The 56,224-nt window shown below is 40.2% G+C and carries 69 protein-coding genes (2 of these 69 cut by a window edge); 43 read left to right on the top strand and 26 right to left on the bottom strand.

Translation table 11 applies throughout. The features are described 5' to 3' along the window. The 10 genes from AB6D58_RS01030 to AB6D58_RS00985 all read right to left on the bottom strand — a co-directional run. Window positions 1-223, bottom strand: the 5' portion of a protein-coding gene (locus AB6D58_RS01030; RefSeq protein ID WP_372156181.1) for a hypothetical protein. 161 nt of this gene lie to the left of the window's left edge; only the first 223 of its 384 coding nucleotides appear in the window; the start codon lies at window positions 221-223; the stop codon falls past the left edge of the window. A gap of 14 nt (window positions 224-237) precedes the next feature. Further along, window positions 238-477, bottom strand: a complete 240-nt coding sequence (locus AB6D58_RS01025; RefSeq protein WP_372156180.1) for a hypothetical protein — start codon at window positions 475-477, stop codon at window positions 238-240. Between the two features lie 16 nt (window positions 478-493). Then, window positions 494-865: a hypothetical protein gene (locus AB6D58_RS01020; protein ID WP_372156179.1), complete on the bottom strand. Its 372-nt coding sequence runs from the start codon at window positions 863-865 to the stop codon at window positions 494-496. A gap of 13 nt (window positions 866-878) precedes the next feature. Next, window positions 879-1,037 (bottom strand): hypothetical protein, encoded by a 159-nt coding sequence (locus tag AB6D58_RS01015; RefSeq protein ID WP_165974231.1) that lies wholly within the window; start codon window positions 1,035-1,037, stop codon window positions 879-881. Between the two features lie 15 nt (window positions 1,038-1,052). Continuing rightward, window positions 1,053-1,235 (bottom strand): hypothetical protein, encoded by a 183-nt coding sequence (locus tag AB6D58_RS01010; protein WP_372156178.1) that lies wholly within the window; start codon window positions 1,233-1,235, stop codon window positions 1,053-1,055. Between the two features lie 9 nt (window positions 1,236-1,244). After that, entirely contained in the window at window positions 1,245-1,505 is a 261-nt protein-coding gene (locus tag AB6D58_RS01005) for a hypothetical protein (RefSeq protein ID WP_372156177.1), read from the bottom strand. Between the two features lie 232 nt (window positions 1,506-1,737). After that, window positions 1,738-1,938 carry a hypothetical protein gene (locus tag AB6D58_RS01000; protein ID WP_372156175.1) on the bottom strand — a complete coding sequence of 67 codons (201 nt, stop codon included), beginning with the start codon at window positions 1,936-1,938 and terminating at the stop codon, window positions 1,738-1,740. A 17-nt stretch (window positions 1,939-1,955) separates the two neighbouring features. Continuing rightward, entirely contained in the window at window positions 1,956-2,324 is a 369-nt protein-coding gene (locus AB6D58_RS00995) for a type II toxin-antitoxin system HigA family antitoxin (protein WP_372156174.1), read from the bottom strand. 11 nt (window positions 2,325-2,335) lie between these two features. Further along, window positions 2,336-2,635, bottom strand: coding sequence for a type II toxin-antitoxin system HigB family toxin (locus AB6D58_RS00990; protein WP_372156173.1), 300 nt, complete (start codon window positions 2,633-2,635; stop codon window positions 2,336-2,338). Between the two features lie 102 nt (window positions 2,636-2,737). Continuing rightward, window positions 2,738-3,409, bottom strand: a complete 672-nt coding sequence (locus tag AB6D58_RS00985) for a tyrosine-type recombinase/integrase (protein ID WP_372156172.1) — start codon at window positions 3,407-3,409, stop codon at window positions 2,738-2,740. 309 nt (window positions 3,410-3,718) lie between these two features. On the opposite strand from AB6D58_RS00985, the gene AB6D58_RS00980 reads away from it, so the two are divergent. The 27 genes from AB6D58_RS00980 (at window position 3,719) to AB6D58_RS00850 (ending at window position 23,316) form a co-directional block, all read left to right on the top strand. Further along, entirely contained in the window at window positions 3,719-4,972 is a 1,254-nt protein-coding gene (locus tag AB6D58_RS00980) for a site-specific DNA-methyltransferase (protein ID WP_372156170.1), read from the top strand. 77 nt (window positions 4,973-5,049) lie between these two features. Further along, window positions 5,050-6,159: a hypothetical protein gene (locus tag AB6D58_RS00975; RefSeq protein WP_372156169.1), complete on the top strand. Its 1,110-nt coding sequence runs from the start codon at window positions 5,050-5,052 to the stop codon at window positions 6,157-6,159. Between the two features lie 1,360 nt (window positions 6,160-7,519). Continuing rightward, window positions 7,520-7,840 (top strand): hypothetical protein, encoded by a 321-nt coding sequence (locus AB6D58_RS00970; protein ID WP_372156168.1) that lies wholly within the window; start codon window positions 7,520-7,522, stop codon window positions 7,838-7,840. Then, window positions 7,827-8,111, top strand: a complete 285-nt coding sequence (locus AB6D58_RS00965; RefSeq protein ID WP_372156167.1) for a hypothetical protein — start codon at window positions 7,827-7,829, stop codon at window positions 8,109-8,111. The genes AB6D58_RS00970 and AB6D58_RS00965 overlap by 14 nt, the downstream gene beginning before the upstream one ends. A gap of 147 nt (window positions 8,112-8,258) precedes the next feature. Further along, entirely contained in the window at window positions 8,259-8,495 is a 237-nt protein-coding gene (locus tag AB6D58_RS00960) for a hypothetical protein (RefSeq protein ID WP_372156165.1), read from the top strand. A gap of 144 nt (window positions 8,496-8,639) precedes the next feature. Then, a complete protein-coding gene (locus AB6D58_RS00955; RefSeq protein ID WP_372156163.1) occupies window positions 8,640-8,999 on the top strand; it encodes a hypothetical protein in 360 nt (119 codons plus the stop codon). A gap of 471 nt (window positions 9,000-9,470) precedes the next feature. Beyond that, a complete protein-coding gene (locus AB6D58_RS00950) occupies window positions 9,471-9,812 on the top strand; it encodes a hypothetical protein (protein WP_372156162.1) in 342 nt (113 codons plus the stop codon). A gap of 187 nt (window positions 9,813-9,999) precedes the next feature. Continuing rightward, window positions 10,000-10,830, top strand: coding sequence for a hypothetical protein (locus tag AB6D58_RS00945; RefSeq protein ID WP_372156161.1), 831 nt, complete (start codon window positions 10,000-10,002; stop codon window positions 10,828-10,830). A gap of 4 nt (window positions 10,831-10,834) precedes the next feature. Beyond that, window positions 10,835-11,017, top strand: a complete 183-nt coding sequence (locus tag AB6D58_RS00940; RefSeq protein WP_372156160.1) for a hypothetical protein — start codon at window positions 10,835-10,837, stop codon at window positions 11,015-11,017. Then, window positions 11,010-11,483, top strand: coding sequence for a hypothetical protein (locus tag AB6D58_RS00935; protein ID WP_372156159.1), 474 nt, complete (start codon window positions 11,010-11,012; stop codon window positions 11,481-11,483). The genes AB6D58_RS00940 and AB6D58_RS00935 overlap by 8 nt, the downstream gene beginning before the upstream one ends. Before the next feature lie 141 nt (window positions 11,484-11,624). After that, entirely contained in the window at window positions 11,625-12,032 is a 408-nt protein-coding gene (locus AB6D58_RS00930; RefSeq protein ID WP_372156158.1) for a type II toxin-antitoxin system HigA family antitoxin, read from the top strand. 192 nt (window positions 12,033-12,224) lie between these two features. After that, window positions 12,225-12,632: a hypothetical protein gene (locus tag AB6D58_RS00925; RefSeq protein WP_372156156.1), complete on the top strand. Its 408-nt coding sequence runs from the start codon at window positions 12,225-12,227 to the stop codon at window positions 12,630-12,632. Window positions 12,633-12,745: 113 nt separating this feature from the next. Further along, entirely contained in the window at window positions 12,746-13,351 is a 606-nt protein-coding gene (locus AB6D58_RS00920) for an HAD domain-containing protein (protein ID WP_372156155.1), read from the top strand. A 638-nt stretch (window positions 13,352-13,989) separates the two neighbouring features. Next, the gene (locus tag AB6D58_RS00915) at window positions 13,990-14,217 is read left to right on the top strand and encodes a hypothetical protein (RefSeq protein ID WP_372156154.1); all 228 of its coding nucleotides are present in this window, start codon (window positions 13,990-13,992) and stop codon (window positions 14,215-14,217) included. A 116-nt stretch (window positions 14,218-14,333) separates the two neighbouring features. Further along, a complete protein-coding gene (locus AB6D58_RS00910; RefSeq protein WP_372156153.1) occupies window positions 14,334-14,921 on the top strand; it encodes a hypothetical protein in 588 nt (195 codons plus the stop codon). A 560-nt stretch (window positions 14,922-15,481) separates the two neighbouring features. Next, window positions 15,482-16,972, top strand: a complete 1,491-nt coding sequence (locus AB6D58_RS00905) for a hypothetical protein (protein ID WP_372156152.1) — start codon at window positions 15,482-15,484, stop codon at window positions 16,970-16,972. Between the two features lie 75 nt (window positions 16,973-17,047). Then, window positions 17,048-17,908, top strand: coding sequence for a hypothetical protein (locus tag AB6D58_RS00900; protein ID WP_372156151.1), 861 nt, complete (start codon window positions 17,048-17,050; stop codon window positions 17,906-17,908). 440 nt (window positions 17,909-18,348) lie between these two features. Further along, window positions 18,349-18,519 (top strand): hypothetical protein, encoded by a 171-nt coding sequence (locus tag AB6D58_RS00895; RefSeq protein WP_372156150.1) that lies wholly within the window; start codon window positions 18,349-18,351, stop codon window positions 18,517-18,519. 152 nt (window positions 18,520-18,671) lie between these two features. Beyond that, entirely contained in the window at window positions 18,672-18,878 is a 207-nt protein-coding gene (locus tag AB6D58_RS00890; protein WP_372156149.1) for a hypothetical protein, read from the top strand. A gap of 60 nt (window positions 18,879-18,938) precedes the next feature. Further along, on the top strand, window positions 18,939-19,550 hold the full coding sequence (locus AB6D58_RS00885) for a hypothetical protein (protein WP_372156148.1): 612 nt from the start codon (window positions 18,939-18,941) through the stop codon (window positions 19,548-19,550). Next, on the top strand, window positions 19,540-19,872 hold the full coding sequence (locus AB6D58_RS00880; RefSeq protein ID WP_372156147.1) for a hypothetical protein: 333 nt from the start codon (window positions 19,540-19,542) through the stop codon (window positions 19,870-19,872). The genes AB6D58_RS00885 and AB6D58_RS00880 overlap by 11 nt, the downstream gene beginning before the upstream one ends. Before the next feature lie 63 nt (window positions 19,873-19,935). Continuing rightward, window positions 19,936-20,235, top strand: coding sequence for a hypothetical protein (locus AB6D58_RS00875; protein WP_372156146.1), 300 nt, complete (start codon window positions 19,936-19,938; stop codon window positions 20,233-20,235). 67 nt (window positions 20,236-20,302) lie between these two features. Then, window positions 20,303-20,821 (top strand): hypothetical protein, encoded by a 519-nt coding sequence (locus AB6D58_RS00870; protein ID WP_372156145.1) that lies wholly within the window; start codon window positions 20,303-20,305, stop codon window positions 20,819-20,821. Window positions 20,822-20,830: 9 nt separating this feature from the next. Next, window positions 20,831-21,181 carry a hypothetical protein gene (locus tag AB6D58_RS00865; RefSeq protein ID WP_372156144.1) on the top strand — a complete coding sequence of 117 codons (351 nt, stop codon included), beginning with the start codon at window positions 20,831-20,833 and terminating at the stop codon, window positions 21,179-21,181. Window positions 21,182-21,250: 69 nt separating this feature from the next. Then, a complete protein-coding gene (locus AB6D58_RS00860; RefSeq protein ID WP_372156143.1) occupies window positions 21,251-21,811 on the top strand; it encodes a hypothetical protein in 561 nt (186 codons plus the stop codon). 373 nt (window positions 21,812-22,184) lie between these two features. Continuing rightward, window positions 22,185-22,832, top strand: a complete 648-nt coding sequence (locus AB6D58_RS00855) for a hypothetical protein (protein WP_372156142.1) — start codon at window positions 22,185-22,187, stop codon at window positions 22,830-22,832. A 142-nt stretch (window positions 22,833-22,974) separates the two neighbouring features. Further along, window positions 22,975-23,316, top strand: coding sequence for a hypothetical protein (locus AB6D58_RS00850; protein WP_372156141.1), 342 nt, complete (start codon window positions 22,975-22,977; stop codon window positions 23,314-23,316). A gap of 260 nt (window positions 23,317-23,576) precedes the next feature. On the opposite strand, the gene AB6D58_RS00845 is transcribed toward AB6D58_RS00850, so the two are convergent. Continuing rightward, window positions 23,577-25,520 (bottom strand): Ig-like domain-containing protein, encoded by a 1,944-nt coding sequence (locus tag AB6D58_RS00845; RefSeq protein WP_372156139.1) that lies wholly within the window; start codon window positions 25,518-25,520, stop codon window positions 23,577-23,579. A gap of 205 nt (window positions 25,521-25,725) precedes the next feature. Between AB6D58_RS00845 and AB6D58_RS00840 the strand changes: the two genes are divergently transcribed. The 7 genes from AB6D58_RS00840 to AB6D58_RS00810 all read left to right on the top strand — a co-directional run bounded on the left by AB6D58_RS00840 (window position 25,726) and on the right by AB6D58_RS00810 (window position 32,907). Further along, on the top strand, window positions 25,726-26,055 hold the full coding sequence (locus AB6D58_RS00840; protein WP_372156137.1) for a hypothetical protein: 330 nt from the start codon (window positions 25,726-25,728) through the stop codon (window positions 26,053-26,055). Between the two features lie 11 nt (window positions 26,056-26,066). Continuing rightward, on the top strand, window positions 26,067-26,510 hold the full coding sequence (locus AB6D58_RS00835; RefSeq protein WP_372156135.1) for a hypothetical protein: 444 nt from the start codon (window positions 26,067-26,069) through the stop codon (window positions 26,508-26,510). Window positions 26,511-26,822: 312 nt separating this feature from the next. Next, entirely contained in the window at window positions 26,823-27,548 is a 726-nt protein-coding gene (locus AB6D58_RS00830) for a hypothetical protein (protein ID WP_372156134.1), read from the top strand. A gap of 28 nt (window positions 27,549-27,576) precedes the next feature. Next, window positions 27,577-30,066 (top strand): Ig-like domain-containing protein, encoded by a 2,490-nt coding sequence (locus AB6D58_RS00825; RefSeq protein ID WP_372156132.1) that lies wholly within the window; start codon window positions 27,577-27,579, stop codon window positions 30,064-30,066. 1,255 nt (window positions 30,067-31,321) lie between these two features. Continuing rightward, a complete protein-coding gene (locus AB6D58_RS00820) occupies window positions 31,322-31,663 on the top strand; it encodes a ProQ/FINO family protein (protein WP_372156130.1) in 342 nt (113 codons plus the stop codon). Window positions 31,664-31,826: 163 nt separating this feature from the next. After that, window positions 31,827-32,249 (top strand): hypothetical protein, encoded by a 423-nt coding sequence (locus AB6D58_RS00815; protein WP_372156128.1) that lies wholly within the window; start codon window positions 31,827-31,829, stop codon window positions 32,247-32,249. 271 nt (window positions 32,250-32,520) lie between these two features. Beyond that, window positions 32,521-32,907 (top strand): hypothetical protein, encoded by a 387-nt coding sequence (locus AB6D58_RS00810; RefSeq protein ID WP_372156126.1) that lies wholly within the window; start codon window positions 32,521-32,523, stop codon window positions 32,905-32,907. 33 nt (window positions 32,908-32,940) lie between these two features. On the opposite strand, the gene AB6D58_RS00805 is transcribed toward AB6D58_RS00810, so the two are convergent. The 5 genes from AB6D58_RS00805 to AB6D58_RS00785 all read right to left on the bottom strand — a co-directional run bounded on the left by AB6D58_RS00805 (window position 32,941) and on the right by AB6D58_RS00785 (window position 38,865). Beyond that, window positions 32,941-35,373, bottom strand: coding sequence for an Ig-like domain-containing protein (locus tag AB6D58_RS00805; protein WP_372156125.1), 2,433 nt, complete (start codon window positions 35,371-35,373; stop codon window positions 32,941-32,943). 48 nt (window positions 35,374-35,421) lie between these two features. Then, the gene (locus tag AB6D58_RS00800; protein WP_372156123.1) at window positions 35,422-36,009 is read right to left on the bottom strand and encodes an outer membrane beta-barrel protein; all 588 of its coding nucleotides are present in this window, start codon (window positions 36,007-36,009) and stop codon (window positions 35,422-35,424) included. Between the two features lie 176 nt (window positions 36,010-36,185). Then, a complete protein-coding gene (locus tag AB6D58_RS00795; RefSeq protein WP_372156122.1) occupies window positions 36,186-36,467 on the bottom strand; it encodes a hypothetical protein in 282 nt (93 codons plus the stop codon). Between the two features lie 452 nt (window positions 36,468-36,919). Further along, window positions 36,920-37,525: a hypothetical protein gene (locus tag AB6D58_RS00790; protein ID WP_372156121.1), complete on the bottom strand. Its 606-nt coding sequence runs from the start codon at window positions 37,523-37,525 to the stop codon at window positions 36,920-36,922. Further along, window positions 37,525-38,865, bottom strand: a complete 1,341-nt coding sequence (locus AB6D58_RS00785; protein ID WP_372156119.1) for a hypothetical protein — start codon at window positions 38,863-38,865, stop codon at window positions 37,525-37,527. The genes AB6D58_RS00790 and AB6D58_RS00785 overlap by 1 nt, the downstream gene beginning before the upstream one ends. Window positions 38,866-39,604: 739 nt before the next feature. Here AB6D58_RS00785 and AB6D58_RS00780 point away from each other — a divergent pair. From AB6D58_RS00780 to AB6D58_RS00770, 3 genes are read left to right on the top strand one after another with little or no spacing between them, the layout of a single operon-like run. After that, on the top strand, window positions 39,605-40,144 hold the full coding sequence (locus AB6D58_RS00780; protein ID WP_372156117.1) for a hypothetical protein: 540 nt from the start codon (window positions 39,605-39,607) through the stop codon (window positions 40,142-40,144). Beyond that, complete coding sequence (locus tag AB6D58_RS00775; RefSeq protein WP_372156116.1) at window positions 40,144-40,773, top strand: TfoX/Sxy family DNA transformation protein; 630 nt, start codon at window positions 40,144-40,146, stop codon at window positions 40,771-40,773. The genes AB6D58_RS00780 and AB6D58_RS00775 overlap by 1 nt, the downstream gene beginning before the upstream one ends. 11 nt (window positions 40,774-40,784) lie before the next feature. Next, window positions 40,785-40,979 (top strand): hypothetical protein, encoded by a 195-nt coding sequence (locus AB6D58_RS00770; RefSeq protein ID WP_372156115.1) that lies wholly within the window; start codon window positions 40,785-40,787, stop codon window positions 40,977-40,979. Window positions 40,980-42,082: 1,103 nt separating this feature from the next. On the opposite strand, the gene AB6D58_RS00765 is transcribed toward AB6D58_RS00770, so the two are convergent. Together AB6D58_RS00765 and AB6D58_RS00760 are read right to left on the bottom strand one after the other, a co-directional pair. Beyond that, window positions 42,083-43,180, bottom strand: a complete 1,098-nt coding sequence (locus AB6D58_RS00765) for a tyrosine-type recombinase/integrase (protein ID WP_372156114.1) — start codon at window positions 43,178-43,180, stop codon at window positions 42,083-42,085. A gap of 33 nt (window positions 43,181-43,213) precedes the next feature. Continuing rightward, complete coding sequence (locus tag AB6D58_RS00760; RefSeq protein WP_372156113.1) at window positions 43,214-43,519, bottom strand: helix-turn-helix domain-containing protein; 306 nt, start codon at window positions 43,517-43,519, stop codon at window positions 43,214-43,216. 319 nt (window positions 43,520-43,838) lie between these two features. Here AB6D58_RS00760 and AB6D58_RS00755 point away from each other — a divergent pair, with 319 nt between their 5' ends. The 3 genes from AB6D58_RS00755 (at window position 43,839) to AB6D58_RS00745 (ending at window position 45,707) form a co-directional block, all read left to right on the top strand. After that, window positions 43,839-44,240 carry a DUF1294 domain-containing protein gene (locus AB6D58_RS00755; RefSeq protein WP_372156112.1) on the top strand — a complete coding sequence of 134 codons (402 nt, stop codon included), beginning with the start codon at window positions 43,839-43,841 and terminating at the stop codon, window positions 44,238-44,240. A 175-nt stretch (window positions 44,241-44,415) separates the two neighbouring features. After that, the gene (locus AB6D58_RS00750; RefSeq protein ID WP_372156111.1) at window positions 44,416-44,748 is read left to right on the top strand and encodes a hypothetical protein; all 333 of its coding nucleotides are present in this window, start codon (window positions 44,416-44,418) and stop codon (window positions 44,746-44,748) included. Window positions 44,749-44,846: 98 nt separating this feature from the next. Next, window positions 44,847-45,707 (top strand): DNA adenine methylase, encoded by an 861-nt coding sequence (locus AB6D58_RS00745; protein WP_372156110.1) that lies wholly within the window; start codon window positions 44,847-44,849, stop codon window positions 45,705-45,707. 259 nt (window positions 45,708-45,966) lie between these two features. On the opposite strand, the gene AB6D58_RS00740 is transcribed toward AB6D58_RS00745, so the two are convergent. Next, on the bottom strand, window positions 45,967-46,665 hold the full coding sequence (locus AB6D58_RS00740) for a hypothetical protein (protein WP_372156109.1): 699 nt from the start codon (window positions 46,663-46,665) through the stop codon (window positions 45,967-45,969). 341 nt (window positions 46,666-47,006) lie between these two features. Between AB6D58_RS00740 and AB6D58_RS00735 the strand changes: the two genes are divergently transcribed. Together AB6D58_RS00735 and AB6D58_RS00730 are read left to right on the top strand one after the other, a co-directional pair. Continuing rightward, window positions 47,007-47,408, top strand: coding sequence for a hypothetical protein (locus AB6D58_RS00735; protein WP_372156108.1), 402 nt, complete (start codon window positions 47,007-47,009; stop codon window positions 47,406-47,408). Between the two features lie 3 nt (window positions 47,409-47,411). Next, entirely contained in the window at window positions 47,412-48,611 is a 1,200-nt protein-coding gene (locus AB6D58_RS00730; RefSeq protein ID WP_372156107.1) for a hypothetical protein, read from the top strand. A gap of 60 nt (window positions 48,612-48,671) precedes the next feature. On the opposite strand, the gene AB6D58_RS00725 is transcribed toward AB6D58_RS00730, so the two are convergent. From AB6D58_RS00725 to AB6D58_RS00700, 6 genes are read right to left on the bottom strand one after another with little or no spacing between them, the layout of a single operon-like run. Next, window positions 48,672-49,151, bottom strand: coding sequence for a hypothetical protein (locus AB6D58_RS00725; protein WP_372156106.1), 480 nt, complete (start codon window positions 49,149-49,151; stop codon window positions 48,672-48,674). Further along, entirely contained in the window at window positions 49,136-49,918 is a 783-nt protein-coding gene (locus tag AB6D58_RS00720; RefSeq protein WP_372156105.1) for a hypothetical protein, read from the bottom strand. Before AB6D58_RS00720 ends, AB6D58_RS00725 begins: the two co-directional genes overlap by 16 nt. 1 nt (window position 49,919) lies before the next feature. Further along, on the bottom strand, window positions 49,920-50,288 hold the full coding sequence (locus AB6D58_RS00715; RefSeq protein ID WP_372156103.1) for a hypothetical protein: 369 nt from the start codon (window positions 50,286-50,288) through the stop codon (window positions 49,920-49,922). A 2-nt stretch (window positions 50,289-50,290) separates the two neighbouring features. After that, window positions 50,291-51,481: an EAL domain-containing protein gene (locus AB6D58_RS00710; protein ID WP_372156102.1), complete on the bottom strand. Its 1,191-nt coding sequence runs from the start codon at window positions 51,479-51,481 to the stop codon at window positions 50,291-50,293. After that, the gene (locus AB6D58_RS00705; protein WP_372156100.1) at window positions 51,450-51,866 is read right to left on the bottom strand and encodes a hypothetical protein; all 417 of its coding nucleotides are present in this window, start codon (window positions 51,864-51,866) and stop codon (window positions 51,450-51,452) included. The genes AB6D58_RS00710 and AB6D58_RS00705 overlap by 32 nt, the downstream gene beginning before the upstream one ends. Continuing rightward, a complete protein-coding gene (locus tag AB6D58_RS00700; protein ID WP_372156099.1) occupies window positions 51,859-52,629 on the bottom strand; it encodes an OmpA family protein in 771 nt (256 codons plus the stop codon). Before AB6D58_RS00700 ends, AB6D58_RS00705 begins: the two co-directional genes overlap by 8 nt. A gap of 234 nt (window positions 52,630-52,863) precedes the next feature. Between AB6D58_RS00700 and AB6D58_RS00695 the strand changes: the two genes are divergently transcribed. Further along, window positions 52,864-54,453 carry a hypothetical protein gene (locus AB6D58_RS00695; RefSeq protein ID WP_372156098.1) on the top strand — a complete coding sequence of 530 codons (1,590 nt, stop codon included), beginning with the start codon at window positions 52,864-52,866 and terminating at the stop codon, window positions 54,451-54,453. 60 nt (window positions 54,454-54,513) lie between these two features. Here AB6D58_RS00695 and AB6D58_RS00690 read toward each other — a convergent pair whose 3' ends face one another. Continuing rightward, window positions 54,514-56,224 carry the 3' portion of a conjugal transfer protein TraG N-terminal domain-containing protein gene (locus AB6D58_RS00690; protein ID WP_372156097.1) on the bottom strand. Its footprint extends 2,672 nt past the window's final position, so 1,711 of the gene's 4,383 nt are visible here — the last part of the coding sequence; its start codon lies beyond the right edge, outside the window; the stop codon is at window positions 54,514-54,516.

Below are 56,224 nucleotides of genomic sequence, written 5' to 3'. Positions count from 1 at the left end.
CCATACCTTTCATTGAATGCTGGACTTCTGAGACACTAATTTCTGGGACGCTAACTGTGAGTAGTTCAGAGATAAAGTCTAAATGTCGCTTGAACATATACAGACAATGACTAATAAATTCTTTGTCTTGCAGGCTGATGAAATTCGTTCGGTATTCACCGAATTGCAATACAACGCTCCCTTCTGGATAATAACCAATATCTTTGATTTTAACGCCATTCATAATCGTATATTCCCCTATTGATCTTCTTTCTTGGCCTTATCATCAGGAAGAAGCTTGCGCGACTCTTCGATGACTAACGAGTAAAACTGGTTATCATTGATTTCGTGACTAAGAGAATGGGACTTGATCGTTTCTCTAAAATCTCGTATTTGCTTCAATAAATTTTGATACTTTGAGGCTAGGTAAAACCCTGTTCCGCACCAAAGGCATAGAATCAGGATGAATAGCCCCAAAAACATATCCAACTTGTCCATAGGCTGAAATTCCCTCTTACTTTTCACCGAGTCTGATAAGTTCGATGAATTCTTCAAATTCCAAACTATCTACCCAATCACCATATTGCTCTTCTGTCATATCGTCGATAGTGTCTCGAATAGCTTCCATTTTAACCTTCAAATTAGCTGCGGCTTCTTCATTAGGTTCGTTGTGTTCAGGTGCGGATTTTATCTTTTCTTTAGTAGGAACTTTCGTATCAAGGTAACGTTTTATAACTGATTTAGCCTCAGTAATTGCCTCATCTTTCGTGTCAAACTGCTGCGCACCTTGAATCGCAGTTTTTACACCATCAACTATTAAATCAGGGGCGAATACTAAGCCTCGTTTAGAGTGAAATTGTTGAATATAGGTCGCCTCAAACTGCATAATAATTTTCCCTCTAGTTGGCGCCGATAGTGAATTGACTAACAAGCTCGATGATCGGCTCAAGAACAAGTTTGATAAAAACCTGTTCGTTATACATTACAGCTAACACAGATAGAGCAATAATGCCGAACACGGATAGCCAGTTGATTGTTCGTTCAGAAACTCCCTTCATTTACGATTTTCCCTATCAAGATAGATCGCCAACGTAGACAGCGATAAGTACAACAAAAATATTAAGGCCGAATATGGCTGGATTATCCGAAGTAACAGCAAACTTAGAAGTCGCAACACTTAACTCAGGCGCAAGACCAAGCCAAAGAGGGACGGAGAACAAGCAGCCAAAAAAATAACACAATTGTTTAGCAGTCATATTTTCCCTCTATGCTTCTATTAACCCTTGACTCACAAGTTGCTCGCTAAATTTGAACTGCATTGGAGCATAATATTGACGACCCTCCGAAAAGCTTTCGAGCTGACCATTAGACATCATATGAACTTGTCTTTCGATGTTAGCCCTCCTATCAAAGATCATTCCGTAGTCACCCGCCATTTTAATAGCACTAGCGAGCGTTCTATGACTTTTAATAGTCTCAGGGCGATTAAACTTACAGCTATAAAATGCTGCGTTTTTACTAGCCATCTTCTTCCCCTCGTTACTCGTCTGTTAGACGATTTACTGTATCAATATACTCTTGGCCAAGTGACTGAATGATTTCGGCATCTTGCTGATTGGCCATCGATTAACCCGCGTCACTCAGCATTTTTCTAGCGAAGTCTTCACCGTGTTGCTCACCGCAAAAGCCATGTGCAGTACAGACGATATAAATCGTTACAGATTTATCACAGCATTTCGCCATACCTTGATTTTTCCTCTAGTTAAGTCTTTTTTTTTGTTTTTGTTGGTATGCAATCGTTGCGACAACAACAGGAACAAACAAGCTACCAATCGTAGTACCGATAGACAGAAAACTAGCTCCCAACAAAACTGCTACCAAATGACCGCCCACAAACAAGAACATTAATCTTGCTATGGCTTTAGGCCAAGAGTCCATATACTCTGTAAAATCAAACATTACTCCCTTTTCCCTCTTTACTTAATCAGTTGATATTCTTTCACAAGGCTATCCAATGGGATTCTAAGCCCATCGTGTAGCTTGCGAATCATTGAGATAGATAAACGTCTTTGACGGCTCAGAATCTCCGTAACACGGCTGCGCTGACCAAGGAAAGGTACAAGGTCTTTATCTTCTAAGCCTTGCTGCTCCATACGGAACTTGATTGCTTCGATTGGATCAGGTGGTGCAATTGGATAATTAGCTTCTTCAAACGCCTCAATTAGAGTGGCAAGCACTTCTAACTCATCACCCTCTGGTGTGTTTGGTTCAGCATCCCAAAGCTGCTCGATACGCGCTAAAGCAACGCGGTTATCATCTGCTGTTTTGATTGGTTTAATTTGCATATCTGCCTCTTCTAAACGGTTTTCGCATCAACTTTGTCATAGTCTGCATGTGTGCCAATAAAGCGAATATATACCATCGAAAATTTGTAATTAATCGCGGAGATCAGTCGATACTTATTGCCGTAAACGTTGAACACAACGCGATTATTGCCAACGAAAGACGCATTTCGGTACAGTGCCTTTATGTCTTGGGGCGTTTGCCAATTTGCGTGCTTGGCTTCGTCATACCATGCCATTAGTGGCTGTTCAGAATCAGCGTAATTAGGCTGTTCCCAAAACTCTCTTAAAGTTGCTCTTGATAAAATTCGCATATATCCCCTTTGCTATATTTCCCATTATGGGAAAGAACAATAAACAGTCAAGCGTTACTTTCCCAAAAAGGGAAAATAAATTAAATCATAAACCTAACAGAGCTATAAAGCCAGTTGCGCAGCTTGGCATAATTGAGTTTCTGAAATGTCGATGTACTCCAAACTCATTGACGGTTCAGAATGGCCTAATGCTCTTTGTATTGCGTTTAACTCAACCCCTTGAGTATTCATGTTCGAACCGTAACTTCTACGCCCTGTGTGGCTACTACAGCCTTTTAATCCGCACCGCTGATAGATATTCCTAATCATCAACTCCAGTACATCACAAGCCTGATAATCAACCTGTTCACCTGCCTGATTTATTCTAGTTTTACGCTTCATCGAGTAGCTACGTGCACGATTGTTCAACACAAGTTTACTTAGCGGGTTTAGCCCCTGATAAGTGTTGTTAAAAGTGGTCGCCCAATTGTGTGACTTTCGGTAATCAACCCACTCTTGGATCATCTGTTTGGCTAATTTACTTAACCAGATAGAACGGGGCTTTCTTCGTTTACACAGTGAAGCTCTAAGGTAGATCTCTTCTTTAATTTTGCCAGTAGGCATCAGTACATCATCAACTGTGAGTTGGGCGAGTTCAGATACTCGCAAAGTCGAAAAGGACAAGGCCAAAACCACACGCTTTAGCTCAGGGTTTTGCAGTAGTTGGCATCGAACAAGTAACTTGCGGATTTGTGACGGAGTAAGGCTTTTTGCTTTGGCTCTAGCTTTAGTCATTGTGTATTTTCCTCTTAGAGTCAGAAATACACACACAAGCAGATTAGAGCGTGTTGTTCATGGTATCACACGGAATTACTGGCTTTGGGGGAAAACGTGGTATCAAACTTTATTGTCACGCTTTTGTTTTGTAGCTATGTTGATAGAATCTAAGTTTCAATCTTTGTCTTTCGACAACAGGTACGATTGGCATACAGCGATTAAATTCTCGTTTAACTTACCTGATCACCAAGCCACGCAAGATAACTATTTAAACTCCATTGGTATACTTGGTCTAATCTGCCATAGACACGAACCAATGGAGTTAACTTGTACATTTTCGGTTCTACACCACTTATCGACATGACAAAGCTACGATATGCTGTTGAAAATGCGTACCTCGACAACGGCGGCTCTTTAGAGCAATCGAAGCTATACAAGATCGTCTCTGAAAAATTAAACCTGAACCCTGAGCACTTCAAATCGAAGGTCGGGAACCAAAATAACGTCAACTTACTATTCAGAAAAATCCGTTGGATACAGCAGTCATTAAAGGAAGAACGCTTACTAACTCGTATTGAGAGAGGGGTATGGGAAGTCTCAGGTAAGGCGAAAGAGAAATTACATACTATCGAGCAAGGAAAGAGTGTAATCGCAATGAGTACGACACTCGGAGTGATGATTTGCTCGAAAACGGAATCTGTATTCGGAAACGACATCATCGATGAAGAAGTCCATCTTGTACTAACTTCGCCTCCATATATCCTACAGAACCCAAGAGCTTACGGTGGCCCCACTGAGAGCCGCGAATGGGTCAATTTCATCATGGGTATCATCAATAAAATCAAACCAAGAATGGCTGATGGATGTTCTATAGCGCTAAATATCGGTCAGGACAGCTTTCATACTCGTCAACCTGCGCGTGTTACGCATCTAGAAAGGTTAGTAATAACAATGGAGGATGCCGGCTTTTGGCTTGTAGATCGTCTTATATGGGAGTCTAACAAGGCACCGGGGCCAATCGCATGGACAAGTAAAGAGCGGTACATGCTTAAAAATGCTTATGAATTCGTTCTCCATTTTACAAACAATCCATTGAAACTTATGTCTTCTAACCAGAGAGTATTACTACCGCACACAGACAAGCACAAGTCGTTTGTTCGTGGCGGTGGAACGCGAGTAGCAGCATCGAACAGTGATGGGGCACATAGAAAAAGGGTGGGAGACTACGCGAATACCGATCTTGAAAAAGGTAAGTTAGCGTCAAACGTCTTGTACTTCCCAAATAAGTGCACAAGAAATGAAGAAGTAAATCGATATGCTGACGCGATACAAGTGGCAAGACACGGCGCAAAATTCCCATACTCACTGGCAGAGTTTCTAGTCAGGTATCTATGCCCTGAAGGTGGTCTTGTTCTAGATCCATTTGGGGGAAGCGGTACCGTGGCTGCAGCTTGCGAGAATACGAATAGAAGATGGTACAGCATTGAACCTATATTAGAATATATCAAACAAAGCTTTATTCGTTTTAAGTCATTGGCTGACGATGTTTGGTTTAACCCTGAATTCTTGAAGGATGCATAATCTAACCAAATTTGATAAAATTTTGAATCAACAAAAGTATCTACCAGAAACCAATTAACCCATAATCAAAGGTAACTATGATAGATCTCCCAAAGGCTACTCTTAAAGACATTCGGAAGTCGCTATCTGCAAATGGTGATTTGTTTACTAAACAGCTCGCAACAGAAATGGAACTACTACAGATTGCAGCACCTGTGTTGTTAGCAAACCAAATTAGCGCACATTACCCAGAACTACTAGAGAAGCAAGAAATCACCGTTCTTATTGCCGGCGCTGCTTTCAATGAAACACTGAATGGAGGTCAGAGCTACAAGATTCTCAACACGTTGCTTGGAATAGACGGCATAAAGTGGAAGTTAATTTTCGTAGGTAATGAGTCAAAATCTCTCAGTCAGTCACTCGGTTACACGCTAAATCCGACGCTCGCAGAAAAGACAGAATTGATTACTGTGTTGGATGAATGCTTTCTCAAAGAAGCCATCGAAAAATTCGGTAACCCAGACCTCTTGTGCCTAAATCATCCAGGCATGGAATCTCATTACGAAACTTGGCTAGATGAGGATGACACCATCCTAGAACTATTAAAACAGGGGCAACGAATAGTTGGAGCTTCATATTCAACTGATGAGGTAGACACAGACCGCTACCACCTTTCCGCATACGGAATTGACTTGGTTGATGACGGCATTAACCAAGGTTACTTCAACGCACATTCAACCAAAATGGAAGATAGGCCGGAATTTGAGGGATCTTTTAATGATGCAGCGAACAGGGCGGTAGACCAAGGACTTGCAGACTGGGGGCAGACACAATGGAAACTTGAACTTGGTACCGGTGTAAAAGACCTGGAGAAGATAGAAGTAATTGATGTTCTTGGTATCCTTCATAAAACGATCAGTGATTACCTCATAGACAAAGGCACTATCCAGTATCCGTTCGAGGTGTTTGACCACATAAATAGACTTGAAAGTGGCAACAGAATAGTACGGATAGTAAGTAACTTCTCTGTAAATCTAGGAACTTGGGAGATCTTTGATGAAGAGAGTGGGAGTGTTATTATTGAGGACATTGAAATCGACGTTGATGACTTCAATATCAAAGCCTCTGACCTATTCAGTACATCTATGATAATGGCGAATGTGTTCAATAATTACATTCGAGACGAAATCCCTAACTTAAAAGGCTAATAATGTTCCATGCACTTACTTATAGCTACGCGAAACTAGCTAAGAAAAACCCCAACGTACACAGAATCATTGTCGTTTTACTGATGGTTGTGGGGGTGATTTCAGTATACCAACTGATTAATGAACAACTCCTTTTTGCTATTCCTCTACTGATGATAATGCCAGCTATTCTCTTTATGGGAACGGCTTCCAACTATAAGCACCGACACATACCAGATTAAAAGGGAGGCCATCGCGATACACAACAACTAACCAAGAACACTGTTTTCCCTATTACACAACGCAACGCTATTTATATTGTTTTTCAACTTGGTATTTTCAATTACCACTGTTTATGTTTTAGAGCCATTGCAACATGCATTGCTCGAAATTGGTTAGTTTACGTGGTCTGCATTGCGAGCCCAGTAAATGCAAATCTAAAAGGGTTAATGAAGTATGTCGCTTTACTGCCTCTTACCTTTTGGGTTGGGATACAATTTTTAATACTATTGAATGCAGACGGTATCGAGATAAAGAATACTGAAATCGATATTAAACAAAACTTCATGGCGATAGGCTTAATGCTAGCATGCGCTTTCTTCGCGCATTTGCTTACATCACTTGTAGATAAAAATTTCCGCTTTTTTTCGGTAAGAATGACCTAATAGCCAATTCGAAAAACTAAGTATCGAAACAATCTTAGCTGATCACCTCGCGACCAAACGAGACACATAGGGTTTCTGAGTATAGTTGATTTATCAGTCAGCAATTCTCTAACCCTATGAAAAATGGTCAATTAAGTTTCGATGATATACTTCGAGTCATCACCAAGCGCGCAACCAAACACCAACTCAAGAGACTTCACGAGCTACAGAGTTCTGAGAACAGACTCATGGAGTCTTTAGAGTTCTTTGAAACAAAACTCAAGCGCACTCGAGGCATAAGTAAACAAGAAATAGCTCAATCAGCCGGTTTTACGAACCCATCTTCTGCAGTTCCCGCGATACGAAGACTTCAAGAAAAGAACATGATTAATGTGATTCCGCGAGCTCATAATTCAATACGTCGGTCCCGTCTCTACTCAATTCCGATGTTCAGCGAAAGCAACTTTATATCCCCTGCTGAGTTCGTAAAAGTCAGTGGGCATGACTACAAGAAGCCACCACACTTTGCCATCAAGCTCGAGCATGATAGGGGGAGCTTAGGGAAGCCGGGGACGGTACTACTAATACACAAGAGCACATATGCACCTAAGAACTCAGCTGTGGTTGAGGTAGGGAGGTCTCTCAATGTTATTCATACGACTGAAGATAAGAGATTACTAGGCTTATACGATGGCTGCATCGTGACAACTATTACACCATTCAACATTGGATAGAAAATGAAGAAAGAACGCCAAATTCGCGCATCGATTTACGAACAAACTTGTAAGATCCTCAACACTAAAGTGTCGCAAATGCATGGCGCTAGTGATATTCCTTTCGGATTGGGGTACACACTTCCTATGGCAGCAGTCATGCAACTATCTAATGCTATCGAAAGAGCGAAAATCGCCTTTGTAGCGCTTGATGAAGAATCGACCGTTGAATTGATGGATAAGACCGAAAACCTAATCAATGAGGTGCCAGAATTGATTTTGAACGTCATTGGAGATCTGATTGACCACTTAGAAGAAAAAAGGGCCGAGTATGAAGCAGCATAGCAGTTTCAATATTATGTTAGGCGTTGGACTTACCGTATTAATGATCGCTGGTGGGTATAAGTTGGTTACCTACAAGAATCCACCCACAACCATTGATGAATACGCAGAAAGAGACAATGACGGCAGGCCGTTCAGTTGCGACAAACTTGTTCATCACACAGAGATGCATTTCGATGATAAACACTTCTTCAATTTCATGGCGATACAAGACCTAATGAATGCTTTGGTATATCAACAAGAAACCGGCTATGTATTTCAGTCTTGTCAGTAAGAATTGAAATCAGCATATGCGGAAGCCTGCCGTATAACAGAGAACAATGACTTTTATTGGTATATGAGAAATGCGAACGTTCACGATGATTCTATTAAGTATCAGGAACGACCAAAGCATTTGAGTTCACGGATCGAGTGTCCCAAAGTGGACTTTCAAGATCGCCTAGCAGAGTACACAACACCATACGAGTTCAACCCAAACAAGTCTTTACCTCTTTACTTAACAAACCTGAGCGTGCACATCAAACCGATTGCGATAAGAAAGAAGAGCAAAGCCAACGTTACGTATATTGAAGTGTTGGGCAGTGATGATGTGCGATACTATCTATTCACTGGTTCAAATTCGAAAACAGATGAACTTGTAAAAACGCTCACCAATTAATGGTACGCGTTGATTAGCTATCCGTTTAAGACAAAAAAACAGGTTTATATCTGAAATAAGTGAATTATTTGTCAATACAGGGTTGGAAGGCTGTGACTGAGTGAGTAATATATGCAATTCAATTACTCATACCATTAAGCATACATGATCACATTTGCAGCCGAATTCGCTGTCGTTTGCTGTGCATCACTTTATGTTGAAAACAGGAAAGCTCGATTAGAGCAGAACAAGGAAAAAGAGAGCGTTCGTTCTTTTTTGCAATCCAAATCGTTTTCGCAAAAGTGCACTGTAGAGGACTTTTTGAAGGTAAACTCTTACATAGCTAAATACTATGACCCACTTTTATTGCTCGAGTTTATTTCACGTTTTGAAGATACGATGAACAAAAATATCGATATAAATGCTCTTAATGCGTTTTTAGATGACCCCAAAAAAATGAATGACCAAATGGCAATTATGCTCCCTGTGCACAATTCGTATGAACTTCAGGCTATTGATGTCTGACGAAACTTTTTATTATTGAGATACCAACTGAACAAAAGTTGAGTTATATTTAATTTTCACCTTTTGACTCGGCCAAGTGAGTCAACACGTTGTAAACGTGCGCTTTCCAATCTTGAGTGGGCTTTACAGTTGTACTCAAATTCCTTTAATGATGGTTTAACAAAGTCATACCAAGATTTTGTTAAACCCTCCTTAATCTTTACCGATTTACTCATACCAGCCTCATCAGCTTTACCTCTGCATGATAAACGTATTTGCACGCTCTCAACGTGAGGAAAAACCGAGATCAACTCTTAAATAAGAGCACAAAAACACCAACCATTTCCAAAAATCTATACTTGCCTAAAGGATTCATCATGCCCAAGCGTAAGTTGGACTTTTATAGCACTAGACGTTCAAAACGAACATTTAACTGAAACCCACAGGGCAAACTAACCCTATGGGGTGTTTGCTTTTTTTAAGGAAACACCTATGCAAATAAATTTACGAATTATCAATACCAATGATAAAGCCAACTTGCGTAAAGTTGTGATTGTTTTAGAAGAAAATATGTGGGACGAAGACGCAGAAACCATATCTCTTGAAACAGCATTAATTCACTTCAAAAACGGCGTTAAGGTCTTTGAAATTAATCGTTTAGAGGCTGGCTTTATTCCTCCTCTTTGTTATGAAACTGCCATCAATCGTATATCTTGCGGTAAAGCTGATAGTTGCCGACCGAGAACAAGCGAGAGCAACAACTGGTTATTCTGGCTCAGTCAATATTGCGAAGCTTATTCTGTAGCATGGAATAAAAGTGGCATTGAGTTATGACCGGACATGAAATACTGGCATTACCAATGCTCAACGCGGCTTCACGTAATGGAGTTCACGACTACCTAGACTACACGATTATATAAAAGACAACGTAAACTCACTTTCAACCAACTATCAAACAACCTACTTGGGTACTACGCAACCCGACAGGGGAGTAGTACCTCAAACCAAAAGGAACTACTTCATGAAACCTATTAACCAAAAAACTCAATACAACCTAGACGCTTACATCGAGCTAAGAAAAGAAAGATACGTATTACAGAACGGCCGAGATACTGTCATTTTCGCACCAAGTGAAGACTACGGTTGTTCTTTCGATACTCTGTTAAATATGTTCGTTCAGTTTGTCCCAAAATCACTGTTCTACAAGCTTCTTCCTGAAGCGAATCCTGTTTTCAACTTAGAGTTAACAGAAGATATGTGGAACGACTTAGTATGGGAATTTAAAACTGGCTGTCGTACTTCTAAAGCTCTTCAAGAATTCCCGGTATTGCCTGCATTTGGTATGTGCGAAAAGCACAAAGGTATTCAGTTACTCTCTCTTGAGTATGTTGATTCAACCTTAACCCAAGTGATCGCAACCGAGATATTTGATAACGGTGAGACGGTAAAAACACTGTACCCAAACTATGAAGTTGCTTGTGTTGAGCAGTTCCGTATGGGGTATAGAGAATGTGAGAACATGCAGCGTTACGACCAGTTACAGGAAGCCTATTATGAAGTGCCAGAACAATCGACACTCGAATACACTTTCCGAGGCCTAACGTCATCAACAACTGACTGTAACCTCCAGACTTTCTGGAAACACCTACTCCGAGACTTGGCGCTTACTCAAGAAACGCACTTGATGCCTAACAAAAAGGATCAAGAAGCTTTCATTCGTAAGATTCAACATCGACTAGGACTCATGGGAATCGCCTCTCATTTCACTGCTAATATGTCATACCGCCAGTGGAAGATGATCTACGACGAATACAGTTTTGCTCAATTTATGAATAACCAACCAGAGGATTAAAGCTATGTCATGCTGCCGCTATTGCGAAGATGGCTGGCTATGCACAAGCGGTTGTATTTTGAATGGTCTAAAAGCCAATCCTAATGCTGATCGCTATGCTGCAAAACGCCGCAAAGCCGAAACTCAGGTTCATTTCAAAGAAGAGAACAAAGCCATATCACCAGTACGAGATCATAAACATGATTAAGATTAACCCTAAAACCCCAACCCGCGAACAACAGCTAAAAGATGACCCAAAGACATCCTTGTGGTTGGCTCGTCTGGTAAGCAGTCTGGATTCACAAGATCTTAATTCGCTAAACCAACTCATTGCAGACACCGCAACTCTAACAAGCGTTTTAAATGAGCGCAGAGAGCAAATGAAAGGCGATAACCCTTACATTGGTACCGCAATCGACAAACAGGACTACTTTGGAGCTTACCGCTACTTAGTCGCAGACATCTACAAGACTGAAAAGGCTTGCGATGCAGTTACGACTATTGTGGAACAACTAGAGTTTAATTCTCCTGAAGAACTGGCTAATGAGTATCAGGCATTATCATTGAGATATGCGAATCTCTTATTTGCCATAGGGTTCTCAGAATCGATTCAAGAAAGTTTGACTGACTTTTCTCGATATCTAGATCCAAAACTCCGCCCTGGCGTGGAATAAACAAGAATCCGACTTGTGCTCTTTTGAGCACAGTCGGATTTTTTTTGCCCTTAAACTCTGATCGCCAATAGTCTCAAGGAAGTCAGACGCATTCCTTTGATACAATGCCCACATAGAGCAAGAATGAACACTAGGTATCAAATGAACGCCGCCAAAAAAATGAACACCTTATGTCTAGCATTGAAAAATGGTTCTAGAGAGCTTATTGGTTTTAATCTGCCAATTGCCTCTCCAGAAGACCATGATAAGGCTCAAACGTTTATTGAAGAACTGATGGAGCAGGGCGCTGATCAAAGCCAAATTGAACTCATCAAATTTTTTGTTCGCCAGTATCAAGAGCAAAACTACATAGAATTACCCCAGCTTAAAGGTGTTAAGTTGCTCAAACATTTGATGGGACGATACAATATTAGAGGTTCCGACTTGCCTGAAATTGGCTCTCAGCCCTACGTTTCGCGTATAATCAAAGGCAAATCCAAACTGCAAACGCATCACATAGAACGGCTAAGCAAGCGGTTCAAAATCCCAAAAGAGGCTTTTCTCGAATAATGGCTCATAAATATATTCTACTCATTTTCATAACGCTGCTGGTGGCCAAAACATCCTATTTCATTGGGTCCATCCTGTTCAACGATTCAGATGCTGTTACACGTTTAGCGGGCACTATCGTAGTTGCTATCATAGTGTATGCGTTTTCGATCCTCATTTTACGTAGAGCCAACGTGCTAAGGGTGGAAGGACTTGATCGACCACAGCAATTGGATGATGACAGGGATGATTAGTTCTATTAGTAAGCCACACGACGCCGTGGCCTTGCTACCACTCGCCTTGCTATTAACCATCGTTGTAGTTGCCAATCTGCTGATTCTTATTCCCTATATCAAAAAGCATTTAAGCAGCGGAAAGGCGGGGTTGGTGACAATGTTTCACGATGGAGCGTACTTCCTATCATTCATTAGCTTAGTGATGCTACCTATCACCCTTTGGGAATCATTCGCTATACCGGCCTGGACAATTTTCTTCCCATTAATGTACGTATGCTTTGGTATGGCGATACAATTCATCTGCACCAATTATCATCAGTGCATACGCGACCCCAACACCACAGGTGCGATGAAGGGCTTTTACGTGTTTTTTTCAAGCAATTAAGTGGCCTTTTTGGATAAGATCAGCAAAGCAGAATTGCAAGTAAAAACCCGGCAGCGACAGTATGGTTGTTTCAACTTCTCTTTAAAATTCATATCCTACAGGGCAGAGCAACAGTGGTAACAAAAATCATTTTTTGGGGAATTGTCACCATCGGCCTTGGTATCTACCTCTTTAAGCCTGATAAAAGAGAAGATGAAATTACAGATTTCAATGAACTGATGCCCAAACCAGATCCGCTATTTCCCGTAAGCAAATTAGATCGTCCAAGCAATCTAATCACAGTGGCATTCAACCCAAACAAACCAACGATATTCATAGACATTGATGGCGTTTTTCACCGGTACCAAAACGAATCTTTTGAGTGCCGGCATTTCTTCGAGGCATTAGTAGAAGAGTTTTCTGAACTTCAATTTGTGCTTTCTTCAACTTGGCGCCATGACGCAGACCAAGAATATCTAGAAAACAAATTCGGTAGCGCATTAAGCTCACGCCTGGTGGGGGCGACTCCATTTCTTTCAGGCCGACCTTACAGAAGGCAGTGCGAGATAGAGCAGTTTGTTAACGATTTACGACTATCCAACTACATAGTAATTGACGACACCGCTGAAATATTCACTGGACAGTGGGATAAACTGGTCCTATGCGATAAGAGCGAGGGCTTTAGTTCATTTGAATCTAATTTGGTGAGAGATTGGTTGTGTCGAACGCTAAATCTGTAATAGCAATGCTGAAAAGGAACAACTCACATTGCTTAGCAAACCCTCTTACCGTATTATCAATCTTGTTCGTTAGCGGTATGCCGCTTCCTAGAGACCTACCTCTATTTGCTTGGCCAGATAAGCAATCGCCTCATTGGTGACAGTACACAGTCTGCGTGGGCAATATATTTATACCCAAAAATCTTCTTAAGATGGTTTATCAAAGCCATACCAAGTCTTTTATAAACCCTATCTTTTTCTATTCTCTATAGATCATCGCCACCAGCTGCATTAGCTCCGCGTTACATGCTTAAAGTGCCGACATGCTCTCAACATGAGATAACAACCGAGACATAACTCTATTAATCAAATAGAGCCCAAAAACCAAGCCTAGAGGCACTATTCATTGCCTCAAGCAATAGTAGTGTCTTAACCACAATTAGGAACTACTTATGCTACTAAAAGAAGCAACAACCCTAAAACCTACCTTTGCTGACCGCACACTAGAAAATACGGATTGCATTAAATTCATGTTCAATTACAACACTTAAGGCAATGATACCGATCTAGCTGATAACATTAGCAAAATCGAACTTAAACACGAGTCAGGCCGCAAGCATACGCTACATACCGGAAAAGTTGTTTGCCTTGCTGATAGTTTGAATGGTGAATACTCAGGCTTTGTTGAAGCAAAGCTCGAAGACACCGAAGTATCAATTATCGAACAAGAACAGGAAGAACCCCTAACTATTGCAGATCTACTGAGCGGAGAAACAACCGTTAGCTACTATGCTGGCAGCGATTCCGACTCAGCTTCACCGGCATACTGTCATTTAACCTTTATGGTCGGTGACGAAAAGCTATACATTCCTGCATACGTAGACTAGCAAACCCCAAAAGGGCACACACGGCCCTTGATAGGTCGTAGTGTCACAACCAAAGAGACTACGACTATAACGGTCATAGTCTCTTCTATACCTAACCAACGAAGAAGAGAACTACTATGAAACCAACAATTATCACCAAAAACGTCCCAAACTGGAAAGCTGCGCAAGAACTTATGAATGACCTCGAAGCTAAAGGGATTGATCACACCTCGTTCCCGGTACCAATGTCTGGAGCATTCAATGTCGTTTGGGCCCAACTTTCCAAAGACGAATCTATGACAGTCCCTTTGATGGATTGGCAGATGTTCGAGTCACCTGACGAATGCGAAGAAGATCAGAAAACCAAGTACAGCATGGATATCTCTGTAGGTAATCAAACCTATATCGATATTTCCAACGCTGATACTCAAGAACCTGTCTTTGGATTTATCCTTGAGATCAACAAAGGTGTTCCAGCGCTTCATTTGGATACTTTTGGCAGTGACGCTAAATTGCATATTCACGCTACAAAAGAGGGCTTGATCCTTTCTCCAGATTTTCCTTCTGTGAAATTCAAACAAGCTCCGGTTTCTAAGTATAGCTACAACGAGGATCTTTCACTGATAGTGGAGGACACTGGTTTTGGCAAGATGCCTACAACTATCGATCAAAAACCCCTTGGCAAATCGCGAAGTGGTGTTTTGCCCTTTGGTTGTGACATCTAATACGAGGAAATTTGTATGCTTAGAATTCATAAATGTGATGAGAGAGTCCATTGCTTGTTAAACTCGTACAAACGTGGCTATTAAAAGCTACCTAACGGAATACCAAGCACCGACCAAGATCAAGACAACCTCCTTTATCTCTTACTGCTTAACGCCCCAGAGTTACTACCAGCCACTGTTACTATTGGCACACATACTGGAACAGCAGAAATAGAGCAGGGTGGAAATATCGTCGATTTTCTTGATCGACTCTGTAGCGATCGCATTCCAATGCCAGATTTCTCAGAGCTTACGGACTTTGATAGCGCTAAACAAAACGCTAGCAGTATTGGGCTTTTATACAGTGAGTTAGATTACAGCACCAAAAATGCTATAGATCGCGCACTAATCCCTGTCAGACTACTAGCAAACCCAACCAAACCTCAGCGCTCTTTATTTAGAAAATTATTGCTCGCTGAAATTAATCGTTAAACCAGGCTTTATGCCACCTACCCAGAGGGTACAACTACCCTATGGGATAGCTGTACCCCTTTAAAACCAACAAAGGAGCTACGGCTATTATGAACTACCAAAATCTACATCAATTTGTAACTGAATCTGTACTGAAAGAAAGAATTGCTATTCATTTCGATCCTACGCAAGACCTGACTGCTCAAGTGGCGGGACGTCTTACCGGTAGTTTGGAACTGTCTTTGTTTAATCCATTTCATTCAGATTTAACAGCCATCGAACTCCCTGACTTTGTTTGGTCTTATTGCACTCAGTTTATGATTACCAAAGAGGGGAGTCTTGGTTACCCAAACTTGTACAAGGGCAACCTGCCTCTAGTTGCTGTCAACCAAACTTCAACAAAGCGTATTCGTATTTCAAAATCCCAAATGTCTTACAATGAGTATCTAGTAAACGAAGAGGGTCATGTAGACACTACCGACCACTTCTTTAAATCACTAGATGACATTAGCATTTGGATGTTCGAAAACGGGTACTCGCTGTGCAGCAAAACCACACACAAAGAGGCAATCAAGAATAAATTCGATTGGGGCAGTTACAGGGTTATCAATCATCAGCAAATTGAGCAGCTGGTGGCCAACACAGTAGCGCTTGCTGAAATCGTTGATAATCCTAAGCTGATATTAGGTAACGTTATATTTCCTTCACACAAGGAACAAATTAACAACTTCTTAGCATGGTTGGAGCAACGAGCATCAATTGCGTTATTCAAATACAATATTGAGTTCAATAGCGACACCTTCAAGTTACCTTTGCGTTTATGGACTGTTCTTTACGGACTGTTCGACGCTGAGGTAGAACCGGGAAACTGGAAGCTTGAGAAGTACAAAGATGTTCCAAGCAATCTTAAAGCAGCTTACGACTATGTGCGCTCTGTAATTTGGGCTAACGACCGTTGTAGCTTCGTCACAATCAATGATCCTTTTCCTTACCCGGATTCAAGTGCATTCGCATCAGAACGTGAAATGTTCATTGAATACGTCGGAATGGCCAAATCTTATTCGGAATACCAACTGAATAAGGGATTAATCCGTAATGATTTAGATTGTTTTGAAGAACTCTTGAGCTATATCTTTCCATCAAATCTACCAAATGATGGGTTAAACGTAGACTCTGATGATTTCTATTCCGCGGCTTCTGCGGAATTTTGTGACTGTCAGTGCACTGAACCCAATTTGGAGTTGGAGGATACTGCAACGAATGATCTTGTTGCGGTCGATCTCGATACTCCATTCCGAGGCCGAGATAACTCAAGATACATTGTGTGTATCGGTAAATGCAAAAATTGTGAAGAGCAAGTGACTTTCGTTCGCGGCGTAGGAAGCTTCAACACAATTGGCAATACCAATCTTCTTAAGGCACTTAATGATTCAATCGGATACTTAGCGGCGTCAAATAAGCTTGAAAAGTTCGAATTAAAATCATTAAGTAAATTGAGAGAACTAGGAGTCAGAACTTCGCTATCTGACTTTGACAGTCAGTGCGCGCCTGTATCGACACCTACAGAGCCAAAACTGCGTTATGTAGATACTGACCTTTAAAACTTAAATAAACCACCCTAGAGGGCTATCTACGCTCTCTGGCGTAGTAGTCCCTCTCAAGCATGAGGAACTAACATGAACATCAAATCCACTCAAATCAACCTACCTTACATTTACATCGTGACTGCACGCACAGACCTACTGACCTTAATGGCAGAAGACCTTGATGCAGTAAACAAACACGAAGAAATGAAAATACGTCTAAAGCAGGAAATTTCAGGTAAGACATTTCGTTCACTAAATGAACTTGAACAGTCAGTAGAGCAGCATACGTTGGAGACCACTGAGATCAAGGTCATTGAAATTAGCGAACGTTATAGAGATGGCCTACACCCTGTCGATAACGATTTCATGTGTTTCGCAGTAGTAGATGAAAACTCTAACCTTCTAAATTTACAAGCCTTTGACCTTGATAAAGCCAAAAATCAAATCCAAACGAATTTTGGTGATCTAGTCATCGCGTTTGAAAATAAAGAAGAACTTCGAATAGATGTAAGAAAAAAAACGCTTGAGAAGATGGGATGTATAATTACACACCAATCCTCTCTACTTAGTGCTTTGGATTCCATCTGTTCGTCACCATTAAGTATGATGAACCGTGAATTTGACTTCATTAGAATCAAACAATCAGAGTTGGCAACCATACGCGGAGACGTGAAAGGGCGCCACTCCACTTGGATCAAAAAAACTGAGAGCTTTAATGGCTACAACATAGACCTATCATTTAGTGGTATTTGCCATTTGAATGAAGCCGTTGTTGAGTTTTTAGATCGTGGTTTTAACCTTCGCACACAAGAAGGGAGAGTATTGTTTAACGACAACTGCTACCCTGGAGTTGTGCGGTTTCAAAAAGCACCTGATACACCATTTAAGAAGTCAACACTTAGCTTCTTATCATCAGCTTCGGAATCACTAGTTTCATTCCATAGTGCTTAAATAACAAGATAATGAAACACCTACCAATTGGTAGGTGTTTTCATTTCAATTGAATCAACATTTGACTCAACAGACCATAATTGACTGTTGCTAATTCAACGTTTAATATCTATGAACTGAATCGGCCGAGTGGTTCAGTCATTTCATCAGCTAATCATTAGCAATCTCGCGTGGGCTATCTACCTATATACATAAAAAAACGACTTGATAGGATTTATCAAAGCGACATTGATCATCACGCTTGAATAAACCCTATCTTTTTCTATTTCTTATAGATTATTGCCACCAGCAGCATTAGCTTTATCGCTACATGCCTACAGTGCCAACATGCCCTCAACATGAGATAAAAACCGAGATAAACTGTCATTTAGACAAAAAAACCAACCCATAGGGAGTTAATTCCTATTGGGAGTAGCTCATCTTTTTACTTTAGGAGCTACATGAACAAACACCCGAACACCAAATACAACCAAATAAACTACGATCGTTCACATTCGAATGATGATGCTCCAAAACCCAAAGATCATCGCGTTACTTACATTACAGTAGTGACAGATGCTAGTTTTGCCCTAACACCAACGTATGGGGTTACGGCGGGCACTTACGTCTAGGGGAACGGGTAGCACCAAAATGGTTTAAAGCAGGTGGGATAAGTGGAGCTAACAACTCAACTGACGCTGAAAGAATTGCTTTAAACGATGCCATTGAACACCTTATCAACATCAAAGGTACTAACGTTCACGGTGCACTCAAAGGATGTGTAGTGATTCTACAGTGCGACAACCTCGATGCTTTAGAGTCTTGCAACTGGCAAGTTCTGAAGAGTAAAGGTTACGCCCTCAACGCCTCACTAAAACACATCAAAGGACACACTCAAAACACCACTAAGCGAACAAAAGTGCACAACACTTGCGACCAATTAGCAGGTGAAAGAATGCGAGCTTATCGTCGTAAACTACTTCAAGCATAAACCATCAGGGCTTCTGACTCCCTGCTGGGGTTAGTCGCCTATTCTATAGGAGCTACACACATGCGCCAAAACATCCTTAATTCCCAACTCGTCAATATCAACGGTGATGTTAAATCTTGCCAATTTTCAGCTTTTTTCAAAGACCAATATCTTGAAATAGAAGCTAAGAAGCAGGGCACACAATACCTACGAAAGACGTTATCTCTACCCGACAACCTTATTAACGAACGCACCCCTGAATCCATCTGTCTAACCATTGAAGGTAATAGCAAAATGCTTTACCTACACTGGGTTGACCTAAAAGATGTACTAGTGAACGTTCAGAACAGCATTTTTTACGGTCAATCAGTAATCGTAAACAGACGCACTGAACATGGTGAAAGTACATTCAAACTTGTATTTCTACCAGCTAGCCACAAGGAAATTGAAATCGTATCAGCGATCAAGGTTGATGGTTGTTTTCTCAATGATTCAAATGTATCTACTGAAGTAATTCAATTCGCCCGCGACATGGGTATTTGGAATACTGAAGATAATGAACCTGAAGTGTTCCACGAACATACAATTGCGCTATACAAAACAATCGAGCTACAACAATTACTGGGTAAATCTAGTGTTGTTACCGCTCATCGCGTTGTTAATGCACATGGAGAATACGGCTATGCAAAATAAACAAAATCAAACTCTACTGATCGACGGCAAAACATTCCAAAACTTCAAGGCTGAAGGCGTGTTTTCGGTTGATTACCTAGAACACTTACTTAGAAATCATAGTGTTATAGAGCAGAGTGAAGAAGATGAAGATGAGCGTTCTATTCAAGTCAATGATGGTTTGGGACTAAAACTAAACGTTGACTGTGAAGTTGGCTCTATCTATATGAATCATAATATCAATGATTTGATAGATAACAGCGGTAACTCGATTGCTGCTTGTTATGGTGTTGATGAGCTAATCATCGACTTAACCAGCGACTACTTAGCCGTTCATCACTAACATATCCCAAAAGGGGCTATTCCCCTTGCTGGGTGTAGCTTCATTATTTTTTTAGGAGCTACAATGAAAACAGTAACAATTACCGCCAAAACATACCACAAAGGTAACCAATTCAAACCTGCTACAGTTTACTATCCGAACTCAAATCGTCGCCTAGCCGCGATGATCGATGAAGAAGAAAAACTTGTGGGTCTTGATACCGATAGTGTATACCATCCAGAAGGAGGGCATAAAAGCGTCTCACAAATCACTGAAACAGATCAGTGTCTCGTTGAGGGCTCACGCTACTATCAATACCCTTGTCGTCATACATATGGCAACCAGTACATGATCGTTTTCAATGAAGACGCTCTAACTGAATAAACCCCAATCGGGCTACTAATCCCGACTGGGTAGTAGTCCATTTAACTTACATATCGAGAGACTAAATATGACTACTGCAATCAAACTACAACCATTTTACACTGATGATCTTAAACTACGTCAACGCACCCACTTTAAGGCCTTCAAAGAGGAGTTAAATGAACAAGTTCTCCTGAAAGACTTTTCAGAAAAATCATGCTGCACTATCTGTAAATCTGAACCTCACTTTACAGATAAAACATGTGCTTGCGTTCAACTTACTTCTCGTATGTGTAAGCTCATGCTTAAGCATTTAAAACCTGAGTTCAAAAAGCAATCCATGCAGATGGTTGCCCAAATGATCACTCTATATCTACCAACATGTGTAGACAGCATGATTGATGTAATGACTGAAAATAATGCTAATGAGCTAGAAAATGGATTAGCTGAAGTAACAATTAAACCGCTAAAAGCTTTTGATTTTGGTATCGAACACCAAAACCTACCAATAGCAGTTTTTGTCAATGATGCTTTGGTTTTTGTTAGCACATCGTGTACATACAGCAGCTGTTCAAGAGCTATTGAAACGTACATGAATTCGTACTAAGGAAATAAAATGTTTGATAGCTACAATTACGAATTTATCTTTGTAATCAATCCAAACGGTCACTTCTTCGTTCTAGAGCAAGAAGTACATACGCATCCATACAACAAGCTAAGCAAAGAGGATCTAATCAAGCATGGTTTGTTCGTGTTTGATTCACTTGAATCAATGCTAGAGTCTGCAAGTACGAGTCATGATCTTCCGGTCCAAGACCTAGAAGGGAATGAGATTGTATTTAAACAGATTGATGGCGAGTGGTCTGAAACTTGTCGTGACCATCATTGGAGTGTGAAAGACCAAATCGAAGACAAAGAACTTGGAGAATTGACATTTCTTCAATTTTTGAGTCAATACGAAGCTTAAATTTCCATAAACTTCAAACCGCAAGGTATCATCCTTGTGGGTGGTACCTTTTTAAACAAGTAACTACCCATGAAAAAAGACACTATCCAACCTGACAAAAGTGCCATTCATAATCGTCCTGAATACCGAAATTTCTACAGAATGTTAATGCTGCAAAACCCTGCTTATGAGCATTCGAGTAAGGAATTTAGGAACCAATATGGTCATAGCGACTGTGCCATCTTCGCGAAAGCAATATCAACGGAACTCACATTAGCCAAAGTGCCACACTCCATAACAGGGATGCTCCAGAACGGTTCCAACCCTGTGCATTGGTACGTGAACTTTCATTGTAATAAGACCAACCAGCAAGCGTTTATTGACGCTTATGGGATTACTTTCAATGAGAAAAGCATCCACAATAGATACGGGCTTGACCCGGATGAAGATGCTACCACTTTGGTGAGTTTTAAGATTGGAGAAGTCTCATGCGATGCAGCAGATTTCAGAAATGCAGTCGAAACCCAAATTCCTACAGGCTTGTCCTCAAGAGGAATTGGATACTTATTCGACAAAATCGTTATAGACTTTGCTGATCATATGATGGAAACATTAGTGACAGATACAACTCGTCAAGCGACACTTTATTAAACTCTTTTCCGTGAAACGATCACCTATAAACTTTGGCTTGAACGCCAAAAATGGTTTCGTGAAACGGACTCTGAACAAAAGCAGGAAATGCTCGAAACACTCGATAATCTATTACGCGGATTAAAACGCAAATCTAGATTATTAAAACCTAACGTACTTTGGGAGAGAGCAGTGGATCATTGGATGTCAACAGACCTAGAAAATGACCAAGGCCCAACCTCATGGCAATGGATATATTCAACCATCGATCAGTACCGCACATCTCTTGGTGTAACTTGCTCACGATGAATATCCAAAATCACACAAATTTAAACACCTAAACCAACCCAACAAGACATTTACAGCTGCATAGTAAATGATCAAGGAACTACTAATGAAAAATACAATCAACTCTAAAGCACTACGTTCTTTACAAGAGAAGGTAAACATCTTCCTAGGTTACACTTCAACACTTGTGTTACCGCTTAACATGCCTACTGGCAAAAATACCTTTGATGCCAATAGACTCAACAGCTTGCACAATGAAGCTGCCGAGTATGGTAATTTCGATGAAACAAGCTATGAGTGTTTGAAAAAAATTGCCTCAATTATCATTTGTGAATCTCAAATGATAAATCGCTGGGGCATGGTACACAGCGAAATGGCAAAAGTTGTTAAAGCGTATTTTGATGATGGTGCTAAAGATAAGTACAAGACAGTCATTGAGTTTGTAGATTCGCGTGAAAAACAACAAGCAATAATTGAAACAAGTCAGAAGCCTGACTTCAACATTCCATCAAATGAGCCTCAATATTTCTTGGAGCTATTTAAAGCAGGTAACCGAGACGGTTACCGTAGCGAATGGAAACAAATTATTGAAACGCTTGAATGCGCTAACCTTAACGAACGCGGCACAGAAATCGTAAATGAAGTAATTGGTTGTTACTCAGACAACTTGGACTTTATGATCGGTTCTGCCATTAGCGGCGACCGTGAAGTTATTGAATTCTTCCAAGAAGTTTGTCCAATAACCACACCGTAATTAACCTCATTAAACCTCAGTCATATGACTGGGGTTTTTTTTTGCTTTGAATTTTGCGAACGTACATTACCTGTTCACACTATGCACAAGCCAAGTTACAATACCTTATCCCTCCTAAGCCAAATTGCCCCGAGAGCACACAATGACACAAATTAAAGACTATAAAGAATTACGCGCGATCCTTCAGGAAGCTATCAACCAAAACGGAGTGGTCATCCCATTGTCACACCGAACCGAGAAGGGCCTTGAGTTTTTTAAGGCTACCAATGGTGTTCTCTATACAACAATGGCACTATCGAAAGACGGTTCGGGTATTCTAACTAGATCTAACATTCGCCCAAAGGCGCCATTTGTTGAAATTGATGGTGAGCAACCGTTAATGCTCGAAGAAGAACGCACAACAACACTTGAACCGAACGTGGAAGCACTACTAAATTACTTCCAGAACACATTGTTAGCTTTTAAGAACCCGAACAAACAGTAGTATGCAGCCAGCGTTTCACCAAGAACCTCTTACAGCCGAAATGATAAAAAACTGCCAATCATCAGCGGAATTAAAGGATGCCATAAACTACATAGTGCAAACTAACATGGCGAAGAAGCAGGCATTAGACCTACTTAGTCAGATTTCAGTAAAAGCGAAAAGGCTAGGGCAGGCACAACTAATACACCAGTGTTTAGAATTAAAAGCACGATACTAAAAAGGCGCTCCTGAGAGCGCCTTTGGAATAACCAAGTTAAGATCTAATTCTCCAAACCTACCCAAGTCTGCATAGATGTACCCCAACGATAAGCACCGTCGAACTTACTATCAATTACGCCCTTAGACTTCACAAATACCACTGTACCCGAATCTTTACCGGAGTAAGTATTCAGAGCTGTGTTTAAACTACCGTCACCGACAGCAGATTTTAATGCATTCACAAAGCTTGTAGCGCTACCAGTGTTAATATTCACTGCAAACATATCTCGATCAGTCATGTTTGATACCTTAGACATGAACTGTGAAGATGCGTAGTCAGATGTTGAGAACGATTCAGTTAAATACTCTTTCGTTTCGTAGTCACGGAATATCACCTGAATCTGGCCGCTTGGTGCAGATCTGCGATCCGATTCAAGACTGTAACGACAATTAGTTGAGTCGTTATCGCCACAAGCTACAGCCCGCACATAACGCAAATCATCAGGCGAATCTATCCAAGGAAAATCCAGTGTGAACCCTGCATTATCATCCTGGGGAGCGTGCACTGCGAATGGTATAACCGTACCTTGAGGGTTTATATCAACGGTAAAAGAGTTACTCGAACCTGGAGCTAGAACTTGATTTTGGTACTTAACAACAGTTTCTGGTGAGTTAACCGTATTTACAACCATCTCATGCGGGCCCTCAACCAAATTATTTTCACCTGATGCTAGAGGCGGGATTTCTACGGAAACAATGTAGTTATCATCGCCATCAAGGATAGGCTCATTGGTTGGTATAAGCGTGAATTCTTGGGTTAAATAATCGTCTTTATCACTCGGGATTACCTGAATATCGAAGTCACCTAGTGTGACTAGGTTGCCATTAGCATTAACTGCAGTAATCTCAATATCTTCATATAAACCAAGATTATCATTAGTGGGTGTCATAACAAATCGAGAGTTGGCATCGTCATATCTAATCCAAGAAGGAGCGTTAGCGACGGTAATTGATGGCTTAGTAAAACCGTTGCTAAATGTACCTGCGAATTCAATATTTTCTATGTATTGCTGACCTGCAATCATATGTGATGGGAGGTCAACATTTAAACCAGATGCTTGTACATTCATTGTCACAATGCCATCAGCTTCAATCCCACTGCTATCTGTTACTCGATAGGAATAAGAAATCACGCCGTTCTTATCTGGATGAGGCTGGTAGTCGAAACTACACGGTGGAATAAAAGTAACATGACCATTAGCAGGCTGATTAACTAGCTGACAGGTATGACTGTCATCTGTATTACCATCTGTCCACGCGCCATTAACTCGAGTTACCTTACCCTGGTCAACATTTAAGTTGAAATCTTCAGGGATGGGTGGGTGTAGCTCTTGGATAGAATGGTACCGCACATCACTTTGAGACCAGTTGATAAAACCAAATCGACCGGGTTTAACCGCGTCTGTCTCGACATCAAAAATAACCTGACCATCGACCGAAGCGATGATTCGACCGGGCTTTAATTGAACTTGAAAATCATAATATGTATTGTGGGTCCAACCTCGGCTGCGATCACGCGCCAATAAAGTGGATTTAGAAGTGTTAGCCTCATGGATTCCCCAACCAATATTTTTCAAGTCATCTAAAGTGCCATGAGAGTGAATGAGAGAAAAACCTTTCAGAGCGTCGCCTTGATCGGCACTCTTCCAGTCAAATATGATAAAGTCATTCGGTGTGTAACTCACAACAAATCCAATGTAATCGTCGTCCGTACTCGTTTCTACGCGGATGTCCCCTCTAAAGACTCGATAATCATAAGACTCTGTAGAGACATAGGCCGTCGGGTGACCATTAATTGATTGATAAACAGAATGTCGGTCACTAGATAAGGACCATGTACCATTAGCTGCGGCACCTTCTTGAACCCAAGAACCGAGATCAACCATTGCTGCATTTGCACTAAACGACATTGCTGCAGATACAGCTAATGCTAGGGTTATACGCACAAATATTCCCTCAATGTGAGTGAGATAATAGATTTAATGTGGAGATAGTTCACAATATACATCTTGTACGATTAAACATCAATATTACCACTACTTATTGAAGTCGATCTCCATTGCAAAAAAGAGTAATATTAAATAGCAATTTCCATCTTTTTAAAATGTAACATCTCTTCTGCAAGCTGACTGTTACCTTAGTTGAATAACAATGACTGACAAAAATAAACAATGGCAGGCGGCTATTCCGTCAATTGGGCCTACTCATATTGACCTTAATTTAGGTAGCATTATGATCGGACCAACAACATCAATTGGATTTGAACAAATCAGAGGGCAGGGTCTGTTCAGCCTCAAAATTGATAACAATACCAAGTTAGCATCATCGATTTCGGAAGCTAGCAACGGACTCCACCTCTACTTAGTTGACGTAGCAACTTTGAAAGCTAATAACAAAGTTGCCGAAATGCATCTAAATAAGGCTCAAATAGAAATTCTCAAAGATAGAATTGATCACCAATTGTCAGAATACGCTCCATAACAGGATTATTTATGAGATTGCAAAATAAACATGTAAGGATTACTGTCCTCGCATCCATTCTAGCGGGAGCGTCTACCTTGGCGTTTGCTAATGACACTAAATCAGTCGATACAATTGATCACACGAAAAAAGTCACCATAGACAACAAAACACAAATTGGCCTCGCTCTACAAGAAATGGTGACCGACTACGCCGACAACCCGGCGCCCGGCTTAATTACTGGTGAACTATATTCAATTCAAGGTAACCTTGCCGTTGGACCTCAAGCCGTCAACTTTACTCTGAATGCAAATTCAAACGCACCAGTAATACTCAATGGTTCTACGACTGTTTCACCTGGTCAAACGGTTACCTTTACTTCAGTGATTGACGACGATGGCCGTCTAAGAATCCCTTTTAAAGCAACGAACAACGCTGAGTCGAAGTTTGACTATGTAGTGCGTATACCTCAATAGGTCTCTTCGCTCGATAAAGTACCAGAACTAGTTGTCGGTGATGCAAGCTTAAACGAAGGAAACAGTGACAACAAAAACGTTAACGTAACAATCTCAATGGATGTTAACTACGGAAAGCCTGTCACTTTTGAGTACATTACCAATGATAACGACACGGCAAGTATCGCTGGTGAAGCTAGAAACTTAGCGTATGAATTATGGAAATCCGTTTATCTCAATCGTTGACAATCCAAACGGTGGGCGCTTAGTTCTAGATGGTGGTATCCAAAAATATATAATAATTCCGATGGCTTAGGTGGTACTTGGCTTTATATGTGCAACGTAAGGGACTGGATCAAAACCGATAACTTTGGCAACGGCGTTTTATTACTAGGTGATAAACCTGCTAGTCATGGTGGTAACTACAGAGTAAAAGATTACAGCGGCGTTGCAGGCTTTGGTAGTTCATTCACAACATGGGCAACTAACAATGGCATACCAATATCTATCAAAGATGTAGATAACTATGGCGGGGTCGGAAATGCGAACATTACTCTAGCTGAACTTAAAAATTACCAAGCAGTGATAGGTATGGGATCAGAAACTTGGTCCTCAAACGCTTTTACTCAATCAACAATCTCAGCGTTTGGTGATTACTCTAAAAGTGGGGTTGGCATTATGCTTATCATCGATCACGACGTTTTTCAGGGTTCAGTCAATCAGATCGCATCTAATTTTAACCTTCGATTCTGGGGTAATGTAAATAGATCTCCGGTGCTGGTTTCGGATCTTATTGCACGATATGGAAATCACCCTTTATGGGATTGGCTAACCGTAGTGCCTGCGGGTGGTTCTGAAGGGAACGTTGATATCAGTGCCGTTGATTTCAGTCAAATTGACTATGAAGGTGTTGGCGGAAAAGTAACCTTCGCTCCCGGTGAAACAAGCATTAAAATTTATGGCGACACAATCAAAGAACAAAACGAGCGCTTCAGCGTGAATGCTGAAAACATCGTAAATCCGAACCCTCGAGACACTCAAGGCATTGTTACAGTTTAAATGACAATTAGATAGGAATTTTATCCAAATGAATAGAAAACAGATCTTCACAGTCTTACTTTTAATCTTTACTAGTAAAGTCTTAGCGAACGTTCACTACATTGAAACGAATGGTGAAAATAAAAGGTTCAAAGAAGGGGTTAACTTTCTTCCTAACCATTCAGGTTTAAGACTTCATCTAATTTCAGGCCTAGATCGTCGCGTGGTTGTAGACATTACATCCGAAAGCGGAACTAACTCATACGACCTAGGAGTTGTCGGAATAAGAGACTCACTGGAGGTAAATGGTGAAAAATTTTACGGGAAAACCCTCGAAATTGGACACCTAGTTCAAAATGCCTACACCATAAATGTCACTCAACTTGACACACAGGGCAACACTATAAGTGCAACTGTGCAGCAATTAACCGTTGATGAAGAACCTCCAACTTTAGGAAACATTTTCTGGAATAGCTTTGCATATAAATTGAGTAACGTACCTAACAATCAATGGTTAGGGGACTTCGAAGTTTGGAACTGGGGTGCATCCAATGTAAACGACCAATTATCTGGTATAGATAAAATCATAGTCTACGCAACAAATAGAGGAGAAACCACACCTCTACAATCGCCCATTGAAATGGCATACAATCAGGTATCTAAAGAGGCAAGGCAGGGCGGAGCCCCTAATATATTTCCGACCTACGAACGAGATTACACGATTCATATCGATGCCTACGACAAAGCGGGGAATATAGGTAAAACAACTAGAGATATCACTTGGACTGGCCCGGGTTACCTGCCAGAATTAGTGGGCATCAATGACGGAACATATTCTGGGAATTTTCTACCCGGTTCACCATACACCGGATACAAGGCATATACACCCGGTATGGAGGTTGGAAACTACAATTTCAAATTGGTATATCGAATGCCATATGAATGGGCTAATCCTGCAAATCCCGGCAGACTTTACAGCTATTGGGGTCAATACAATACTACCGAATATGTTAAAGATGGGTACGCCTACTTTCATGTACAAACCGTGTATTCAAAGGGTGACCCGAGAACGCACGAAATTACAATTGGCCGTCATGATCGCTGGGTATCTCACTTCCTATATCACGATTTAAATCTAGCCCCACATCTAGCAAAGCAACCTGTCGCAGTAAAACAAGAATACTTCGTTAATGGAGTAGGGTGGGTTAACTACGGGCACCATATGTTAGGGTTGGCGAATCAGAATGATAAACCAACTCAATTTAGAGTTACCGCAGAACCCAGACCATATATCCAAAGAGTGTTCATACAAGAGCACGGTGCCGGAGGTGGGTATTCCAACTGCGTCATCCCGGTAAATGGTACAACCTGCCAAGCATCACTACCTACTCAATACGTTGACTGGAAAGGTGCTAATCCTGCAATACCTAATGATCAAATTCTTATTCGTCATTTTTGGATGAACAAAATCGTAAAAGATGATTTCAGGGATTTGAAAAGTTCTAATCTAGGAGGTATGAATTTTACCATCGACAAGACAGTACCTAGGGTGACTAAATCGTTAAAGAAACCATATTCGAACGAGTATCAAATTTATGCTTTAAAGGACTTTTCAGGTGAGGACTGGAACAGGGTTCAGATGTCTAAGGTCGGACTTAGAATAACTGACACTTCAAACAAGACAATCGATGTTTGGGTAGACGGTAACAAAGGACAATTCAGCTTGAATGGTAAAGTCGTTCCTCTAGGCGGCGCATTTATGGACGAATCAATACCGCTACCACAACTGGAAAACGGGTTATACAACATAGAACTAATGGCTCAGGATACTGCTTGGAATATAACCACGGTAGATTTAGGTCATATCCAGTACGAAACAGAAAACCCAATTATTGAACTGGGAACAATTGAGAACATACCGCTACAAAATGCCTCGATAACAAAGTTAGATCAGATATTATTTAGCGTAAATGATGCCAATGATTACTTAATAGAGTCCGTCCTACTTACTGGCGGAGCTGCTAACGATGAATTTGAACTAAAACTGGTTGCAACTGGAAATGACAATTATAGAGTTGAAACTCCAAGAGTCTTTCCTACATTGATTGAAAATGAATGGTACACGTTAACTGTTGCAGCGGTTGATGATTTCGGTAACCGAACCATTGCTAATAGTAAGTTCAAGTACATACCAGAAAACATCATCACTTTGGGGTCCCTCATAACATTACCGGTGAGTGTCCCACTCCTTAAACATGATGATAGTCCGGTTACATCGTTAACCTTCAACCCTATGACAGTCGAAGGCGGGCAAATGGCATCAGGTATACATGACTATTACCTAACAGTTAGGAGTGATTCAAAGCTCCCTATTTCAGTTGACGGCGTATCTATTAGTCCAGGCGAAACAAAACTTCTTTCGGTTGATTTTGGTGAAGGGGATAGGCCAGTTACCATTCCTGTAGCAACCAGCAGTTCTATAATTGCCACATCAGATATAATGGTGGAAATCCCGAAATTAAGTTCGAAATATGAGTGATTATATGACCACTCATTTGCCACAATAAAGCGATTCAATAGAGCAAAAAAAGCAACGCTTTTGACACTAAGCGTTGCTTTAAAAAATAGAATAAATCATTGTTACTTAGAAGTCGCAGCAATAGCGATAAACAAGGAAGAAAACACCGAAGAAGTAATAAGGGATTTTTTAATGATACCAGTGATCGAGCCAATCAAACTTAGAAGACCAAACCGGTCACTCGAATTTGCCGAAGGATTCAAATATTCATGGAACTCTAACGTTGGAGCATTCCAAAAGTAAATGAAAAAACACAATTAGCAGATTATCTAAGAAAGCAACCTCAAGTTTAAGCACTTTGAGAGGAAATAATAGTAATGCCTCAGATAATCACACTTATCCGAATCACTTTATTATTGATTTCTCAAGCACTAAAGCAGTCCTTATTGGGCAAGGGCTGTGCAGGAACAATAAAGTCTGCCCGTTGAAAGACAGCGAGTGACAATTGAGTTTGTCCGTAAGGTGTAAGTCATATCCAGATCAACTGAGGGTATTGGCTTAACAGCCATCAACACTCTACCAACTGAAACAATGAGTTGTACGCTACGGGCAAACTTTATTGTCTCAACACAAGGGCTTAGTGAGTATTAAATCCTACACCTTTGTACCAGATAACTGTAATTATCTGGGTAAGCATAATAGGTCCATTATCATGTTCGATTACAAAAATCTCGATGATCTGGTTAACCCAAACCTGTCAATCACTGCAGCAAAAAACTACAAATCGAAAGCTACAAAGATGTTCTACCTCTATGGTTTTATTCTCACTGTAGTCTGTTCTCTAAGCGGCGCTCACGCTATTGGGAGTTTGATTGTTGAAGAACTGGATAAGTTCACTACGACGACTGCAGCACCCATTGCATTCCTTATTTTCTTTCTAATAGATCGAATCTTTTACTGGTCTAAAAAATACATTAGATACCATTACACTCGTTTGCCCGAGGCACAGTTTTTTCTACGGAAGCAATGGAATGTGTCGAAGTAAGATCGATAACAGTCTTGAAAAAGCTAAGCCAATCACCAGTGAACATTTTGAAAAACAAAATAGAGTTACAAATATTCACTACATAGCGGAATGTAATTATGCCGTCGGCTATCTAGCAAAGTAATATGAACACAGGTTTGTTAGTTGTAAGACATTAGTCTGATGTTCACATCCTGACTCCCGTTCACAGCATGAACACTGAAGCAGAAGCTTTTTCTCACAGGAATGTATATGAAAACAAAACTACAGAAAATAAACGCCCTACCTCCAGTTGACCGCGAAAACGCCCATAGAAAGTACGCTAACATCAATTCTGCGTTTAAAACATTAGTCGGATATAGGTTACCCATGCCATTTGCAGTCGGAATTGGTCAAGAACTTCAACAGAGAATGAGGCACGACGGATTTGGTGCCAACCATTCAAGAAGAGCGATCAACAGGCTAGTCTCTAGCCGTCGCTACCTACAAGCGATAATCGATAGTGATAATAGGTACAATTTAGATGGCTCAATCGCAGAAGCAGTTACAGATGAACAACGCACTCACGCAGTGAAGCAATTATGTATAAAGTAAAAGAAACAAAGTGCCCTCACCTATTAATCAGAAAATCATTCTAGCTTGTGATTTTTTGCTATAGAATAATTTCACCTTGCAGAGTAAACATACCTCAAAATTAATTATGAAATACAAAGATCTAGGAATTATAACTGGACTCATCATCATTGTTGGTTTCACAATGAAAGATAAATTAAACGACAATTATTTTCCTGACGGCTTGCTTGATCCTGACAAACCACCAATGAGCGGAAATCAAGTAATTCACCCAGAACTACAAGGTTTGGAGCAATTGACTGTTGAAGAAATTGAAATGTGCCTACGCATACAACATGACCTTACCACTCTAGACTCGGAGGTGGCGGCGAACAGAAAAACCCTAAACTACTATAGCGATAAACTTGATAAAATAAGAACACCAAGTAAAGATGCAATTTCTGCTTACAACGCTATGGTCAATAAAGCTAGGAAAACCACTCAATTGCAGAACAACATAACCGAACAATGGAATAATGAATGTTCCAACAAATACTATAGTGAATTTGATTATCACCAAGCCGATTGGGTTTCACCTGAAGACTTGTACAAAACAACAACTAAATAGAAAACCATAAAGGTACTTGCATCCGCGAACCAACCAAACGGAAGCCATATTCGCTCTCAAGGTGCCTTTCGCGATGCCAATAAAGCTTTACCCTTAATGAACTCGTAAATAGGCTCGAACTTTGTCAAACCATTAATGGTTCTATTGTTGCTCAGAACGCCACAATCTCTAGGGCATTACAAGAAATCATAACCTTACTACTTATTAACCCCGAAAACAGAGTTCGTAGACTCAACAACAATTATCGATATAGACGAGGAGTAGACATCAAATGAGTCAGCATGTAATTAATTGGCAAGCGGAAGATGAACCAAAAAAATTGCTAGTATTCATGTTTGGATGGGATCATCGGCTTTCCCAACTGTTCACCCAATATCACATAGAAGAAGTTATTGTAGATAGCGAAGGTACCCAACACTTTGAAGCCGTAGATGGTTCACTTTTTGAAAATAACCTAACTATCAAGCCTAGTTTTATAGCATCCAACAAACGTTCGGTTACAGAAATCATAAGAAACAATATACAAACCCTTTTCGTAGAATCAGGTATTGCTTTGTCCCTGGACGCCATAAACACAATAGACATCATTTGCAAAAGAATGATCGAAGATGCAACAACTCCAAAATACCGACTTCGTAAAGAAAATTACGTAATCTAAAAATAGGGAGCCAATTGGCTCCCTATTACATTCCTAATTATATTTAGAGGTCAATTGAGGTATATCGAACATCAATGATGCCCTGCCTTCTAATTCTGTGGCCGGATAAACCTCGATGTTTAATGCATCTCCAGAGTCGCCCAAATCAACTTGAATTGGTTTAGTCTCACCAGGAGCAACGGTAACCTCGCCTCCAGCCAATACTAGAATAACACTAATCTCAGAGTCAGTTCGGTTTGTAATGTACGCATTCTGGGCACCTGTTGCCAACATACCCTCATCAATTTGCAATGGAGCCCTACTAAAGATCTTAGCTAATGGTGAATCATCTTCATCATACAACCTCACAGCAATGCCTAAATAACTCTGAACATCCATTTCTATTAAGTTTTGAGGCATGTACTTAAATGTAATGGTCTCACTCGAAGAGTTCTGATACTCATCTGCAGCACTCACTTCTAACGAATAAGACTCACCATCTAAGAGCGTTGGGAAGATTTTTGGTTGTTCAAATGAATAAACGCCATCGCCATGATCAATGATCCCTAAAAATACATTTTCATTGGAACTAGAGCCAAACAAACGACCAGATGTAACCACTGCATCGCTCGAATCAGCCAGAATGAATCGAATATTACGAATATCTTCGATCGTGTCCGGTAAAGGACCATCATCGTATTCAATAGCAATATCAGGAGAAGTGTTATCCACCTTAAAGCTAACCTGTTGCTGACTAGAACCAACGTTGCCATACGAATCTGTAGCCACTACAGTAACTTCGTACTCACCATCATCTACTTTTGATACATCGAAAATATCTTCACGATTCTGAATATCTAATTGAGTAGTTTTAGATGGTGATAGTCGATATGTACTTTGATCTGTCTTAGAGCTTATTTCAGCCTCTACCTTGCTGATCACCCACATGTGGTCGCGCCAATCACTAACCGTGTCCGGGTCATAAGACTTGGAAATAATGCTTTTAGTTTCCGTCGAAGACTCAACACTTTTCACTTGAGGAGGGGTCATATCCCAATATGTTAGGATGTAGCCATAGTGAATACTCAGACCGCCAGAATCTCTGTCTAAGTAGACAGCTTTAGGAGAGTAACCGCGACCACTTGAATATGAAATATTCGTTGCTGAGTCACAGTAAGTCTGACCAGGTTCGATGTAACACGTTGGTATAGAGCTTCCCCAAGCTTTTTGTCGGTACGATCGAGCTTCAGTTGAGTGTCGAACGGCTGTAATAGTATATGGCTTATTAAATCGTGCTGAATTGCTCTTAACCCAATCATCTCCATGTTCAGGCAAGTTTGTTTTGTACCAGACACTGTGAGCAACAGGCGCTTTATCTACTCCATTCGCAAAAGAATATTTGAAGCTGCTTAGTGACTGACGGTGACAAATTTCACCGGCTCTAGTATAGAAGTAAAAGTACGAATAATCTTGAGGGATCGGCATCGTTCGTTCGTAGTAAGCTGTAGAACCATTTGTATAGCTAACATTATGACCACTTACCCAACCATAAGGTGAATTGGCGCCGTTCTCAAAGGTTGAAGTATCACGACCCCATCGCATTTTAACTGGGTTTGCGTGAATAGTCATATTGGCCACATATGGTTCCCACTGATTCGTGCTGACGTTGAATACTTCAATACTTGGCGGTGGTGGGCATTGGTTGTCTATATGGCTGTTACGTTGGATAGAGCTCTTGTTACCAGCCTTATCAAACACATCAAAACCAATCGTATACAAATCTTGATTTGGGGCCACATTAGGATGAGCTGCTTGAGAAGTGGCTATTGTAGCATTACCCGCAAATTCACCATCTGTATTTAATCGAGCCCCTAGCACAGAACGGTCATTTTTATCCGCTGATAGACGTTCAGGGGTAGATATAAAATATTCTACGTGAGAAAGACCAGATCGATCTTCAGTCAGTGAATTTAATCGCAGTTCTAGACTACTATCTGAATACGAGAACTGATCAATGTTTCCGTATGACCATCCATTACGAATCCATGTAATATCAGTATCATTAATGACTGGTGGAACAACATCCCGCGTCAAGTCATAAGAATCAGTAGCTATCAGTGAACCGTTCAACGAAAGTGTATCAATTTCAATGGTATGATCACCATCCACTATTAGCTTGGATAGGGAGACAGTTTTACCATAAAACTCTTTGCCACCCTTATTGATACGGTCATTGGTGTTTATCACGGAAGTTGTGATTTCTTCTATTATTGAACCGCCACGCTTGAGTTTAACGTTCAGCTTGCGATCTAGTCCTGATGCTATATACAGATCAACGCCACCAGCATTGTTGATATAAACATTAGAAAAGTTGCTAACTAACTCTGACTCGTTATTGGTGGATGTAAACTCAACAAATTCTAAACCTGCGCTGGCATGTGTTGCAACGCAAGACAATAAGAGAGCGACTGAGGTTTTCTTAAACACCTAAAGTCTCCTTATAAAACGAAAAAATGCCTGCGAAGCTGGCATATACTAGAATCGATAACCCAACGACAAAATTACCCGATCGTCTGATATATCAACTTTTGAGTTCGTACTTCGGTTTAATGTCACTTCACGGCTAACATTCTGGTACTCAAGTGAAACTGCGTAATTGTTTGAGTCTTGGTACTTAAAACCTGCTGAATATGCAAAATCAAGATCAGATTCTGAATCATTACCAAAATCAGAAGACCAGTAATTCACTTGGGGCTTTATAAACACAGAAATGCCATCATGAACGCGTCTGAATTTACAATTACAATATTCAGCCTTTACTGAGGCTATACGATATGAGAACAGAGGGCCTGCCATAACGTCGATAGTGCTAACATCTCCCAAATTACCATGAGAGACATCCGAATAGTCGGCACTTAAGGCCCAGCCCCATGAAAAGTTGTAGTCAACGTACTTCAAGTCAGAAATCTCGAGACCATAACTGAAATCCGTTTGCTTACTTGATACTGGATCAACAGACAATTCTTGCTCGACCATGCCTAGACGCAAACCGACTGAATAAGCAGCGGATGCATTACAAGACACGAAAGCTAGAATCAAGGCTGTGCCTTTGAGTAGCTTCATGCTTATTCCTAATATTGGATTGACACTCTGAATTAGTTTGAGTGCAAATAGATAGTTTTGTTTATCTTACCATAAAATTGCTTGATTTTAAGACACAACAATCTTTTAAAGGGGTTAGGATCATTATTTACAAGTTTTGCACAGAAATTGTGGATAACTTACCTCTTGGTTCAAACCTAACATACAGAGTCAATCTTCCCTACCAATTGCCCTCTCCTATCAACGGCTACATAATCAGTACCACAGATCACTTTTAGAGCTTTTTCCAAGTCTTTGTCAAAATCAGCATTGCCTGGTTTAATCTTTTTGACTGTCAATCCATTCCTCTGAATGATTGCGATTGCTTGTGCTTGCTTTCTTGCTGTGTAGAACTTCACTAAAAGCCTGATGGAAATTCGTAGGGTAGCAAACGTCAACATAAAGTAGATTGGCACTTGTATATCTAAAATTGTTCCCATTCTTCCCTCAACAAAAAGCCAACGAACGCCGGCTTTATGAATTTAGTTATTTCGTTTCTAGCCTTAATGCCAAAACAGGTATCAATTCCCTACCATCTGGCACCAAGGAAATCTTGTAAACACTGATTTGATAAAAAGAAGATCGCTTCCTTTTTGAAAACGGATTTAAGACTGATACGTTCATGCACGTAATTAGCTTCATCCACAATAACAAGAGTGTTTGCACCAAGGTTCTCAAGGACATCGAGGACTCTATTTTCACTTAAAGCCGTATGCGGTTTATTGCCCGAATCCTCAAAACACATAGGCCAGAAATTTTCGTGCGTCTCAAGAGAATCGTTGTAGTAGAGTCTTTCTTATCACAATTTAGCTGAAGGGCGCAGCGAGCTAAGACAGATGCACACCGGATAACGGCTTGATTAATATAAATGACTTAGCTCTATAGATAAAGACTATTTCTTGTCCACCTCAACGTCAGTTGGAAGGATCTGAATGTTCACATCGCCTAGCCTTTCTGCATTTTCAAGTGCAGCTATGTCATCTTGAAACGCAGATACTTCAACCATCAAAGCTTCACGTTCTGGACTAGAACCATTAGCTAACTGGTCTTTCACTTTATAGGCATATATTGTGGAACCAATAGCCGCTGCAAATGAAAATAGCATGATCAAGACAAGATAAGCAGGCATCATTTCCATAGAAGATTTGGGCTCAAGGATAATACTTTCCTTTTCGCCATTGATAGTCTCCGAACAGCATTTGCGTATCAACATTTGGCTATCCAGAAACTCCACTTCTATCTCATCGGTCATCGTCAAAAGCGACAGAACCATTAAAGCATCGTGGACTCCAGATAAAGTCCAGGTTACATCGGTTTTCTTAAAATATTGCTGAGCGACAGGCTCTTTAAGTGATTCAGCGTCACCTACATGGATTTGCTGCTTTTCACCATTATAGATGAACGTGGTTCTACCCTTCGCCACATACTCTCTTATTAAGGCCACCAGCATATCGCGGTCAATGTTCACCACATCAAGAGTGGTATGACTCATATTCATCAGTGGATCATCTCCGGTTCAAAAATTTTGTTTTTAATGCAGCCGAAGTCGTTATTTGAAAATATCTTGTCTTTCAGGTTTAGGTCCGGAAGACGCAGTTCAGTACGAGAACTTAGATAGATCTGGAACGCGCTATAACTACTGTGGCCAGAATCTTTCATTACATCAGAAGCTTTGCGTCCTGAATGAAGGTCATTGGTAATACCCAAGTGACGTAGCGAGTGGACAGTAAAAGTTCGCAGTTCCGCTGCTTCTTCAAGCTCACCGCGTTCAACTAGCACATCAGCAGCTAGATCATACAACTCTTTAACCAGAGTTGATATTTGCTCATCTCCAAGGTTAGCGTTGACTATACCTGCTTGGCGACCGTGTGATGCAGCCTTATGACGAACAAACAATGGGATGTCCTTTTCATTAGCAGCAGGCAAAGGATTCAACCCTAAATGAACGCGATATCGCTTCATGGCTTCTAACAACCTGTCTGACACTAACACAGAACGAGACTTCGACCATTTTGAACGTGGAATGTAGAACGTGTAATAAAAGCTACCTGCTTGCGTTCTATGGCGTCTGAAATCACTAAACGTCGGTGAATGTGTTGGTCGAGATGCTATTTCCGACCGACGCGGATAAGCTAGGACCAACAAATAGAACATAAATCGAGATCTTTCATAACGTTCAGGGTTCTCTTCACATAGATATTCCAGCAACTCAAAGATACAGCTGGCTTGCATCGTGCTAAGCGCTTTCTCTTTATCTTCATCACTGGCACCAACATTACCTACATTACCTTCCTGAAACTTGCGACTAGCAATAGCGGCAGGGTTTTTGTCAGTTAACTCCATTTCACCTAAGTACGCATAGAACGAGCTAATGATGCTTAGTTGTTTCTTCAGGGAAGTGAATTTGCGTTGATATTTTTTTCCCTGTTTCATACCCAAGTTAACAAATGGCTTCCACTGATCGTTTAACGTAGGTTCCCACTCAAACGGAATTTTTTTTGGTTCATCAGCGATAATCGGAATTCCACCGTAACCTACGGTAAGTTCTTCAGGTGGGTTACTACCAAACTCTACAAAATCAAACATATCCTTACGGTTAACATCGAATATCGACTTACGCCTAACATTCCAGACCCAATTCAGGAAAATACAAAGCTCGCCACGGATAGATTTGTAGTTGTTCTTGTTATGATGATATTCCATCAAGAAGTCGAAAGCGTAATCATACTCATCAAATACACCGCGATGATGCGACTTTAATGAGTGCAAGAAAGCTGAGATTTCAGGTGAAACTCGTTTGGCATGAGTATGTGGAAGGAATAAAGGACTAAATTTCATAGCAATCTCATTAATTCTGATCATACATCCAGTATAGCACCGACCTTGGTAGCATAAAATGAGAATTTACTATACCCTGATCATCCCATGAACACTCGTTCAGATACCTACTACCTAGAAGAAGAACCCCTCGCCTAACTTACTCATTGCAATGATAGGAATTATATGAACCATCGTTGGTCTTATCATCTACCAATATGGATTCTTAATAGGATTTCTGACACTTATAGTTATGACATTAACAGCTAAAATGATAGAGAAAAGGCTGAAAGAATCGATTTCAATTCGAAAGAAATCATTCAAAGATTAGTTTAGCAGGAAATATTACAGAAGTATGATTGCACTTCGAAAACTATAGCAATTTGCAAATGCAAAATGCTAATTCGTAACGGGTATATGTGATTTTATGCACAAACATTGAGCAATACAGCGTGTTATTTGGATGAATTAAGTTGGCACGCTACGTGCATTAATAAACGTGACCCTTTTAAGCCGGGGTCACCTAGCCAACTGACGTTGTTTAGTGAATCTCATTGTTCACACAAATATATTCCTAATAGCCCAAATTGCTATTCTCAAAGATATATACGCCAATAGTGTATGATTGCTATTGGCTTTTTTTTCATCAATTTTTTGATACGCCTACCAAAAACATTCTCATTACAACGCTCCCTCAGCCAGTGACTGTGTGATATAATGCACAAGTTTCCTTACGAACTTCCTAACACAATCGAATATTATGAGAATAAAAGTAATCACCTTAGTTGGTGCTGTACTTGCGTGCTCTAGTGTCTACCTTTTAAAGTATACTGCTGACACTGCCTATCGAAATATGGGCTTCGAGACACAAGTCGAACCAACTTTCTATCAACGACAGATAGTTGATGATCTCTCCACTAAGAAAGTTATAGAACTACCTACTGGAGTGTATGAGTACACATATCAACATTCTGACGATACCTTGATCAAGACCGTCTGGACATTTGATGGCAACAACCTACTCGTAGATGGGTACTTAGTAAGTAATTCCTACTCGAGCACTGATAATAAAAAACCCAATTACTCTGCGCAGAGTAACGTCGCAATGAAGGGCCAAGTGTTGGTTTTCAATAATGCTTCCGGTGACATTGGCTTATTGCCTAAATATGGTTTGGCCATAAATAGTTACACAGACGAAGGCATTAAGCTGGAAACAAGCGATGGCAGCGACAGAACCCTTTATAAACATGGGAAGATAAAGCCATTTAACAATGATATTGCATTCAAGGTAGCCTCATAATGACACTTAATATTGAAAAAACGCTTTTAGAATTCAAAGCAGACAATGACAATGTACGTCTTCAAACCATGTTTGGGCACCTTGGTATCTTTATTGATGATGTTTTCATTGGTTACCTGCATAGAGAAAATCACTTTCTTTTTCTGAGAACTTGCCGTTTAACAGAAGACCTTAAAGAGAAACAACCACTACTAGAAACACTATCCATTAACCACGGGAAATTTAAACGCGAGCAGAAAGCGTATCGAATTCCTAATGAGTACATAAAAACACACTCTGACTTAAAAGAAGTTATCAAGAACGCTTGTTTAGACAGAAAAAAACAGGGAGAAAGACAAAACGACACCGGAAGCCGCCGGATCAAGTCATTGCCAAACATGACCATCGCAATTGAAAAACAACTGAGATCTGCAGGTATCGTATCGGCTAGTGATCTTATCAATCAAGGTTCTAAAGATGCTTTTGTAAAATTGGCGCACAATCAGCAACTAAGAAGCCAACTGATTCTCAAACTAGAAGGTGCTGTGGCAGGTTGCCATGAGGCTGTTATTCCAAAGGTAAGGCGCGAAGATTTACTTGCCTTCGCCAACAATGAGATTGAGCGCCGTCAATTCGCCATCGCTTCTTAAGAAGAATTGCTATGAACTATGTCCTAAGAGTGAAGACCACAGGGATCGAAAGTTTTACCATCACCGGTAAAACACCAGATGAAGCGATATATCTATCTCGAGATAACCTTGACGTCATTAACCCGAGCTACGCATTGCTCAATGAAGCGGAAATCTTACTCTTACAAACAGTTTTCAACCTCGATATTGAGATATTGAGATATTGAGATATTGAGATATTGAAGATAAAGAAATGATCGACCAAGATAAGTAAAGAAAGGCTTGGAACACTAACCATCATAACCCAGTAACACGAATAAAGTTTAGACTACCTGATTTCGTTTCACTCTTGAATTTATAGGAAACAAATAATGCAAGAAAAAGTACAAAAGCATCGATCGTTTAGATTTACAAAGGCGGCTCCATTTACCCAAAACGAGTCGCTAATTGGACTAACAATTGGGGCATTACTTAGCATTACATGTTCAATGGTCTTCTACATAAAAATTTACACTTGCCACTTAGAATTCATTGGCGACCATTTCAAGGATTTTTTCTCTGCCTTAAAATTCACTTCCCAACTCTTGCCGTTTGCCATACTTTGCTTATTAATCCTCATTACTACAAATTGGATAAGTAGTCCCAGAACAAGGGCAGCATGCCTGTATCTAAATTGCTCAGTTATCAGCGTAGGTTACACATATGATTTAGCAGTGACGGCATCTATGGGCGGGCCTTTCGCAATTTGTGGCTGAGTAAACTTTAACATGTCCCAAGCATAGATTAACTTTCATAGATATAGAGAATCAAAGCATCGCTATTCTTAACTTAATAGGGGCATCATAGCCCTCAATGTTAAAACATAGCTTCAACTCTAAACTTAGCAAAACACCATAAGTCACCACCTAAACCACAAGCAGAAGATAGTCAGCGCAGAGATAACGAGTAGTTTTAGTATCGTACTTCTTGAATATTAGGTAAGAAATTAGCGGCAGGATCAAGATGTTGAAACATATGTGAGAAGGAGAAAACCACTTCAATTCCAACAAGGGACGATGATTCGTTCCAACATCAAGATTGGGATACACAGTGTAAATGTTTCAGCCATTCCGATTTTGAAAAAGTGACACTTGTTGAAACACCCATAAGTTGATATTCGTAAGTGATTGATACAATGTTATTCTATAGGAATTGCAACCATAACGTGATGATGGATTTTCGAGAGCTTTTCAAACAAAACCAGTTATAGTTGCTTTATAACAATGACTTAAAACCTTAAAATCACTATATGGTTGTATTATCGTTTTATGGTTGTATCAACAACACTGCTCTACCCCATTACCATATCGAGTGCATCATCTTCGATAATGAAATCGCGACCGTAACGGTAAGCCATCTCTTCAGTCGCCCAACGTCCTAGCTTCATTATTCTCTCTATCTTGACACCGGCCGCCCATAAAGCCTGACAACAACCGACACGAGCAGAGTGACAAGAGAATTTTTTTAACCCTTTTTTGCGGTATGCGACGATTTCAAAAGCTCTTTCAAACACTCGAACCAAAGTGCTGTGACTCATCTGCTTTTTACCTGACTTAGTAATTTTGCCAAAGCTGGTGGTTCCCCTAAACAAGTAGTCATCTTCGGAGAAGTCACCTGCAGCTGCGATATAGTCGTTTAGCCACTTCATTGCCTTCGAATTTATTGGGGCGATATCAGGCTTGCCACTATGGTTTGTTTTAGTGATAGGGATTAGTAACTTTTGGTTCTTCTTGTTCACGTGACCAAACTTAACATTACGCAATTCACTGCCACGCAAGAGGCAACAAAACATTAAGCCAAGGATCGCACGATCTCTCAATGACATAACAGTTCCCATTTCAAGCCACAGTTGCTCAACCTCATTCAGATCGTCGGAAGTAAGCGCCTCTGCCTGGGTAATGAATAAGCCATTAGCTGCTTGGTCTTCAGATACCCGCTTAACAAAATCCCGTATAGCTTGATCTTTGCAAGGTTCTCTAAAGCCTGCAGCATCGTGAATGCGGTTAATTGCCCACATATCGCGTTTTAAGGTGCTTCTATGAAGAACCTTGCCTCGGTGCTTAATATATTCGAAGACAACTTCATGCTTAGCTGGGAGTGGCTTATAGCCATTGCTAAGGCAGAAGTTAAAGAATTGAGACCACTTGTTTTGAAGTTCATCCCATGAAGAGTCACGTAAACCGCCACGGACAAACTTAAACTCTTCAAGGAAACTTTGCGAATATGCCATCAATTCAGGAGATGATTCGATCTGCTCAGGCAAGAGGTTTAAATTGCGAACTTGATCAGGTCTTACAGAGGAACTTAGGTGAACAGACAGATCACCGTTAGATGCAACGGCTTGCAATGATGCTTGATTATTCGAGTTATGTAGTGCCATCAGTGACATGAAAAGCAATCCTTACAGATTTCTATCGAATACTCACTCTGTTTTTGCTAATAGCTTTTTGACATCAATATCCTTTTCTCCCAAATCTCCAGTTTCTAACATTCGTATAAATCTAGGGTTAAACACACCCCAACAATTAACACGATAAGCGCCCTTCGTACGTAGAGATTTGTCATGCTCATAATCAAACATAAAGTCTTGACGTAACATTATTAAATGACGCATAACTGTAGACTTTTGAAGTTCAGTGATTGATACAAGCTCTGATAAGGTAGGATGTTTCTTCTTTGCGAAAACAGAGAGAATTGCGATAGTTTTTCGATTTGAATTTAAACTCATTATTGAAGTGATCTCACGGCGAACATATTTTTTGGTTAGTACAATTGACTACTGATGCTTTAAGCCTAAATAGTACCGATTTCAACACACACAATCAAAGTTAAGTAAGGATGCTTGCTAGTTTCCAGCTTGCAAGCATCCATGTCCCGAGGGACCACTTAAATAAGCAAAGCAAACTTAAGTATTAGGAAGCGTATCACTACGCCCAGTTATAGTAGCGTAATGTGCGACCAAGGGCAAGGCGATTTATTCAAAAACTAGTCGCACAATATGACAACGTACTATGACCTAACCCCAAACAAACTGGCAGTCCCTAAAAATGATAAAAATTTTAAATGTCACCCTTACTCTAAGTAGTTGTATTTCTGTAATCCTTTCAAATCCACCCACATATGTACTAAAAGCAATGCTCATATTAAGTTTAGTCTCAGCTTGGCTGTATACAAGAGACAAAAGAATCGCAATTAAAAATGCCAGTGGAGGAAATAGAAGAAGAGTGCCCGAAACAAGACTAATTATGCTGTCCCTACTGGGTGGAGGTGCAGGGTCATTGCTTGGGCAATTGATGAACCGTCACAAAACATCGAATTCCAAGTTCATAGCAACTCACATAGTGAGTTCTCTACTATTTTCAATTACAATAGTCTACTTCTATACTCCAAGTGATTCTGCCCTGCGGATTCCACTGAACTTCATACAGAATGTACTCAACAGCCTATGATTAATATCATTTTGCTTATTGTACCTATAACAGCACTTATTTTGATTTGGGACATTGGCCTTAGCAAATTTAGTAGCGGCATATTGCTTATTGAAGCATTAGTTATCCAAATCATTATTGGCGCCGTTGCAGCTGTTTTCGGGTGCTGGCACATAAACAATAGAAATGACAAAAGATGAAACAAATTAACTTTGAACACCGTTGCATGCTTAAGTACATAGATGCGTTACTCGAATCAACCGGCTCAATGCGCGCCAAAGATCTCCAAGCGCCATTTAAGGTATGCAAGAATACAACACTAAGAATTGTAAAACTTTACATTGAGGCTTGCCCTGGCAACGTAAGGCTCACCGGGGAAGGCGTCTATACAAAAACCACTATATTCAAACCAAAGTTTCTTGCAGGACAGAACCCTAGTGCATTTTTCGAAGAGTTAGAGAGCCTGCAACAGCCTTTCTCATTCAGCAAAGCAGACCAAGCTCCTGAATGGTGCTACGCCACTTGTTGATACAATTGAAGATACAATCTCTGATCACCCAGACACAAACTCAAGTTCAGAATATTTTTTGATACTCTGATTCTTAGAAGTAATTTAATGGAAATACAATGGCGAAGTCAGCACTAAAATGGGCGGGTAACAAAGGGTTTATCGCTACGGCGTTAGAACGCCTCATGCATCACGAGTTTGATGATTTAGATAACCTACGGGTTATGGAACCCTTTATCGGTTCTGGTGGATTCTCATTACATTACGAGTTTAAAAACGTAATAGCTAATGACGTGAACCCTCCTTTAATAAACTACTATGAAACCATAAAGAGCAGTGGTATCGAACTCTTTGAAACTGAAAATGACGAAGAAACATATTACCGCCATCGCGATTACTTCAACGAGAAAGTGTTTGCGGAAGAATACGATAATGAACTTGCTTCAATCTTCCTTTTTCTCAACCGTTGTTGTTACAACGGGTTATTTAGGACTAACCTGAAAGGCGGAATGAATACCCCACGTGGTGACATTAAAAAATTTCCTCTTTGGACCATCGAAAGAGCTAACGAATCAGCCTCCATCATCAGTAATTGGCAACTTTCAAACGGATGCTTTACAGAACTCGACACATCAAAAGAAATCGACCTCGTGTATTTGGACCCGCCTTACGCTGGGAAGAAGATGTTCACAACCTACTCAGGAAAGAAATTTACGTACCAGATGCAAGAACAAGTTATCGAGTTTGGAGAAAGGTTTCCTGAATCAACTCGCATAATGATCAGCAATTCCATTTTCGATAAGAAGCTTCTGAAAGCGTACAAAGAGGCAGGATATACGCTCTATACCATCAAGGTGCCGCGAACCATTTCAGCTAAAGTTACTGAACGAAATGCTGTAGATGAAGTCATTGCCTTTAAAAACTTTTCAACAAGAAGAATAAAATCACTATGCGAAAAATTAAATTACCTAAAAATATAATCAACAATGAAGAGAAAAGCCGCTTAAAGCTGTGTCTATGGTCACTAGTTGCGTTGTGGTCGTTAATCAGCGCACCCTCACTGTTAATCCACTTGCTCAACCAATACACTGCGACTCAGGACATTTTTCAGCATAAGCAAATTTTGCTAGACATATTGTTATTTTCAGCACTTTTTGTTTTTGGGGTTAGGAGAGCTTTACATCATTACAATTTTATCTCCAAAAAAAATGGCTCTTAAATTGGGAGCCATTCATGGGATTAAAGATAAAAAGGGTCAATGCCGTGGTTTCGATGCATTGTTCGACCCACTTCAGTAAGGAGAGATCTTTCCATACGCTCTTGAGTTTGTGGTAAATCTACAGTAACTGAACTAACACCAATGACATCACATACCAAATGGCTAACTTTAAGGTTATCACCGAGTTTCACACACATTGAGTTTGCTTTAGAGTCAACATGTAAACCCTCACCTAAGATTTTAACAGGCTTAGGCATTGGCACTACATCTTTAGGAAAATGATTTTTAATAAGAAGGGAAGATGCAGCTATCTTTAATCGCTCAATATCAACTTTCTTGTCAACAGGAATGGCTAAAGCTTCAAGTAATGCAAAAGTCTTCTCTGACAACATGCAGAACGCAGCTATAGCTTCTACTTGACCATTAGGTGATACTTCGGATGAATTTATTACAGTTTCTAGAAAGAACGAAGTGGTATCCATAGCAATAGAGAGGTTACTAAATTGCTCAAAGGACTTAACTCCGTTATACGGATTGTCTCTGCTATGACGTTTAATAAAGTAAGCCATAAATACTGGGCAGCTATATAAAAACTTACCCAGATCAGGATCTAGTGGATTACGATTCTGTACAAGAACACGATTTGATTGGATAGTTTGAATTGCATAATTAAGCACATCCAAAGAGTCTGAATAATTTTCGGTTTTAAGCATAGCCATTTATATATTTACCTACTGCGCCAACATTTTTATAGGTTGTTTTTTTGCATTATAAAAGTAACTACCACCCAAATAATGGGGTAAAGATCACATTTCAACAGTGATTGTAACGATAAATATAAGTTACCACACCCAATTTGTTAAAATTATGCGGCAGACACTGTAATCATTCATTACATTGAGGCTTTACATTCCAATAGTTGCACCCCGAACGATAGCACGTTCGCGATAAATGCTGATCACCTCAAACCTTAAAGTTAACCCTTAAAGGTTGATGGTATAATCAACATCAAACTCCACATATCAACCACATATCAACCATGCGACGAGTGGATATTTTAATGATGAATTTTAACAAAAAGATAAAGTCGGCATTACTACTGCCAACTCTGACCATTTCCAGTCTTGGAGTAATGGTAGAAGCTAAGCAAGTTTCGAAAGATATGTTTGATAGTTCGTTCGAGTATATGATTTATTCAGATGGGTACCATGACGAAAAAAGTGACACCTCTTACGCAGCACAATGCCACTCAAATGAGAAAGCATCTGAAATGATGGCTGTTAGCAAATTGAGTAAATTTCTATCAGGTAGTACAATAACCGCAGAAGAATCAACTTCGCATAATTCTACTTACAGTCAGAATATAACCTCTAAAACAAAATCGTTTCGCCCTGATTACATGGTAGTAGCTAACGATAACTTCGATGGTTATTACTGCACATTAGTTGCCACAAAAGATTAAACCATGATGAAAATGAAGAATACAATGATTGCATCGGCTGTAGCGGTTATCGCTGTTGCTGGTGGTGCATACGCCACGCAAAAGATGGCTCTCAATACCTATAATCAAGTTCTTTTGAATACACCGGCGATCACCTCGATTGAGTCAGGTTACACCTTCAAGAGCGGGAACCTATTCATTGAAAGTGTAATAACGGATTTTAATGGATTCGAGTGGCAGGCTATTTCGAATGTAGCTATGGTTGAAGAAGGCTTGGGGATACAACTAACTTCAAAAGCTTTCGCTATCAATGACGATACAGCGACTCAGTATCCCAACTGGATAAACGCAAAAAATAATTCATTAAACGCAATTGCCGATACAACCATAAACCTCGATGGCTTCAAGAGTGATGTGCGATTCAAACCGGCCATGCTGAATACTCCATCAGGAAAGATTGGCATTCCAGAAACCGCTATTTTCATTGAAGGCGGCAAACAACAATATCCAACTATTGTAGTAGCTGCTTTAGGTGATATCAGCGTTGATGCTGCGGGTAATACTGCGAGCTTTAAGCAGCCAAGATTAAAGTATGTCCCTATGAACAAAAATAACACTGTTAAATACAGCGTTAAGTTTGATGCGGTGAACGTCGGATTAGTAGAGGTAAGTAAATCGACCACTGTAGATTTTGTTGTGCACCCGAAACAAGATGATACGTTTGATTTAGCAATCAATGCCAGCATTGAACAAATTTCTGGTCTGAAGAACTTCAAATCAGATCTGATGTTTACAAACCTTACTGACCAAAGACTATCATCACTAGCAAGCGCAGCAAGTAACGCCTTTGCAACAGACCTAGCGACTAAAGTAAGTAACCTTACAGCTATTTTTGATTACGCTAAAGTCGGTGGTGAAGCTTCAGTCAAAATTCAAGCTAAAGACCTTGAAAGCACACCTTTAAATGTAAACGCGGAACTGAAATTCGACGAGTATTCACGCGAGTCAATTACCAAGCAGAACGTTTTCTCGATCTTAGATAGCGCAATATTGAATGCTGACATCACGTTGCCAGTAGGGTTAGCTACCACCATAGCAGGCCCCGAATGGATCAATGCATTCATTAGAGACGGCATGGTAAAGCTTAATGGAAATGTCGTTAAATCAGAGATCAATATAAAGAATATGGATGCTAATATTAACGGGGTCCAATACTCTCTTTAATTAATAAAAAAGCCACTTTTTGCAAAGTGGCTTTTTTGTGCAAGAGGAAATTTTAGAACCTTATTTTGACTCTGCTACTTTCTCGCTTGATGACTGAGCTTCAGCGTTGCTTGCCATGTAAATAGGATACATTGCCATAAAGAAAGCAGCCGAAAGGAAGATACCGGCAAACACCACAGGTTCAATAGAGAAAGCTACCTTAGAACAAGTGTATGCAAGAGCTGCAGCAGGAGCTAAAAGAAGAATTTTAGCGTTATGGCCACCGTAAGCCTTACGAACCGTAGCTTCACTCATACGTTCGCCAAGTGGCAGACCAGCTACGATCAACGCGTTTTTCAAGTCAGAGTTCTTAACGTTCTTATTGTTCTGAACCATTTGAGTACCAAATTGATGAACAATAAATTGAAAAACCAAAAGAACTACACCAGTTGATACGGCACCCGCCATCGACAATGAGTAGATACCTGCAAAGTCAAAGGTAATCCAAAAAATTAGCATCATCAATGCTAAATTACGTGCATGTTTTACGTTTTTAAACATTTTCTTTTCTTCCGTATATATAAAAGTTGAGATAAACCGAGTATGACCAGTTGACTCATGACTACATACGCCACAAATACAACCAATATTGAGAGTAAAAACAGTAACTGCGACTCTAAGAAATTTGATACCAGGTTAGGAAACAAGCAGTAGCAAATATAGAGGAACACAGTGAAATGAATCACCCCACGTTTCACACCATCCATATCGGGCATTGACGGAAGCATATGCTTAACTACTGACGTTACAAGAACTGCCCACAGTAAGTATCTCTTCCAATCCAATAGCCACATATCAAGGTGTGATGAAAATGTGTTTCTATAAAACCATTCCACAGCACTAATAAGACCGTCTTGCTGAATAATCCGCGAAACACTCATGACTAGCTCATCGACTGAAAACTCCGGCCATAAGACAGAAGTTAGGACCCAACAAGCTATCAATCCTGAAAAAATAGGTGCTATACCTATAAAAAAACATCCTATACGGTGGTAAAACTTACTCGGGTCGTAAGAGTGGTGAACAACACCAAGTTGACCATTGGGCTTAGGGTTAAATAACTCAACCTTTAAAACCTTATGGCCAAACAATACTGCAGTGATTGCATGACCAATTTCATGAATCGGAGTACCGATTGAACCCAAAGCAATAACCAAGGAGGAATGCCCTCTTTTAAACATTAAGATGTCGGCTTTATTTGTAAAAAACCGCAAAAACAACAATACAAAAAAACAAGTTATGCCGAGTGAAAGTACATAAATAGCCAATCTACTTAGCCATGACTTTCTGAAGAATATGATCAGGTATGCCTGATGCTTTTGCTTGAGCCAGTAATGCCTCAGCTTGCTCAGTTTGTTCTTTTTCAATTCTCAGAGCTTCTGCATCCGCGCGTTCACGCTCAGACAAGATGGTACCTAAAAGTTCGTATGTGACTTTTAGTTGAGAAGTAGTTGCCAATTTAGCCTGGCCTTTCAAAATGGCCTTACTGCCGAACACCGAGTTTTTAGATTTTGCGCGCGACTTCGGAGTTTGAGTTTGAGATCGTCGAGATGGCTGACCTTCGTTGTTTGATTGAGTCTGGTTATCTGAACCGACAGCACTTGTTTGATCATCCGAGGTTTCTGCTTCAAAAGACATTTTTATATTCCTTCACAAGACTCTAGTAGTTGGTTTACTGGTAAGGGTTTACTGTATACGTAACCTTGCCCGACACTTACACCTAAACCTTTTAGGTATTCCAATTGGTCTAACGACTCAATTCCTTCGACGACAAGTTCTACGTTTTCCATTTCCTGAACCCAACCAATCATCGATCTAAGCATTTTTAAAGCTACACGCGACTTAGCACTATCCTTACTAAAAGCTGTATTGATAAGGGCGCGATCAATTTTGATTCCATTTGGGTTCAAGTAAGTGAGATAAGAGCAAATGGTCGTTCCTGCTCCGAAATCATCTAACGAAACAGAAAAGCCCAAACTTTGCAGATACTTCATATTATTATGTGCGACACCGCCATCCTCAATGTGGCCAGTTTCCGTAATTTCTAATATTAACTTTGACACCAATTCTCGTTCACTTTCAGCCATAGAGGACAACCAATCCACTAACCTTTGAGAAACTAACGAACAGCAATAGAGATTGACCGATATAGATAGCCTTCTGAATTGCTTGCTGTTTTTCCATTTTCTAAGTTGAGAAAGAGCTTCTTCAAGAATTAGTAAATCTAAATCAGTCTCCAAACCGAACCTCTCGATTTCCGGCAAAAAGGAATCTGGGTATAACATTCCATAATCAGAATGTTCCCAACGGATTAAGAACTCTACACCTTTCACTCTTGAGGTAGATAAATCCACCAGCGGTTGGCAATGGATTGAGAACTTTTTCCCATTGATAGCATTTAAAAGCTCTAGCTTTGAAAAGCGTTCCTTCTTGGGCAGTAAGGTTGCCAACGAAGTTTTTACTTCTGTAAGATCGCGATTACTAGAAATTTGCATAGGGTCATTTATATCAACTAAGTTGAAGTCTAGGTGAACCCCATGCTTGTTAGCTATGTCATTGATCGCTGAAAATGTACTAACGAGAAAACTCTCATCATTTTGAGACAAAGTTAGTGATATGAATATCTTCTGTTCCACTACACTAAACGAGTTTAAAGATAACCCCATAGATTCAAATCTATTAACTATTTCATGTGAAAGTAGTGCGAGACTGGAAAAGGCGTTACCAAGTACCCCAGAAGTCATTACATTTAGTGAAGCAATAACACCCAGCGTCAGCGATCTTGAATTATCAGAGGTATCAGTTATCAAATAATGCTCTGAAACACTCATATTGTTTATCCTTAAGACCATAAAGTGAAATGATCAAACCCTGGCCCTTAATCACATAATAAGACTTACCTAAATACTTCTCCTGAATAAGTTCTAGGTCATTTTTTCCTTTCAAAGAATGAGAACTTTTCAAAGTCCACTTGGCAATGATCACATCTTCGCTAATAGTGATACTTTCCCCTTTGTCGCCTACCTTAAGCGTTTTCTTTATAAGAAAAAGTGGCGCCAATATCCAGCTTAGGATAAATGGGAATATCGCTACAGAATAATCATTCAAAATACCATTAACAAAACCATAGTTAACAACTAAAAATACCGGCAAAAACAACCACATGCCGGAAATAAATGGTCTCGATAAGGTAATTTCGTTCTGTTGTTTACTCATAATCAATTTCAGCTACACGAAATTCGGGTCCGATACCGTTCTGATATTCACCTTGCCAGCTCAATACAATCTGAGACTCAGGTATCCCTAAGCTTACTAACTCGGACTTCAATGATTCAGCTCTGCTACGACTCAATCGCTTGTTGTATTTCTTAGAACCAATAGAATCGGCAGAGCCTAAAATCAATATCTTCTTTGATGGGTAACGATCTAAATACTCGGCAATTTGTTTTGCCTCAAAGACAGCTTTATCGGTTAACTTCGAGCTATCAAAGTCAAAGTAAATATTGTCTTCAGAACCAATGCTATCTAGATAAGCCTTACGGTCATAATCTTTAGCATGAGAACCTGTTGCTTGAAGATATTCTTCTAGTTCAGCATTTGATAGGCAAGCAGGAAACTGATCTGTGCATACTTGGTGGTGCTTGCCTGTTTGAACCATAATCCATTCTTCAAAGTGATTACCGGATGGGTAAACCTCATTCAAATGTGGATCAGCTTTGACTAGGAGTGCTCCCTCTACAAGCCTAAATGAAGGTGCGAAATATAAGGTATCCAATTTAGAATAGCGCTCATAAATGTTTTCATAACCAACTTCACTGGTTGGCCCAGCATAGACTAATGACTCATGATGCTTAACAGGCACAACATGACTATGAGAAGGGTCCTGACAATACTCATCAGATGCGTAATCAGATGATGTACAAGCTGATAGCATAAGAGTAGCCAGAACAGGTACAACTATACCGTTCTTGCTTTTCATTGATTAACCAAAATTTTTATTTTTTTGAGGTGAACTTAAATACTACCACCAATGATAGAAGCATTCACCTAAAAATTCCCTCACTTTAGAACACTGATCACCCTGAACGAAAATCAAGCAGCTTAAGAAAAATGATATCATCTGCTTAATTGTAATTGGTGAGGGTTAGACGATACTTGACTCAACAAATGTATCGCCAACCCCTTAGAAACACAGAAGTTAAGGTATCTACAAATGAAATCGATTATCAAGTTTTTACTTTATACATCTTTGTCTGCGACGTATATCAATAGCTACACAGCTTTCGGTGCCGACAATCTTGTTACTCGTCTCGTCACAGAAGATAGAACAACCACATTGAAAGCTAATGTGAACACTCCAATGCGAGAAATTAAAGCTCTGGCAAAGCAGCAGTTAATTGAAGAGACGGTAAACATTCTTCCTACATACATAGACTCTACTCAAACCCTCAGCGGCAATAATTATGAAGAGAAGATCAAATTCGTCGCCGCTGCGATGGTTCAAGTTAAGAATGAAGATTACGACATCAAGATTGAAAATGATCTTGTGACTATGACCATTAGAGCCACGGTTAGCTTTGATACAAATGAGATCAAACGAAAGGTAGACAAACTAGAGTCGGATGAAACCCGTTCAGCTCTTATCAATAGCTCAATTTCAGCATCTACCAATCTGAAATCTCAAGCCCTTGAACTAGAGACACTCTATGGGTTAACGGCGTATCAAATTCAAAGCGAGAGTTCATTACAGCAGGTATTGGATAGCTACAGTCACAAATTGATTAACTTCCCTCTCAACGACTTAGTGAAAGAGTTTGAGTTAAAAAAGAAGATGGGAGAAGTAGAGGATCAACTATCAACCGCGAACGCTACTAACCAAGAGTGGTTGAGTTTGACCGAACAAGAACGTGCGGAGTACGAAATTAACCTTAAGATAGGAACACTGATCAATGATTCATACATTGAACAACTTAAACGCCCTCTGACGTTAAAAGTTATCGATATCCAAGGTGAATCTGTCACTCTTCAAGTTTCGCCATTGGAAGGTGTTCCACACTTTGTGCCTTGGTTTGCATCTAGTGCAAAGGAGTTGAGAAGTTTAAGTTCGTCATACCCGTTTGGTAACTTTACTTCTGAGGCCTTTTATAATTATGGTTGCAGAGGCATTCAACTATCAGAAAGTATCGAATCATGGCATTCATTCTTGAGACAAAGTAAGAATGCGAGTTTCGACCTACTCTCTCAGCATCAAGTAATACCATCGAATTTAAAACTAGCTACTTTAAACCAGACTATTTACGTGCCTGGATACAACGCTCCAATATTGCTACCTAGTAGTCAGTTCGGTTCAGACCCTATTGCTAGCCAGCCAGTCGGTGTTACTTGGAACCTAACTAAAGAAGAGGTGAAAAACAAAATCTCTCTTCCTACTGGCGGTGAAGTCCTACCTACGAACATTGACTATAACGATGTACCTGTGTGGGGAATCGAGTTAACAATAGATGGTCAACGAAAAGTATTACCATTGGTAACAAGAATGGAGAGTGAGTTTAAAACTTACAATCGTAAATATCGTAACCGCTTGTTGAGTCATAGGGTTGGATATAAAGGAGATGCAAGTAAGTCATCACAGATAGAAAAAATCAACTATAAAGGTGCGCGATTGTTCGAATATATAAAACCTTATAGAACCAATAGTGCAATGTGTGGAATACCAACAAAGCTTGAGTACCCTAAATTTAAGGTAACTAAGCAATTAGCTTCGAAAATCCAAAATGCCAATATCGAGGTATTTAGATACTGAAGTTAACAAAAGGGGCCCGTCGGCCCCTTTCATTCATTTTTATTTTGCGTCTAACTAAGTTTAACCTCCTGTCAAACGCTTAAATGCTGCCGATATACCACCACTCCACTCAAAATGACCAACATCATCTGTTGCTTCATTAGCTAGTTTGTCCACATTGTACTTGCCAATAATTTCATCATTTAGCGAATACATGTCTAAAGCTGCGGTTGATACCGGTCCCGCATTTGCGTGTTGCTCGGTATCGCGAGGGTGAGTCATTGCCTTATTGTGAGGGCTAGACATTACCTCTTGCATTTCATTGTCGGTAATTCCATGAGCAACATACAATGCTGAAGCATAGCGAACTCGACTTTCTTCTTTAAGATTTCCTTGAAGTTCATCCATATCGTCATACACCTCTCTAGCTGACTCTAAACGAACCGTCAAAGCTTCCTTGTCGTTATAGATCTCCTTACCTTTAAATGCTTCTACTGCAGATGTTAGATCATCACTTCTACCAGTAAGATAATCAGTCACATCACTTTGCCACCCTTCAAGGTTTGATACCTCACTTAATGGCTTAACCAGTTCGGCATACTTGTCGTTCATGCTTCTCATGGCAACGCCATTTATGAAATCTTGCTGAGTCACTTGAGCTTTATCTACAGTATTCGCAATTTCAGCTGCTACAGGCTTAACTGTACGTTCCTGTAGGTTCTGACGGAAGTTGTCCAATTTACCCAAGTCGGAAGATCCATCAGCTTCAAAAGCTTTATAGTCGTCATAAAGGCCCTTGTCCGCCATCATCATAGTAAATGCCATTTGCTGATGTTCGTTACCTTTATCTCTCAGATTTTCAGTTGCAGAAATAAATTCATCATTTTCTTTAATGAAATTATCTACTTTTGATGGATCAAGTTCCGACTTAAGCTGTTCAATGTCAGCCTTATCAGCAGAACCACTTTGAATAACATCTCTTAAAGTAGAAACTGTAGCTTCAGAAATGCTAGGCGAACCTGATAGAAGCTGAGCAAATGAATCATTTCTTTCTAAGAACTCTTCATAAACTGCAGCAGCTGGCTCTATATTCGATGGGCGCTGGATCTCCATTATGTCATTGTTATCTATGTGAGTATCAAAAACAGACGACAACAAAGTATCACCAACCAATGGAACAGCTTCAACATTATCAATGAAGTCTTGCTTACTGTTAGCCAGATTGTTGTCTACTTTAGAAGTAAATGCACCAGCACCAGCAGCAGCTTCGTTGTAAAGCGCACTCACATCAGTAGTAAAATCTTCGGGATTAGGCGTAACCGATTGAGACTGGGATATGTTTGCCCCTACAGTGCTTGCAACGACACCGGCCTCAGTCGTGATTTTCGCTCTTTTTGCATCAATAGTACCTGAACCATTACCGGTAAATCCTCGTTCCAGCAACTGAGCTTGTTTAGCTTCAGCACCCTCGCCTTTAGCTAAAATCTTATCAAGGAATTCTGATTTATCATCGACGCTGCCAATACCACTCGAAATATCCGATATCTTATCAGCGTAATTACCAAGTTCAGTCGCATAGCCTTTCATACCGCCATGAACACCATTATGCGTACCTTCAACCAAATGACCGCCCTTCTCTGCTAACGCTCCAAAAGTATCAGCGTTTGCTTGAATTGCCTCGTATAAGTTAGTCGAACTCATGTCAGACAAATCCTTATTAAGACTATTAGCGAACTTGGATAGCTCTGCAGCACGTTCTGCTCTGTTCATTCCATCAAGTTTATGACGATAT

The sequence above is a fragment of the Vibrio sp. 10N.239.312.D08 genome (assembly GCF_041466145.1).
GTDB classification, from domain to species: domain Bacteria; phylum Pseudomonadota; class Gammaproteobacteria; order Enterobacterales; family Vibrionaceae; genus Vibrio; species Vibrio crassostreae_C.
The sequence above is the reverse complement of the archived record's forward strand: the minus strand, read 5'-3'. Positions and strand labels throughout refer to the sequence as shown.

What these genes read in the sequence shown, in the direction of transcription:
- AB6D58_RS01025 (WP_372156180.1), bottom strand. Translation starts at nt 477, where the DNA reads ATGGACAAGTTGGATATGTTTTTGGGGCTATTCATCCTGATTCTATGC.
- AB6D58_RS01020 (WP_372156179.1), bottom strand. Translation starts at nt 865, where the DNA reads ATGCAGTTTGAGGCGACCTATATTCAACAATTTCACTCTAAACGAGGC.
- AB6D58_RS01015 (WP_165974231.1), bottom strand. Translation starts at nt 1,037, where the DNA reads ATGAAGGGAGTTTCTGAACGAACAATCAACTGGCTATCCGTGTTCGGC.
- AB6D58_RS01010 (WP_372156178.1), bottom strand. Translation starts at nt 1,235, where the DNA reads ATGACTGCTAAACAATTGTGTTATTTTTTTGGCTGCTTGTTCTCCGTC.
- AB6D58_RS01005 (WP_372156177.1), bottom strand. Translation starts at nt 1,505, where the DNA reads ATGGCTAGTAAAAACGCAGCATTTTATAGCTGTAAGTTTAATCGCCCT.
- AB6D58_RS01000 (WP_372156175.1), bottom strand. Translation starts at nt 1,938, where the DNA reads ATGTTTGATTTTACAGAGTATATGGACTCTTGGCCTAAAGCCATAGCA.
- AB6D58_RS00995 (WP_372156174.1), bottom strand. Translation starts at nt 2,324, where the DNA reads ATGCAAATTAAACCAATCAAAACAGCAGATGATAACCGCGTTGCTTTA.
- AB6D58_RS00990 (WP_372156173.1), bottom strand. Translation starts at nt 2,635, where the DNA reads ATGCGAATTTTATCAAGAGCAACTTTAAGAGAGTTTTGGGAACAGCCT.
- AB6D58_RS00985 (WP_372156172.1), bottom strand. Translation starts at nt 3,409, where the DNA reads ATGACTAAAGCTAGAGCCAAAGCAAAAAGCCTTACTCCGTCACAAATC.
- AB6D58_RS00975 (WP_372156169.1), top strand. Translation starts at nt 5,050, where the DNA reads ATGATAGATCTCCCAAAGGCTACTCTTAAAGACATTCGGAAGTCGCTA.
- AB6D58_RS00970 (WP_372156168.1), top strand. Translation starts at nt 7,520, where the DNA reads ATGAAGAAAGAACGCCAAATTCGCGCATCGATTTACGAACAAACTTGT.
- AB6D58_RS00965 (WP_372156167.1), top strand. Translation starts at nt 7,827, where the DNA reads ATGAAGCAGCATAGCAGTTTCAATATTATGTTAGGCGTTGGACTTACC.
- AB6D58_RS00955 (WP_372156163.1), top strand. Translation starts at nt 8,640, where the DNA reads ATGATCACATTTGCAGCCGAATTCGCTGTCGTTTGCTGTGCATCACTT.
- AB6D58_RS00950 (WP_372156162.1), top strand. Translation starts at nt 9,471, where the DNA reads ATGCAAATAAATTTACGAATTATCAATACCAATGATAAAGCCAACTTG.
- AB6D58_RS00945 (WP_372156161.1), top strand. Translation starts at nt 10,000, where the DNA reads ATGAAACCTATTAACCAAAAAACTCAATACAACCTAGACGCTTACATC.
- AB6D58_RS00940 (WP_372156160.1), top strand. Translation starts at nt 10,835, where the DNA reads ATGTCATGCTGCCGCTATTGCGAAGATGGCTGGCTATGCACAAGCGGT.
- AB6D58_RS00935 (WP_372156159.1), top strand. Translation starts at nt 11,010, where the DNA reads ATGATTAAGATTAACCCTAAAACCCCAACCCGCGAACAACAGCTAAAA.
- AB6D58_RS00930 (WP_372156158.1), top strand. Translation starts at nt 11,625, where the DNA reads ATGAACGCCGCCAAAAAAATGAACACCTTATGTCTAGCATTGAAAAAT.
- AB6D58_RS00910 (WP_372156153.1), top strand. Translation starts at nt 14,334, where the DNA reads ATGAAACCAACAATTATCACCAAAAACGTCCCAAACTGGAAAGCTGCG.
- AB6D58_RS00905 (WP_372156152.1), top strand. Translation starts at nt 15,482, where the DNA reads ATGAACTACCAAAATCTACATCAATTTGTAACTGAATCTGTACTGAAA.
- AB6D58_RS00900 (WP_372156151.1), top strand. Translation starts at nt 17,048, where the DNA reads ATGAACATCAAATCCACTCAAATCAACCTACCTTACATTTACATCGTG.
- AB6D58_RS00895 (WP_372156150.1), top strand. Translation starts at nt 18,349, where the DNA reads ATGAACAAACACCCGAACACCAAATACAACCAAATAAACTACGATCGT.
- AB6D58_RS00885 (WP_372156148.1), top strand. Translation starts at nt 18,939, where the DNA reads ATGCGCCAAAACATCCTTAATTCCCAACTCGTCAATATCAACGGTGAT.
- AB6D58_RS00880 (WP_372156147.1), top strand. Translation starts at nt 19,540, where the DNA reads ATGCAAAATAAACAAAATCAAACTCTACTGATCGACGGCAAAACATTC.
- AB6D58_RS00875 (WP_372156146.1), top strand. Translation starts at nt 19,936, where the DNA reads ATGAAAACAGTAACAATTACCGCCAAAACATACCACAAAGGTAACCAA.
- AB6D58_RS00870 (WP_372156145.1), top strand. Translation starts at nt 20,303, where the DNA reads ATGACTACTGCAATCAAACTACAACCATTTTACACTGATGATCTTAAA.
- AB6D58_RS00865 (WP_372156144.1), top strand. Translation starts at nt 20,831, where the DNA reads ATGTTTGATAGCTACAATTACGAATTTATCTTTGTAATCAATCCAAAC.
- AB6D58_RS00860 (WP_372156143.1), top strand. Translation starts at nt 21,251, where the DNA reads ATGAAAAAAGACACTATCCAACCTGACAAAAGTGCCATTCATAATCGT.
- AB6D58_RS00855 (WP_372156142.1), top strand. Translation starts at nt 22,185, where the DNA reads ATGAAAAATACAATCAACTCTAAAGCACTACGTTCTTTACAAGAGAAG.
- AB6D58_RS00850 (WP_372156141.1), top strand. Translation starts at nt 22,975, where the DNA reads ATGACACAAATTAAAGACTATAAAGAATTACGCGCGATCCTTCAGGAA.
- AB6D58_RS00840 (WP_372156137.1), top strand. Translation starts at nt 25,726, where the DNA reads ATGACTGACAAAAATAAACAATGGCAGGCGGCTATTCCGTCAATTGGG.
- AB6D58_RS00835 (WP_372156135.1), top strand. Translation starts at nt 26,067, where the DNA reads ATGAGATTGCAAAATAAACATGTAAGGATTACTGTCCTCGCATCCATT.
- AB6D58_RS00830 (WP_372156134.1), top strand. Translation starts at nt 26,823, where the DNA reads ATGTGCAACGTAAGGGACTGGATCAAAACCGATAACTTTGGCAACGGC.
- AB6D58_RS00825 (WP_372156132.1), top strand. Translation starts at nt 27,577, where the DNA reads ATGAATAGAAAACAGATCTTCACAGTCTTACTTTTAATCTTTACTAGT.
- AB6D58_RS00820 (WP_372156130.1), top strand. Translation starts at nt 31,322, where the DNA reads ATGAAAACAAAACTACAGAAAATAAACGCCCTACCTCCAGTTGACCGC.
- AB6D58_RS00815 (WP_372156128.1), top strand. Translation starts at nt 31,827, where the DNA reads ATGAAAGATAAATTAAACGACAATTATTTTCCTGACGGCTTGCTTGAT.
- AB6D58_RS00810 (WP_372156126.1), top strand. Translation starts at nt 32,521, where the DNA reads ATGAGTCAGCATGTAATTAATTGGCAAGCGGAAGATGAACCAAAAAAA.
- AB6D58_RS00800 (WP_372156123.1), bottom strand. Translation starts at nt 36,009, where the DNA reads ATGAAGCTACTCAAAGGCACAGCCTTGATTCTAGCTTTCGTGTCTTGT.
- AB6D58_RS00795 (WP_372156122.1), bottom strand. Translation starts at nt 36,467, where the DNA reads ATGGGAACAATTTTAGATATACAAGTGCCAATCTACTTTATGTTGACG.
- AB6D58_RS00790 (WP_372156121.1), bottom strand. Translation starts at nt 37,525, where the DNA reads ATGAATATGAGTCATACCACTCTTGATGTGGTGAACATTGACCGCGAT.
- AB6D58_RS00785 (WP_372156119.1), bottom strand. Translation starts at nt 38,865, where the DNA reads ATGAAATTTAGTCCTTTATTCCTTCCACATACTCATGCCAAACGAGTT.
- AB6D58_RS00780 (WP_372156117.1), top strand. Translation starts at nt 39,605, where the DNA reads ATGAGAATAAAAGTAATCACCTTAGTTGGTGCTGTACTTGCGTGCTCT.
- AB6D58_RS00775 (WP_372156116.1), top strand. Translation starts at nt 40,144, where the DNA reads ATGACACTTAATATTGAAAAAACGCTTTTAGAATTCAAAGCAGACAAT.
- AB6D58_RS00770 (WP_372156115.1), top strand. Translation starts at nt 40,785, where the DNA reads ATGAACTATGTCCTAAGAGTGAAGACCACAGGGATCGAAAGTTTTACC.
- AB6D58_RS00765 (WP_372156114.1), bottom strand. Translation starts at nt 43,180, where the DNA reads ATGTCACTGATGGCACTACATAACTCGAATAATCAAGCATCATTGCAA.
- AB6D58_RS00760 (WP_372156113.1), bottom strand. Translation starts at nt 43,519, where the DNA reads ATGAGTTTAAATTCAAATCGAAAAACTATCGCAATTCTCTCTGTTTTC.
- AB6D58_RS00755 (WP_372156112.1), top strand. Translation starts at nt 43,839, where the DNA reads ATGATAAAAATTTTAAATGTCACCCTTACTCTAAGTAGTTGTATTTCT.
- AB6D58_RS00750 (WP_372156111.1), top strand. Translation starts at nt 44,416, where the DNA reads ATGAAACAAATTAACTTTGAACACCGTTGCATGCTTAAGTACATAGAT.
- AB6D58_RS00745 (WP_372156110.1), top strand. Translation starts at nt 44,847, where the DNA reads ATGGCGAAGTCAGCACTAAAATGGGCGGGTAACAAAGGGTTTATCGCT.
- AB6D58_RS00740 (WP_372156109.1), bottom strand. Translation starts at nt 46,665, where the DNA reads ATGGCTATGCTTAAAACCGAAAATTATTCAGACTCTTTGGATGTGCTT.
- AB6D58_RS00735 (WP_372156108.1), top strand. Translation starts at nt 47,007, where the DNA reads ATGATGAATTTTAACAAAAAGATAAAGTCGGCATTACTACTGCCAACT.
- AB6D58_RS00730 (WP_372156107.1), top strand. Translation starts at nt 47,412, where the DNA reads ATGATGAAAATGAAGAATACAATGATTGCATCGGCTGTAGCGGTTATC.
- AB6D58_RS00725 (WP_372156106.1), bottom strand. Translation starts at nt 49,151, where the DNA reads ATGTTTAAAAACGTAAAACATGCACGTAATTTAGCATTGATGATGCTA.
- AB6D58_RS00715 (WP_372156103.1), bottom strand. Translation starts at nt 50,288, where the DNA reads ATGTCTTTTGAAGCAGAAACCTCGGATGATCAAACAAGTGCTGTCGGT.
- AB6D58_RS00710 (WP_372156102.1), bottom strand. Translation starts at nt 51,481, where the DNA reads ATGAGTGTTTCAGAGCATTATTTGATAACTGATACCTCTGATAATTCA.
- AB6D58_RS00705 (WP_372156100.1), bottom strand. Translation starts at nt 51,866, where the DNA reads ATGAGTAAACAACAGAACGAAATTACCTTATCGAGACCATTTATTTCC.
- AB6D58_RS00700 (WP_372156099.1), bottom strand. Translation starts at nt 52,629, where the DNA reads ATGAAAAGCAAGAACGGTATAGTTGTACCTGTTCTGGCTACTCTTATG.
- AB6D58_RS00695 (WP_372156098.1), top strand. Translation starts at nt 52,864, where the DNA reads ATGAAATCGATTATCAAGTTTTTACTTTATACATCTTTGTCTGCGACG.